Origin of the sequence: Azonexus hydrophilus (assembly GCF_001956855.1) — a bacterium.
GTDB lineage: Bacteria > Pseudomonadota > Gammaproteobacteria > Burkholderiales > Rhodocyclaceae > Azonexus > Azonexus hydrophilus_A.
In genome coordinates, this window is the sequence record NZ_MTHD01000001.1 from 223,735 (window position 1) to 279,414 (window position 55,680).

The window sequence follows — 55,680 nt, forward strand, 5'->3', positions numbered from 1 at the left end:
CTGATTGACGGTCGTTCATTGCATTCCCCACTGTTCCGGAATGGCATGAACTGGGCTCTCGTACCTGTAGCCCTGGAGGATATCGAGCGCATAGAGGTGGTACGCGGGTCCAATTCGGTATCTTATGGAACCAATGCCTTTCTCGGTGTGGTGAACATCATTACCGTGGATCCGTCGCTGGTGCGCGGTACATCGGTGTCGGCCAGTAGTGGTAGCCAGGGTGTGCGTGACCATACCGTGCGTACTGGTGGCCGTTTCGGCGACCACGGCAATTTTCGCCTGACCTATCAAAAGGTCAAGGATGATGGTCTGGATGACGACTACGATTGGCGCGATAGTTACCAAAACCGACGTCTCGATGCGCGTTTCGACTACGCTGTGAGTATGCGGGATTCTCTGGAGCTTAATCTGGGGCGGGTCGAGGGGAGTTTTACCCGGGGACGCCTGGATACTGTCGTACCTGCTGTGGAGGATCTGGAAAATCCATTCCGGGATCTTGAAGAGTCATCTACCTGGATGCAGGTGCGCTGGCTGCGTGCATTGGCCGATGGTGAGGATTTCTCTCTACGTTATACCTTCAGTGAGGATCGGGGGGATGATGGTTTCATCAGTCCCAAATACGCTGCCCCCTATAACGATCTGAACGAGTCGGGTGACCGGGGGCTGCGCCACGAAATCGAAGCGGTTCACAACTTCTCGCCGATGGAAAATACCCGCTTGGTCTGGGGGGGGAGTTGGCGTCGCGATGCGGTGACTTCGAACACCATGCTGCGCGACCGGGGTGAGGAAACAAGGCAGGTTTGGCGTGCCTTTGCCAATGGCGAATGGAATCCGTCCAAATGGGTGACCGTGAATCTGGGAGCGGCAAGTGAACGTGACAGCCTGGCTGGCGTCCATTTCTCCCCGCGTGCCAGCTTGGCGTTTCATGTTAACCCCGAAAATACGCTGCGCCTTGGATATGCCCGAGCTTGGCGAACCGCGAGTATCCAGGCGTACCGGGCTAATTTCCGCCAGGCCGATGTGACGACCAAGGGTGACCTTGCGGGCAATCCGGATTTGCCGGCTGAGCGATTGGATACCTGGGAGATAGGCTATCTTGGTGATTGGCGGGCGTGGCGCATGAGTCTTGATGTCCGCCATTTCCGGGAGAGAGTTACGGATCGCTCGCTACAGCTTCGACCAGGGCCGGATACCTTGGCAAAGGGTGGGCCGGTACCGATTTCCGAGCAGTCCATTCAGAACCTGGCGATTCGTGGCTACGAACTGCAGTTCAAGTGGCAGCCTTTCACAAATACCCGGCTTTTACTGAATCACGCCAGCATGCGCGTGGATAGTGAATTATCCGACAACGGGCGAGCGATAGAGTTGGTCGACGACAGCAATTTGTACTTCCCGGCAGACATGGAAAAATATGTTGCGCTTGCGGAACAGTCTGCGCCCAGACGCACATCTTCAATATTGTTGTCTCAGCTTTTGCCCGGCGGTTTTGATATTTCGGTTGCACGTTATTGGGTTGATGCCATCAAGTGGACGCGCAATACCGATGCAGACAAATATCACCGGACCGATGTTCGGTTGGGCTATCGTTTCAATCTGGGTGAGCATAAGGGCGAACTGGCTTATACCCAGCAATCAGTTGATGGCGAGCATGTGGAACAGCGCTCTGCGGGTTCAAAACCCAATCAACGCACTGTCGACCGTCGTCACTGGGTTACCCTCACACTGGCTTTCTGATCGGCTGTCTCAGCCCCGGCTGCCACGCATTACCGCACCTTCGAACCAGGCGTCGAACGGTTCGCGCGGGGCGACAGCTTTGCCATGGGCATAGGCAATGCCGAGTTTGCGCAGGTGTTCGAGCAGGGGCGTGTCGTCCACGTCTTCGGCGATCGAATAGATGTCCTGTTCAGCAGTGATTTCCAGAATTGCGCGCAGCAGGGCGGTTGAGGTAACTCCGTCGCCAATGTCCCGGGTCAGACTGAGGCTGAGCCTGACGTAGCTGGGGGCCAGCGTGCGCAATTGCGTGAATGATGAGACGCCGCCGCCGAATTCGGTCAGTGCGATCTGGCAACCCAGTTCGCGCATGCGTCGGGAGAACTCGATGAGCTGGCTGGTCTGGTGGGTGCTGATGTCTTCGGAGAACATCAGGCACAGTCCTTGACCCTCGATCCCGTGTTCTTCCAGCTGGCTGGCGATGAAGTCGCCGGTCTTGCTGTTGGCGATGGCGGCGCGCGACAGGGGGACCATGCAGCGCATGCCCATCTGCTGGCGGGTGGCGCGCGCCAGGGAGCGGATGGCGGTTTCCAGGAAATGATGATCGAAGACGCTGGCCATATCGTAGCGTTCGGCGGCGTCGATCAGTGCGCTCAAGGCGATCGGCGCCTGACCGGGTTCGTTCAGGCGGGCGCTGAGTTCGGCAATCTGACCGCCAGGGACGCCGGCATGCAGGGCCCGGATCGGGATTGCCTCGACGATCAGGCGTCCTTCGGAGAGGGCGCTGGCCAGACGGCTGGCCCAGTTGCCGCGGTCGCGTCGGCGGTCCGTTTGCGTTGCCGGTGCCAGTTCACAGACCTGGTTGCGGCCAAGCTCCTTGGCCTGCAGGCAGGCGGCATCGCTCAGCGCAAAGATTTCCTGGACGTCGCGGACATCGCGGGTCACTGGAGCGAGACCGATGCTGGCGCCAATGGCGAAGATCTTGTCCTGCCAGACGAAGCGGTACTCGGCGGAGAGTGCGCAAAGGTCTTCGGCAACCTGGCGGGCCTTGGTCAGGCTGCAGTTGGCCAGCATGATGCCGAATTCGTCGCCGCCGAGACGGGCGAGGGTGTCTTCTTCGCGCAGGCGGCCCTGGAAGAGCAGGGATATCTGGCGCAGCAGTTCGTCGCCGGCAAGGTGTCCGCAGGCGTCGTTGACTGCCTTGAAGCGGTCGAGGTCGATGTAGAGCACGCTGAATTCGTCGCCGCCGGCATGGACTGTGTCGAGCGCCTTGTCCAGGCGCAGTTCGAATTCGCGCCGGTTGACCAGTCCGGTCAAGGCATCGTGCCTGGCCTGGAAAACCAGTTGGGCGGTGGCTTCCTCAATGCGCGACTGCATCGAGCGATGGGCTTCCTCGATATGCCCGGCCATGTCATTGAACCCGTCCTCGAGAACCCGCATTTCACCGCTGGAGATGGCCGGGACCCGGGTGTCGAAATTGCCTGCGGACATGTTGCGCACGGCTTCTGCAAGTCGTTGCAACGGCAGCGCGAGGTGATCGGCCATGGCAATGGCCAGCGCACCCATCAGGCCAAGGCCGAGCAGGATGGCGATGAATCCCTGCAACATCAGCTCGCGCTGGCGTTCGAGCAGTTCGTTCTTGTCCAGTTCGATGAAGACGTGACCGATGGTTTCTTGCGGTGCGTTGTCGAGGCCGGCGATGTCGAACAGGGGGTCGCTGTCACTCTGGGTGCGGATGACGGGGGCGCCGAAAGCGATCTAGGATTCGCTTTCGGCAACCTGCGATGGCTCTTCCAGCCGCTGGCGGATGATTTCGGCCGCCAGCGAGACGCGACCGCTGACAGCCAGCGTGCGGCCTTTCGGATTGACGATGATCGCGGCCTTGACACCGGGCTCCTGCATGGCGGCCTGGACCAGGCCGTAAATGCTGTCCATCTGGCCGGCGATGATGCCGTATTCGCTGATCGGTGCGAGGTAGCGGACGGTGGCCAGCCCCTTGGCGCGCAACTGGGTTTCCAGGGCGCTGATCCCAGTCATCGAGAAATACAGCACGAGCAGCGTGGTGATCAGTGCGCTCGGTAGCAGCGTGAGTACCAGCAGTCGTTGTCGCAGTGTCAGGTTTTTCATTGTTCAGTTCCGCTGGAAAGCAGTTTCTGGAACAGGTCGGCTTCTTCCGGTAGACGCAGGCCAAACGCGTCGGCGACGCTCTGGTTGATGGTCAGCGAATATTCGGAAGGTCCGCTTGGCGGGGGGAGTCGATTGCCCTGGTTGCGGATCAGTTCGCCGGCTTGGCGACCGATCTGGGCTGGGGTGGAATAGAGGGCAGCCAATGCACCAGCCTTGGCGAAGGCGGCAGAGAAGGCGACGACCGGTCGGCGGAAGCGATAGGCCGTGATCAGCAGGGGCTTGATGCTGTTACGTGAATAGAGCAGGGGGTCGGGCAGGGCGAGCAAGGCATCGGTCCGCGGCAGCAACGATTCGAGGGCCGGCAGGATGTGCTGTTCGTCGGCAACATGTTCGGTGATGAGTTGCAGCTGCTGGGTGATCAGGGCCTGGCGGAAGAGACTGGTTTGCTGACGGGACTGATCGCTGACGAGAATGCCGATGCGCTGGCTTTCCGGGAACAGGAGCCGCAGCAGGCGGGCCTGGCGGCGTGCGGGTTGGTCCAGATAAATGGCTGAAACCAGCGGCGGGGAGCGTGCATCGAGCACGATTGAGAGATAGGCGTTTTCCGGCAGCAAGGTTGCCAGCAGTGGTGTTCGCTGCGTTTTCCCCAAGGTCTTGCGCAAGGCTTCGGTGCCGGCGGTAATGACCAGATCGACCGGGTGGCTGTCGAGCGGCCGGAGCTCGCTGTCGCTATAGCTGATGCGCCAGTTGCTACCCTTCAGGCTCTTTTGCAGACTACCGGCAAATTCCCGATAGGGTGCGCTGTCATCGGCCAGGACGAGCGCGATTTCCCCGGCCCAGCTTCTCAGGGCAAGCAGGGAAAAGGTGATGAAGATCAGGGCGAACCGCAGCATCCGGGCACTATAGAGTGTCGGCGCATGCCATGGCAATAAGCGTTTACCGCAGTTGTCCGCAGGTGTCCAGTATTCCCTGCAACAGCGGCAGCCCTTCGCTGATCGCTACCGGGCCGGGTGTCAGGATGATCGCCGATTTGATTTCATGCATCCGGCCGTTGTTGACCGCAGGAATGCTGTCCCAGCCCGGACGGGCGGCGACGCGCTCGGGGCGGAAGTGCTTGCCGCACCAGGAACCGATGATGATGTCAGGCGCAGCGGTGATGACCTCTTCCGGCGTCGGCCGGCGGTCGCGAGCCAGCGGTGAGCGGGCGCGTTCGGCGAAGACGTCCTCGCCGCCGGCGATGTCGATCAGTTCGGAAACCCAGCGCAGGCCGCTGATCAGCGGATCGTCCCATTCCTCGAAATAGACGCGCGGCCGGCGGCCGCTGCGGGCGATGCGTTCGGCGGCGATTGCCCGGGCAGCGGCAATCTGTGCTTCCAGTCCGGCAACCAGTGCCTGGGCGCGTTCCTCGGCGCCGACCAGGCGGCCGACCGTTTCGATCATCGCCAGGATGTCGTCGACGCTGCGCATGTTCAGCGCGTACACCGGGATGCCGGCCTTGATCAGGTCGCGGGCGATGTCAGCCTGGAGGTCGGAGAAGGTCAGCACCAGGTCCGGTTCGACGGCGAGGATTTTTTCGATGTCGCCAGTGGTGAAGGCGAAGACCTTGGGCTTTTCCTTGCGTGCCTGGGGCGGCCGGACGGTGTAGCCGCTGATGCCGGCGATCCGGTCCTGTTCGCCCAGGGCGTAGAGGACTTCGACGGTTTCGGTGGTCAGGCAGACGATGCGCTGGGGCAGGCGGGGCATGGTGTTTTTCTCACTTGGGGCGGCGGCTGCGTGCGACATCGAGATGGGCGCAGAGTTTCGTCGCGCCGTCGAGAATGCGCGGCGTATGCCGTTGCATGATGTCCGGGTTGATGTGGAACAGGTTGTCGCGTTTGACCGCAGTCAGACTCTTCCATTTATCCCAGTCGTGCAGCCACTCCGGCTTGGCGTCGCCCATGCCGGTGGCGACGATGGCTTCCGGGTTGGCCTCGATCACCGCCTCAACACTGATCCGCGGTGCCATCTGCTTGAGGTGGCCGAAGACGTTGTCGCCGCCGCACAGGCGGATTGCGTCGCTGATGATCTGCGGGCCGCCGACCGTCATCAACGGTGCCTTCCATATCTGGTAGAAGGTACGCACCTTCGGCTTGCTGGCGTTGGCTGCCTGCAGCGCCGCCAGACGTTCGCGGAAGCGGCGGGCCTCGACGTCGGCGACGGCGCTGGTGCCGGCCAGCTGGCCGTAGCGCTCAAGCTGGCTGGCGACGTCTTCCATGCGGTTCGGCTGCGAGATGTAGACGGTCAGCCCGAGCGCCCGCAGCTTGTCGGCCTGGACCATGTTGTTGCCACTTTCCCAGGCAATCACCAGGTCGGGCTTGAGGGCGACGATGGCCTCGAGATCGATGCGCGAATAGCCGCCGACGCGCGGCAGCTGCTTTGCCGCCGGCGGATAGTCGCTGTAGTCGACGGTGCCGACCATCCTGCTGCCGGCGCCAGCGGCGTAAAGGCTCTCGGCGATGTGCGGGGCGAGGGCGATGATGCGCCGGGCTGGCTCGCGCAGGCGGACTTCGTGGCCGGTGTCGTCCTTGAAGAGCAGTTCGGCGTGGGCGCTGGCGGCGAGAAATGTTGCGGTCAACGCAGCGAAAAGGCGAATTTTCATGCGGGTTTCCATTCGGCGAGGGCGTTTGCCAGGCGTTGCCAGCCGGCCTCGTCGGGCGGCAGGCCGACGCGCAGCAGCGGATTCGATTCGTAGCGGCGAGTGAGGATGGCGCGGCGCGCCAGGTGTTCGTGCAGTTCGGCGGTGGCCGCTGCGTTCAGTGTCGCGAACAGCGGCGTCGCCTTGACCTCGCCGAACGGCGCCAGCAACTGGCGCAGGCGTTCGCCGTCGGCGTGCAGGCGCTGACGGTTTGCCGTCTGCCAGGCATTGTCGGCGAGCGCCAGCGTCGCCGCGGCGCGCGATGGGCCGGCGATGCTCCACGGACCGATCGCCTCGGCCATTTTCGCCAGCAGTTCGGGGGCGGCAAACAGGAAGCCGACGCGCAGCCCGGCCAGGCCGAAGAACTTGCCGAGCGAGCGGAAGACGATCAGGTTCGGCGCCTCGGTAGTGCCGGCCAGCGGCGTCAGGCTGTGCTCGGGCGTCGCGTCGATGAAGGCTTCGTCGACGATCAGCCAGCCGCCGCGCTTTTTCAGTTGCGCCGCGGCGTCGACCGCAAGATCGCGCGGATGGCGGTCGGCGGTCGGGTTGTTCGGGTTGCACAGCAGCACGTAGGGTGTCGCCGCCGCCAGCGCGCGCGGCAGCGTCGCGTTTTGCAGGAAGCGCAGCTTGTGGCCGGCGCGCTGCCAGGCTTGCGGGTGTTCGTTGTAGAGCGGCGCGATGCAGGCCACCGCGGCGCGCGGTAACAGCGCAGGCAGCCACTGGATGGCGGCCTGCGAACCGGCCACCGGCAGCAGATTGGTGTTGCCGTAGTAGGCGGCCGCGGCGGCTTCGAGGCCGTCGTTGTCTTCCGGCAGGCGCTGCCAAGCACTTGCCGGCAGGGGCGGCACTGGCCAGCCCTGCGGGTTGATGCCGGTGGACAGGTCGAGCCAGTCGGCGAGTGGAATATCGTAGTGGGCCGCGGCTTCGCGCAGGCGGCCGCCATGGTCAAGCATGCAGGGCTCCGATCAGGAAAAGGACGGCCAGCCACAGCCACAGGCTGCGCCGGATCAGCGTGATCGCCCGGCCGAGGTCGGCGGCGACCGGTGCCGGGCCGCAACCGAGCGGTGGGCGGATTTCCTCACGGCCGTGGTAGATCGCGGCGCCGCCACATTGCACGCCGAGGCTGCCAGCGCCGGCCGCCATCACCGGGCCGGCGTTCGGGCTTTCCCAGCCGGGCGCTTGGGCACGCCAGCAGGCCAGCGCGTCGCGCCAGCGACCGAGCAGGGCGTAGCTCAGCGCGGTCAGCCGGGCCGGCAACCAGTTGAGCACGTCGTCAAAGCGGGCGGCCCAGCGGCCGTAGAGGTTGTAGCGTTCGGTGCGGTAGCCCCACATCGCGTCGAGCGTGTTGGCCAGCCGGAAGAGCAGGGCGCCGGGGCCACCGAACAGGGCGAACCAGAACAGCGCACCGAAGATCGCGTCGTTGCCGTTCTCCAGCACCGACTCGACGCCGGCCTTGGCGACGCCGGACTCGTCGAGTGCCGATGTTTCACGGGAAACAATCCAGCCGACGCGTTGTCGTGCTTCGTCGAGCCGCCCTTCGCGCAGCGGCCGGGCGACCGCTTCGGCGTGCTCGCATAGGCTGCGCGCGCCGAGCGAAAAATAGAGCAGCAGCACGTCGACCGCAAAAGGTGCGAAGGGCCGCAAGGCCAGCGCCAGCGCCACCCAGGGCAGCACCGCCAGCGCCCAGCCGAGCACGCCGCCAGCAATCGTGCGCCGGTTCAGCCGTCTTTCGATCGCCGCCGCCAGCGTGCCGAAGCCGACCAGTGGGTGAAAACGCCGCACTTCGCCGAACAGGCGGTCGAGCAGCACGGCGGCGAGCGCCGCCAGCGGCATGGCGAAGGGGCCGTCGATCAGGGTCATGCCGGGTAGATGCCTCGTTCCTGGACGGCCTGCTGCAGTTCACGCAATTTTGCGGTCAACGCCTCGTTTTCGCCGGAATCTGCGGCCCCCCATTGTTCGTGCCAGAGCAAGTCGGCCACTGGCAGGCGCGGCAGCCAGCCAGCCTTCTCCAGTTCCGGCTGGTCCTTGAAATGGCTGACGTGGCCGATGCACAAATAGGCGATCGGTACGATGTGGTGCGGAATGCCGAGTGCATCCTGCAGCGCCTTTTCGTGGAAGATGCTGACCCAGCCGACGCCGAGGCCTTCGGCGCGGGCCGCCAGCCACAGGTTCTGCACGGCGCACACGCTGCTGTACAGATCCATGGTCGGGATGTGTGTGCGGCCGATGACTACCGGGCCGCTGCGCGAGCGGTCGCAGGTGATGCACAGGTTCACCGGTGCGTCGAGGATGCCCTGCAGCTTGAGCTGGCTGTAGATCTCGCGCTTTTCGTCGGGGAACATTGTCGCTGCTTCGGCGTTGGCCTGGGCGAAGATGTCGTGCACCCGCTGTTTCACGGTCGACGAGCGGACCAGCAGGAAATTCCACGGCTGCATGAAACCGACCGACGGCGCGTGGTGCGCTGCCATCAGGATGCGCGCGAGCTGGTCGTCGGCAACCGGGTCGGGCAGGAACTGGCCGCGCACGTCGCGGCGGTTGAAGATGGCACGATAGACGGCAGCCCGTTCGGCCTCGGAAAAAGCGTGCTGGTTTTCCATGGATTCCCCTTCTGGAAACGCGATGGCACCCGTCCACGATGCCGTGTTAAGTCTCCCGGCCGGTCTTCTGACTCGGATTCACCCGGACGATGCGCCTTCCCGCCGCAGCAGTGGCCTGTGCATCGCCCGTCATCCTCACAGCGCTGGGCACGTGGCGGATTCGCACCGCCTTCCCGATTCTCCTGCCGGCAAAGCCGGAAAGCACCGGGAGACACCTTCCCGAACTTTTTCGGGAAGGGAGCGATGGTGCCATAATTACCGCCTTTTTTCACGGGTTCGGACGATGATACGCAACGCCCTGATGGTGCAAGGCACGACTTCGGATGCCGGCAAATCAACGCTGGTCGCGGCGCTGTGCCGGATTCTGAAGCGGCGTGGGGTACGCGTGGCGCCGTTCAAGCCGCAGAACATGGCGCTCAATTCGGCGGTCACCGTCGACGGCGGCGAGATCGGCCGGGCGCAGGCGCTGCAGGCGCTGGCCTGCGGCCTTGAAGCGCATACCGATTTCAACCCGGTGCTGCTGAAACCGACCACTGACAAGAAGGCGCAGGTGATCATCCACGGCAAGGTCGCCACCGATCTCGACGCCAAGGCCTACCACGACTACAAGCCGCGGGCGATGCAGGCGGTTTTGGCCTCCTGGGCACGGTTGACCGCAGCATTCGACTGCATCCTCGTCGAGGGCGCCGGCTCGCCGGCCGAGATCAACCTGCGCGCCCGCGACATCGCCAACATGGGCTTTGCCGAGGCTGTCGATTGCCCGGTGATCATCGTCGCCGACATCGACCGCGGCGGTGTCTTCGCCCATCTGGTCGGCACGCTGGAACTGCTGTCGCCGTCCGAACAGGCGCGCGTCGTCGGCTTCGTCATCAACCGTTTTCGCGGTGACATCGCGCTGCTCGAATCCGGCCTCGACTGGCTCGAACAACGCACCGGCAAGCCGGTGCTCGGCGTGCTGCCCTACCTGCACGGCTTGATGCTCGATGCCGAGGACGCGATCGCGACGGCTGCGGTCGACGGCAAGAAAACGGCAAAAATCCGTGTCGTCGCGCCGGCCTGGCCGCGCACGTCGAACCACAACGACCTCGACCCGTTGCGTCTGCATCCCGAAGTCGATTTCCGCTGGGTCGGTCCGGGCGAGGCCCTGCCGCCGGCAGACCTGATCGTCCTCCCCGGTTCCAAGGCGGTGCGTGCCGATCTCGACTGGTTGCGGGCGCAAGGCCTGGACGTCGCCATTGCCCGTCATCTGCGCTACGGCGGCAAGGTGATCGGCCTGTGCGGCGGCTACCAGATGCTGGGTCATGTAGTTGATGATCCGCTCGGGCTGGAAGGTACGGCGGGCAGCACGCCGGGGCTGGGTTTTCTTGATGTCGGAACGACGCTGGAAAATGAAAAGCAGTTGCGCAACGTTGCCGGCCATCTGCTGTTGGCCGGTGAACCGGCGATGACCGGCTATGAAATCCACCTCGGCGTCACCCGTGGCGAGGGTTTGTCGCGGCCGGTCCTGCGCCTCGACGATGGTCGTTTCGATGGCGCCGTCTCGGCCGATGGTCAGGTGCTCGGCACTTATTGTCACGGCGTTTTCGACCATCCGGCGGCGTTGACCGCACTACTCGCCTGGGCCGGCATGACGGAAAGCGCGCCGGTCGATTTCGCCGCCCGGCGCGAGGCCGATCTCGACCGCCTGGCCGATTCGGTCGAAGCCGCGCTGGATTGGGAAAAACTCAGGCCGTTTTTGGCGGCGCTTTAAGCGTCAGCGGCAGGCCGGCAGCGACCAGCGTGACCCGGTCGCAGACGGCGGCAACGCGCTGGTTCAACCGCCCCTGTTCATCGGCAAACAGCCGAGACACCGGATGCATCGGCACGATGCCCCAGCCGACTTCGTTCGATACCAGGATGATGCGGCCGGGTAGTTGCGGCAGCGTCTCGATCAGCGCCGCCGTTTCACCGGCGAACAGCGGGCAGGCGATGGCTTCGCCGGCTTCGGCCTGGGCGGCGGCTTTGCCGGCGAAGAGCAGGTTGGACAGCCACAGCGTCAGGCAATCGACGAGGATGCAGGTGTCGGGCGCCGCCAGCTCGCGCAGCCGGGCGGCCAGGTGCAGCGGTTCCTCGACGCAGCCCCAGTCGGCCGGGCGGCGTTCGCGATGGTGAGCGATGCGGCGGGCCATCTCGCCGTCGCGCGATTCGGCAGTGGCGACATAGATGACTTGGCGGCCGCCATCGAGCGCGCATTGTTCGGCGTGGCGGCTCTTGCCCGAACGGGCGCCGCCGATGATCAGTTCATTCATGGCCGCCATTGTATAATCGCTGCGTTCGATAAAACGGAACCCGGTGCGAGGTAACTCTATTCCGGGGCGGGCCCGCCGCTGTAATCGGGGACGGACGTTGCACCATGTCACTGCCAAGGGGAAACAGACCCGGCGGGAAGACGCAGCGATCCGGACGATCCGAAAGCCAGAAGACCTATCGAGCACCAAGACAGCAAGCCTGTGGACAGGGCTTCGCGGCTGCGTTGGCCAAACGCTGTCGCGAGGCCCTTTTTTCTTTTGGAGAATCGGATGCATTCGTTCGCAATCACCGCCCCGGACCGGGGCATGGAAAATTCGCTCAAACACAAGGTCGACCGCAAGACCAAACCACCCGGCGCGCTCGGCCAGCTGGAAACGCTGGCGGTGCAGATCGGCCTGATCCAGCAGACGCTGTCGCCGTCGCTCGACCGGCCGCAGATGCTGGTCTTCGCCGGCGACCACGGCGCGGCCAAGGCCGGCGTTTCGGCGTCGCCGCAGGAAGTGACCTGGCAGATGGTCGGCAATTTCCTCAATGGCGGTGCAGCGATCAATGTCTTCTGCCGCGCCAGCGGAATCGCGCTGTCGGTCGTCGACGCCGGTGTCGCCCACGACTTTGTCACGGTCGACGGCCTGATCGACGCAAAAATCGCCCATGGCACCGCCAGCTACCTCGACCAGCCGGCGATGAGCGCAGCCCAGTGTGCGGAAGCGGTCGGGCGCGGCGCGGCGATCGTGCGCCAGCTGGCGGCACAAGGTTGCCGGGTGGTCGGCTTCGGCGAAATGGGGATCGGCAATACCGCCGCCGCCTCGCTGATCACCCATGCACTGACCGGCGTCGCGCTGGCCGACTGCGTCGGCCGCGGCACCGGCCTCGACGATGCCGGCCTGGCGCGCAAGCAGGCCTTGCTGGCGCAGGCCGCCGGGCGCTGGCAGGCCGCCGGTGGCGATGCAGCGCCGCTGGCCGTGCTCGCCGAGTTCGGCGGCTTCGAGATCGCGATGATGGCCGGCGCCATGCTGGCGGCGGCGGAAGCGAAGATGGTGCTGCTCATCGACGGCTTCATCGTCGGTGCGGCGGCGCTGGTCGCCGCGCGCCTCGAACCGGCATTGGTCGACTACTGCGTCTTCTGCCACCGCTCGGCCGAACCCGGTCACCGTGCCCAGTTGCAGGCGCTGCGCGCCGAGCCGCTGCTCGACCTCGGCCTGCGCCTGGGCGAGGGCACCGGCGCCGCGCTGGCCTTTCCGCTGGTCAAGGCGGCGGTGGCCTTCCTCAACGAGATGGCCAGCTTCGAGTCGGCCGGCGTCGCCGGCTAGCCATGCTGCGCCGCGAGCTCGAGTATTTCCTCGGCGCCGTCCGTTTCTTCACGCGGCTGCCGGTGCCGGCCTGGGTCGGCCATTCGGCCGAGGCGCTGAACGGCTCGGCGCGCTGGTTCCCGGCGGTCGGCCTGGTCGTCGGCGGCATCGCCGCGCTGGTCTATCTCGCCGCGCTGCAACTGTGGCCGCAGCCGGTGGCGGTGCTGCTGGCGATGGCAGCGACGCTGTACGCCACCGGCGCCTTCCACGAGGACGGCCTGTCCGACACCGCCGACGGCCTCGGCGGTGGCTGGGACAAGCTGCGCATCCTGGAAATCATGAAGGATTCGCGCGTCGGCAGCTACGGCGTCGTCGCGCTGTGGCTGGGGCTGACCGGCAAGTTCGTGCTGCTCGCTACGCTCGACCCGGCGCTGGTGCCGTGGGCGCTGCTCGCCGGCCACGCGCTGTCGCGCTGGTGTGCGACCTTGCTGCTGGCGACCATGGACTACGTGCGCGAGGATCTGCTGGCCAAGGCGAAACCGCTGGCGACGCGGCTGTCGCCGGGAGCCTTACTGGTCGCCACGGTCTGCGCCGCAGCGCCGCTGGCCGGACTGCCGTGGCCGCAGGCGGCGCTCGGTCTGTTGCTGGCGCTGCTGGCAACGGTGTGGCTGGCAGCGAAATTCCGGCGCTGGCTCGGCGGCTATACCGGCGATTGCCTGGGCGCAACGCAGCAAGTCGCCGAAATTGCCTTCTTCCTTGGCGTGCTTGCACAATGGCCGCGCTGATGCTGTACCTGATCCGCCACCCGCGCCCGCTGATCGCGGCCGGAATTTGTTACGGTCAACTCGATGTCGAGGCCGAAAATCCCCCCGCCATTGCCGAGCGTCTGCGCGCCGAACTGCCGCCGGGACTGCCGGTATGGAGCAGTCCGCTGCAGCGCTGCCGGACGCTGGCCGAAGCCCTGCACCCGGCGCCGCAGATCGACGCCCGTCTGATGGAACTGAATTTCGGCGCCTGGGAAGGTCGACCGTGGGATGCCGTGCCGCGCGCGGAACTCGATGCCTGGGCGGCCGATGTCGCCGGTTACGCGTCGCCCGGCGGCGAATCGCCGCGCCAGCTGCAGGCGCGGGTGCTCGATTTCGTTGCCGGCCTCGGCGCCGGCGAGCATGTACTGGTCACCCATGCCGGCGTGATCCGCACGCTGCTGGCGCAGGCTGCGGGCGAGAGTATCGCCGATGGCCTGCGGCGGACAGCGGATTACGGCAGCCTGACCCGGCTCGCTTACTCCGGCAGCCGGTAACGCTGCTCGCGGTACAGCCAGGCTGGCAGCAAGGCGTGCGCCAGGGCGCGTCTGGCCAGTGCGTCGCCGTCGGCAGGGGGCGTCTCGGCAGCGCTCAGGTGTTTCTTCGTGCGGTCGTAGTGGGCGAAGGCCGGCGCCTTTTCCGGGCGCAGGACGACGACCTGATTGCCTTCCATCCAGCCGTAGTTCTGCTCGTACTGCATCATCGCCCGGCCGGGCAGGTTGTCCGGTTCGCGCGTCAGGTCACGGCCCGGCATCGGGTGCTTCGCATCGACGCCCATCAGCGACAGCAGCGTCGGCGCCAGGTCGATCTGGCTGGCCACGGTCTTCACCCGTTTGGGCTGGATATCGGCGCCGAGGATCAGGCCGGGAATGTGGAAGCGCTCGATCGGCACCATGCTGTCGCCGCGCACGCGGATGTCGTGGTCGGCGACGACGACAAAGACGGTGTCCTGCCAGTACGGGCTGGCCTTGGCCTGGGCGATGAATTCGCCGAGTGCGTGGTCGGTGTATTTGACGGCGTTGTTTTCGGTTTGCTTCGGCTGTTCGTGGAGATCGATACGGCCGTCCGGAAATTCGAAGGGGGCGTGGTTGGTCGAGGTGAATACCAGCGTGAAGCTTGGCTTGCCTTCGCCGTGCTTGGCGCTCAGACGCTCGTGCGTCTTGGCGAACAGGTCCTCGTCGGAAACGCCCCAGCTGGCGACGAATTTCGGGTTCGCGAAATCCTTTTCTTCGGTGATTCGGGAAAAGCCGTTGCCGGTGAAGAAGCCGCGCATGTTGTCGAAATGCGCCTCGCCACCGTAGATGAATTCCGACTCGTAGCCATGCTGGCCGAGGATGGATGCCAGCGTGGCGAAATTGCGCTGCGCCAGGGACAGCTTGACGATAGCCTGCGCCGGCGTCGGCAGGAAACCGGTGGTCACCGCCTCGATGCCGCGGATCGAGCGGGTGCCGGTGGCGTAAAGTTGCTCGAACCACCAGCCTTCGTTTTTCAGTTTTTCCAGGTTGGGCGTTACCGGTACGCCGCCGAGCGATTCGACGAAGGTCGCGCCCAGGCTTTCCTCAAGGATGATGACCAGATTCAGCGGTTTGTCCCGGCGGATTGTCGCCGTCTGTTCCAGCAGCGTCGGAATCTCCGGATGGTCGAGCAGCGGCCGGGCGTCGCCCAGGCTGGCGCGGGCATTGCGGAATTCAGCGAGGATTTCCGCGCTTTCCATCTTGCCGTAGATTTCGCTGGAATTGGCCTCGTGCTGCATGCCGTAGATCGCATGTGTCACCGACCAGGCGGAATTGAGGATCAGCGTGTTGACCATCGGGTCTGCAGTCAGCGCGAACATCGCCGGATTGGCCGGGCGATGGTCAAGGCTGGAGCGGATGGCGAAGGCAAAAAGCAGGAAGATCAGTGGCCAGCTCAGCCAGACGCGCCATTTTGACCAGGGCTGCGACTGTTGTTGCCAGGTGCGCAGCAGCAGCCAGGTGCCGGTGCCGAGCAGGGCTGTAACCAGCAGGCCAGCCAGCAGATGCAGGCGGAAACCGCCCCACAGCATGGCAAGGACTTCGTTGGGATATTTCAGGTATTCGACAAACAGCCGGTTCGGCCGGCTGTCGTACTCGCTGATGAAGGCCGGCGAAGCGATTTCGAGCAGGCCGAGGGCGGCGATGGCAATGGTGACCCAGACGATGTTCAGGCGTCGCCACAGCGACCAGAAGCGGCCGAGGCCCAGCAGTGGCGCGAGCAACAGCAGCGGCAGCGCGAGCAGCGAGAGCTGGATGATGTCGACGCGCACACCCTGCAGCAGCATTTCCAGCCCGATGCCGGTGGCCGCGACACGTTCCGATTGCCAGAGCATCAGCAGGATACGGGACAGCGACAGGAAGGGCAGGCCGATCAGGAAGAGCATGGCCAGCCCGGCATACGGGCCAAAAATGTCGAGCCGCTGCCAGAGGCGGCCAGGTTGCTTGAGGGCGGGTGATGCAGGGGAAAACCGGGGCATGGACAATCTCGGGGTACAGATGTCCAACAGTCTGGCGAAGGTGGGTTAAACGGAGCTTAAACGAGGCTCTCTCTAAACGTTTATCCCGGCAGGCGCAGGACAACCTGCAGGCCGCCCAGGGGGCCGCGCTCGAGCGTCAGATCGCCACCGTAGGTTTCGGCAATGTCGCTGGTGATGACCAGACCAAGTCCGCTGCCTTCGACACTTTCATCAAAGCGGCGACCGCGAATGCCGGTTTCGCGTATCTGTTCTTCGGACAGGCCGGGGCCGTCGTCGGCGATGACGACCACGATCTCATGGTGCTGCCGGGAAGCCGCAACCGTAACGCATGACTTTGCCCATTTGGCGGCGTTGTCGAGCAGGTTGCCGAGCATTTCCTCGAAATCGGTCTGCTCGCCACGCCAGGACAGTGTGCCTGGAATGTCGGTCTGCCAGTTGATCGGGCGCTCGCGATGCAGGCGCTGCATCAATGCCAGCAGACCATCGATGCTCTCGCCGACGGCAACCTGGCGAACACTGCCGGCACCGCTGCCGGCCCGGGCCAGGTGGCGATCGATCAGTTGCGACATGGCGGCGACTTGCTGGCGCAGCAAGGCATGCTCCTGCAGCGACGGGTCGGTGGCCAGCAGCGACAGCGGTTTCTTCAGCGCGTGGCTGAGATCGGCGGCATGACCGCGGGCCCGTTCGACGATCCGGGCGTTGCGGGCAAGGACCAGATCCAGTTCCTGGGCCAGCGGCTCCAGTTCCGGGCCATAGTCGCTGCCAACGCTGTCGGCTGCCCCGGTGCGTACCGCCATCAGCCTGTCACGAAGGCGCCGCAAGGGTTGCAGGCCGAGTCGTACCTGCAATGCACTGCTCAGCAGCAGGGCGATGACCAGTCCGGTCTGGGTATACAAAAGTATTCGGTCGAAGCGGGCGAGTTCGGCATCGATTTCGGCGGCTGGCCCATAAACGTGCAGTCGGGCGGCCTGGCCATCGATCTCGATATCGCGCACGATGCCGGTGATCAGCAGGCTCTGCGGGCCGGCGAGCTGTCTGAGCCGGTCTGCGCCGGTGATTGTCCGGGCGTTGCCGGTATCGAGGCGGCTGTCCCACAGCGAGCGGGAGGCCTGGGGTTCGCCGGTGCTTTCCAGTTGCCAGTACCAGCCGGAAAATATGCGGCTGAATTCGTCGTTGTTGCGACCCTGCCATCGCACCTGGGTTTCTCCCGGCAAAACCAGCAGTCCGGCGAGAAGCCGTTCGGCCTTTTCCTCCAGCCGTTGTTCGAAATTGTTGAGCAAGGTGGTCTGGACGCTCTGGCGCAGCGCCCAGCCGCCGATCGTGCTGACCAGCAGTGCAGACAGGACGCCGAGTATGAACAGCCGCGTCTCGAGGCCGATGTGCCGGTTTGCGTCAAACGGCATCGTTACCGTCCGTCAGGCAGAAACCCCTGCCGCGTTCTGTCTGGATCAGGGTGACCCCGAGTTTTCGGCGGATCCGGCCAATCAGCACATCAAGCGTGTTCGAGTCCGGATCGAGATCGCGGGCGTAAACGTGCTCGCTGATTTCGCTGCGGCTGACGACACAGCCCTTGCGTTGCATCAGGTAGGCAAGGATGCGTTTTTCCTGGGCCGTCAGCGTCAGCAACTCGCCATTCAGCGTAAAACGGTCGGCGTTGCTGTCGTAACTCAAGGGGCCGGCCTGCAGGATCGGCGAACTGTGCCCGAGTGCCCGGCGTTTCAGGACGCGTAGCCGCAGGGCGACTTCCTCCTGCAGGAAGGGTTTGGTCAGGTAGTCGTCGGCTCCGGCGTCGAAGCTGGCCAGTTTGTCGCTCCAGCGGTTGCGCGCGGTCAGTACCAGTACCGGCATGCGGCAACCGTGTTCGCGCCAGTGGCGCAGCACCGAGACGCCATCCTGGCCGGGCAGGCCAAGATCAAGGACGGCGGCGTCGTAGTCTTCGGTGCAGCCGAGAAACGCTGCTTCGTTGCCTTCGCCGACCGTCTCGACAATCATGCCGTCCTGCGTCAGTGCGGCGGCGATCCGCTCCGCCAGTTCCTTGTCGTCCTCGACGACGAGAACCTTCATCGTTCGATTTCCTCACCATTCAGGATCTTGCCGCTGATTGCGTCAACATCAAGTTCGAAAACGCGGCCATCGGTCAGGCGGACTTCGATTTCGTAGAAGTAGCGCCCATCCTGGTCGTATTCGAGTTCGATTTCCTGAAAGACGCCGCGGTAGCGGGCGGGCAGGAGATCGAGGATTTCCGGCAGGGGTTTCAGTCGCTTCAGGACTTCCTGGCGATGTCCTTCACCGCCGATCAGTTCGCCGCTGTGGGCGTCGATGACGAATTCACGCAGCCGGCCATCCTGCAATATGACCTGGATTTCGTAGATCAGCCGGTTGTTCACGGTTTGCTTGAGTTCCAGTTCCAGTACATTGCCCGGGTATCTGGCGAGCAGGCTGCGCAGGACGCGGGCCATCGGGACGCGGGGTGTTTCCGGACCGGCTGCATGCTGCAGTTCGGCGCCGCTGACTGCGTCGGCCAGCACCTTGGCGCGCTGGCCGTTGCCCTTGAGTATGGTGATCTCGTACACCCGGCGTCCGCTTGCATCCCGTTCCAGATCGACGTCGAGCACCTTGCCCGGATGTGCGGCCTGGACCTTGCCCAGAATTTCCGACAGGGGTTTCAGTTGACCGGCTTCGACGGCGCGGCGGATCGCGTATTGCTCTTCCGCGCCGGCCATGGGTGGCAGCGCGAACAGCGAGAGGAGAAGGAAAAGACGTATTGGCATCAGACAGGATGCTGAGGCGGGGAGGGTAAACAGTTCATGAATTGTAGCTTCAGGTTTCGTTTAATGCCCTGTCGGCAAGATTGCCTCAAACTTCACAACGGAATCTTGCCAGAACCATGTCATTCACTTATCCGAAGCAGGCTGTCGTCGTCAGCGAGTTCATGCCGCAGCGCCAGCAGGCATTGCCGGCACGCAAGTGGTTTTCCCGAGCGCAAGCGCTTGCCGCGCTGTCTGTCCTGATGCTTGCCCTGTTGTTGTCCGTGGCCGGCCTCAAGCCCTGGCAGCGTGCCTCCCTGTTGCTGAATCAGCTGCTTGCTGAAGAGCGTGTGCGCGAGGCAGCGGTCTGGCTTCCCGACTATCAGGTGGATATCGATGCCAGGCCGATTCCCGGCCTGCACACCGACGTCTCGGGTCTGACTTACGATCCGGATCGTCGGTCGCTGTTTGCCATTACCAACTCGCGGCCGGAAATCGTCGAGCTGTCGCTGGCTGGCGAACTGCTGCGCCGGATTCCGCTGTCCGGGCTGCTTGATCCGGAGGCGATCGAATACCTGTCGCCGGGCCGCTATGTGGTGACCGACGAACGTCAGCAGTCGCTGGTTGAGGTAAGAATTGACGATACCACGACGCATGTCGATGCCGGCACGGCCCGCCAGGTGGCGATCGGTATCGGGCGCAATGGCAACAAGGGGTTCGAGGGGCTGGCCTATGATCGTCGCGGCCAGCGTCTGTTCGTGGCCAAGGAGCGTGATCCGCAGCGGATTTACGAAATCACCGGTTTTGCCTCGCTGGCGCAGGATGGCGGTGCTGCGCTGGAAATTTCGGACAACCCGGTGCGCGATGCCGCCTTGCCGGGGCGTGATCTGTCGAGTCTCTATTTTGACGAGGCCACTGGCCACCTGCTGGCGCTCTCCGACGAGTCGCGGCTGGTGGTTGAACTCGACCGCGACGGTCGGCCGCTCAGCAGCCTGTCGTTGAAAGCCGGCCGCCACGGCCTGCAGGATTCAGTGCCGCAGGCCGAGGGAATGGCCATGGATGATCGCGGCAACCTGTACATCGTCAGCGAGCCGAACCTGTTCTACCGCTTCAGCCGGCCGGATGCAGGCCGTTCAGACTGACGGAAAAGCCGCCGTCCTGGCGGTTTTCCAGCTGCAGGCGGGCGCCATGCAGTTCGGCGATGCGCGCGACGATGGCCAGGCCGAGACCATTTCCTTCGCTGCTGCCCGGTTGACCGCGGAAAAAGCGTTCGCCGAGCCGGGCGAGGATGGCCGGGGCGACACCGGGGCCGTCGTCGCGGACGTCAAGGACGAAGGCTCCACCATCCTGGCGGATTTCGATGCAGATCCGGCAATCGGGCGGTGAATAGCGCAGTGCATTGTCAATCAGGTTGCGCAGTGCAATCTGCAACAGGTCGGCGTCGCCGCGCACGATGCTGGGTGTCTCCGGCACGACCTGGCGGATTTCCTGCGTTGCCTGCGGTTGCGCAGCGCGTGCACTGGCGATGGTTTCACCGACGAGCCGGCCGAGATCGACCGGCAGGTTGCTCGGCGGGCTGCTCAGCGGATCGAGCCGGGCCAGTCGCAGCAGTTGTTCGACCAGGCGGCTGGCCCGGTCAACACCGGCTTCGATCTGCTGCAGGGCGTGCTCGCGTACCGGCGAGTCGCCGCCGAGCCGGGCGACCTGAGTCTGTACTTTCAGCGCCGCCAGCGGCGTGCGCAATTCGTGGGCGGCATCGGCGGTGAACCGGCGCTCGTTGTCGAGCGTACGGTCGACGCGCTGAAACAGGCGATTTATCGCGTTGACCAGCGGCCTTGCTTCGGTCGGGATGCGTTTGCCCGGCAGTGCTGCCAGGTTGTCCGGGCTGCGCGTCGACACTTCGCGGGCGAGCAGGTCGAGCGGGCGCAGGGCGCGCTTGATCGACAGGTAGATGAACAGGATCAGTACCGGCACGATCAGCACCAGCGGCAACACGGTCTGCACAGCGACTTCGAGTGCGGCGCGGTCGCGCAGGCCGATCGCTTGCGCCACCTGGACGCGGTAGCGGCCATCGTCGGAAACCGCGTTGAGCACGCGCCAGGCCTGGTCGTGGCGGATGATGTCGTTGTAGTCGGCGACACCGAGAATCGGCAGTTCGGGGGCGTCGGGTGAGCGGGCGACAACGCTGCCGTCGCCCAGGCCGATCTGGAACTCCAATGGCGGTTCGTAGATGTTGTCTTCTGCGCCGCGTACGGTTTCCAGCCGGGCCACCAGTTCCGCCAGGTCGTCTTCGTTGTCGTGCGTGATCGCCAGCAGCAGTCGCGCCGTTTGCGCCAGGCTGCCGTCCATCAGTTCCTCGGCTTCGTGCTGCGCCTTGGTGTAGCTGAACCAGCCGGTGAGCAGCCAGATCAGCAGCACGACCGCACAGATTGCGGCGAGCAGCCGCCAGCGCAACGAATTGACGCGGTCCGGCGAGAACAGGTGCATCAGGCTTCGTCCGCCAGCTGGTAACCGAGGCCGCGCACCGTCTTGATGAAATCGGCGCCGAATTTCTTGCGCAGGTGATGAATATAAACCTCGACGGTGTTGCTGCCGGTTTCGTCACCCCAGGAATACAGGCTTTCTTCTAGCTGGCTGCGGCTGCGGATGTGACCGGGCGGGCTGAGCAGGGCTTGCAGCAGGGCGTATTCGCGTCCGGACAAGGGCACTTCCTGGCCGTTGAAGCTGACCCGCTTGCTCGCCGGGTCGAGGCTGACGCCGCGATGTTCGAGCAGCGGCTGGGCGTTGCCGCCGGCACGGCGCAGCAGCGCACGTATGCGGGCCTGCAGTTCGCCGAGGTCGAACGGTTTGGTCAGATAGTCGTCGGCACCGTGATCGAGGCCGGCGATCTTGTCTTCGCGCGTATCGCGGGCGGTGAGGACGAGTACCGGCGTGCGGTCGCCACGTCGGCGCAACTCGGCCAGCACCGTCAGGCCGTCCTTGCCGGGCAGGCCGAGGTCGAGGATGCAGGCGTCGTAGCTGTGATCGGCCAGTGCGTGCAAGGCCATTTGTCCGTCGCGCACCCAGTCGACCGCATAAGCGGCCAGCATCAGCCCGGCGCGGATGCCGTCGCCGAGCAGTGCATCGTCTTCAGCAAGCAGGATTCTCAATTATTGTGCGTCCTTGGCAGTCTTGTTCAACAGCGCCTGGATTTCCTTGCGCCGCCCCTGGTCGGCCAGTTCACGGCCGGGCCGGGCCGGCGCGGCGAGTGCCTTTTCCAGATAGCGGCGACCTTCGACCACGCGATCTTCTTCGATCAGATACTCGCCGTAAAAAAAGTTGGGGTCAATGCCGGTCGGGTTGATCGCCAGCGACTTCCTGAACAGTTCCTCGGCCTTGTCCTTGTCGCCGAAAGCGATCGGCCAGCGCGGCACCTTGACGTAAAGCGTTGCCAGGCTGGTGTAGGCCGAGCCGTTGAGGGCCTTTTCGTCGAGTTTCAGGCTTTCTTCCAGCAGCTTTTTGGCTTCCTTGGCCAGCGACAGTGCGCCCAGGCCGCCGCGGGCACCGGCTTCGCTGGAGACGACGATGGCTTCCCAGATCAGCGCCGGTGCCAGGTTGGGTTGGGCCTGCGAGAGCTGGCGGGCCTGCACGGCGAGTTCGTGATACAGATCGGCCTGCAGTTTTTCCGGCTGGCGATACTTGATTTCGGCCCAGCGGTCCTGGATCGGGCGGATCAGCTCTTCGCCGGGGGTGGCATGGGCCAGTGCGGTGACGCTGATGCAGGCGGCGAGGAAAAGGGTTTTCAGGCGGGTTTTCAGGCGGGACATGGTGACTCCTTGAAAAATGGTTCAGGCCTTGGCGGCGTGTTGCTTGATTTGTGCCAGCTTGCCGCGCAGGCCCCGGTCGACCAGCGACGGGGCGAAGCCGTTGAGCCAGGCGAACAGTTTTTCCGGAAAGCCGATGTGACTTTCCGGCGTGTTGTCGCGTAGCGTGGCGACAATGTGTTCGGCAACCGTTTCCGGCGTGTCGGTGGCGCTGCCCAGCGCCTTGTTCAGCGCTCGCGCAGCGGCCGAATTGATCGGCGTGTCGATGGCGCGTGGGGCAATGTGGATGATGCGGACCGTGCTGTCGGCCAGTTCCCGGCGCAGGGCCTGGGAAAAGCCGTGCAGCCCGGCCTTGGCGGCCGAATAGGCGGCGAAGCCGGCAAACGGAATGCTGCCGAAGGTCGAGCCGACATTGACTACGGCTGCTGCCGGCTGTTGCGTCAGCCAAGGCAATAGTGCCTGGGTCAGGCGCAGCGGGGCGGCCAGATTGGTCGCCAGGATGCGTTCGACGTCGCTCCAGTCCTGCTCGGCGAGCAGGCCGAAACCGCCGATGCCGGCATTGTTGATCAGGATGTTGGCGCGAAAATTCTGCGTAGCGGCAACGGTGGCTGCGATGCCGGCGGTGGTGCCGAGGTCGGCTTGCAGCAACTGGTATTCGCAACTGGCCGGCAAATTGATGCGGGCCAGTGCCGCCGGGTCGCGGCCGGTCAGCAGTAGCGCGGCACCAGCCGCCGCGAGGCGGTCGGCGAGCACGCTGCCGAGGCCGCCGCTGGCCCCGGTCAGGACAATGCGGGCGCCGTTCAGTTGCATGCTGCGACCTCGACCGGCAGGGCGTGGAAGATGTCGCCGTAGAGCTTGAAGAAGACCTTGGCGGCGTGCAGCACGTCGGCCTGATCTGCCGGCGTCATCAGGTCGAGGATGTTGGCCAGGTGCTGCGTGTGTTCCTGGTCGAGCGTGCCGTGCGAGCGCAGGTAGGTGAAGGCGCCGTCGGGCAGGCCGAGGGCGGTCTGGATGCGGTCGGCGGCATTGAGCGCGAGGTCGACGCTGGTGCCTTCGAGGACGAAGACCATGCCGAAGAAACCGGCCGGATTGCCGCGGTTGATCAGGTCGTAGGCGTAGGCGATCATCAGTTCGGCCGGCAGCTCCGGGCGGCTGTTGCGCACTGCCTCGGCGTCGCCACCGGCGGCGGCGATGTCGTTGAGGATCCATTCCTCGTGGCCGATTTCTTCCTCGATGTACTCGGCGACGCCGGCACGCATCCACGCCAGGCGTTCGGGCAGGCGGCCACCGAGGGTCATCAGCAACGGCGTCGTGTGGCGCACGTGGTGGTAGGCCTGGGCCAGGAAGGCGAGATAGCTGTCGAGGCTGGCGCGGCCCTGCAGGCATTCGCTGATGATCGGTGCGGACAGCAGGTGGGCGCGGGCCTGGGCGGTTTCGAACTTGAGCGTGTCGTAGAAGGACATCGGGGACTCCTCGGAAGAATGGAGCGCCGCCAGGGCGGCGCGGTAATGGTCGATGATGGCTTGCCGGCGCGGCCGGCCGTTGCCGGTGGCCAGGCCGTTGGCCGGGGTGAATGGCGGGCTGGCGATGAAATGGGCGATCCGTGCGTAGTCCGGCAGGCCAGCGTTGGCGCGGGCGATGGCTTCGCCGAGCACGCCTTCCGGCATGCCGGGCAGTGCCACGACGATGGCGGTCAGCGCCGCCTGGCCGTCGCCGGTGACGATCGCCTGAAGAATCTGCGGCTGGGCGAGCAGGGCGGCTTCGACCCATTCCGGCGAGATGTTGCGGCCGAACGAGGTGATCAGCAGGTTCTTGTGCCGGCCGGCCAGGTGCAGGTGACCGTTGTCATCGAAGCTCGCCAGGTCACCGCTCGGAAAGGCACCGCCGGCCGGTGATGGCTGGCCGATGTAGCCGAGGAAGGCGCGTGTGCGCACCTGCAGTTCGCCGTTTTCGACGCTGAGCGCTGCATGGGTCAGCGGGCGGCCGACGCCGTCGCCGTCATCACCCGGGCGATTGATCGCCACCACCGAACCGCCTTCGGTCAGGCCGTAGCCCTGATAGGCGGGAATGCCGGCCTGACGGGCACTGGCCAGCAGTTCCGGGGCGACGCGGGCGCCGCCGACGGCGGCAAATTTCAGTGAATCCTGCGGTCGACCGCAGGATTTGAGCAAAAACGTCGCCCACGCCTTGAGCAGTTCGGGGACGAGGATGACGCTGGTGGCAGCGGTAGCGTGCAGCTTGCGGTCGAGCGCTGCCGGATCGAAACCCTGCATGCCGGCCCAGCCAAGTTCGGCCAGTTTCGGCAGATGCACCGTCATGCCGCGCAGCAGCGGCGCGTAGACGCCGGCAACGTTCTCCAGCAGCAGCGCCAGTGGCAACACGGCGAGATGGCTGGTCAGTGGCAGGTCGGCCAGGCGTTCCTGGACGGCTCGGGCGGTGTCGAGCAGACCGTCGGCACCGAGGCAGACGCCCTTGGGCGCGCCGGTGCTGCCGGAGGTGAAGGAAACTTTGGCCGTGCCAGCCGGCAGTTCGGCCGGCTCGACGACCCGGCGCATCCAGCTCAGGCCCTGCCAGCGGCCGGTGATGGCAAAACCGAGATCGAGCGCGCCGATGCGTTCCGGCTGATCGGTCAGGACGGTATCGGCAGCGGACTGTTCGAGCGCGTGGCGCAATTGTTCCGGGTGGAAGAAGGCGGGCAGCGGCAGATGGACGAGGCCGGTGTCCTGGCAGGCGAGGTCGGCAATGACCCAGGCCGGACTGTTGTCGGCCAGTACCCCGACGACGTGGCTGCCGGCGAGGCGTTCGCCCACCGCCAGCATCTCGGCGACGACCTCGCCGGCCAGCCAGCAGCGTTCACTGCCCAGCAGCAGCGGGCTGCCGGCCGGGCGGGCGGCCAGTTCGGATTGCCAGGTGAACTCAGCCATGACGCTTCACCATTTCCAGCGCCAGGCGAATGCGGCCGGCAACGACGATCGGCTGGCTGTCGTAGTAGCTGCCCCAGTCGGCCGCCTGGTCGCCGAGGCAGGCCGGGTCGGCGCTGGCCAGTGCCAGCGGCGGCAGACCGAGACGGCGGAAGATGCCGATCAGTTCGCGGGTGGCGGTGAAGACGACCCATTCGTAGCCGAGCCGGTCGAGATGCGCGGCCAGGGTGAGGATGACATCGACGCTGCCGCCCGCACGGTCGGCGGCGAGGTTGCCGACTTCGACGATGGCTTCGCGGCGCACGTTCTGGCCGGCCAGACGGCCAACGGCAGTTTCGATCGGCGCATCGAGGTAGTTTTCGAGGAACAGCCGGTCTTCACCGGCACAGCGCCAGCCGGCCGTGGCGACGATGCGTTCGCCGTCTTCGAGCAGCATCAGGTTGGGGGCGAAGCTTTTGACCTCGGCACCGTAATGGCGGCGGAAAATATCGGCGATGAAGCCTTCCGCAGCCGCCCGTTGTGGCGCACCGACGACGGTATGGCGGACTGTCGGCAACGGCCGGCGGGTCTGGAAAATCTTCTGGATGGCAGCCACGGTGATGACCTCGGAGAACAATATGGCGCCAAGGATGCGGCCGGCAAATTAAAGGAAACTTAAGCGTTTTCTTTTTTTGTATCCGGGCGCTTTTCGCACGCGGCCGGATTCGTGCATCATTAACCATCAGACAGGCAGGACTTCCCGGGGGGAACATGGCTTATACGCGTAACGTCGGCCTCAGTGCATCCGAGGACCGGATCGAGAAACTGATTGCCGAGCGGCTGGCGCCCGGTGCCGACAAGGGCATGATCGATGCCCGTATCTGGGATTTGTTCGGCGAGGAATGGGCGGTGATGTTCACCGACCTGGCCGGCTTTTCCAGCGGTGTCGCGTCGTTCGGGATCATTCATTTCCTGCAGCTGATCTACGAGTCGCAGCGTTTGCTGACGCCATGCATCGACGCCCACGACGGCATCCTGCTGAAGGTCGAGGGCGACAGCCTGCTGATCATATTCCGCAATATCGGCAAGGCGATCGAATGTGCCGATGCCATGCAGCGCGTCTGCGAGGCCTACAGCGTCGGGCGGGAAGCGGAAGAACGCATCGGCTTGTGCGTCGGTCTGGGTTTTGGTCGCTTGTTGCGGATCGGCGACCGCGATGTTTACGGGAGCGAGGTCAACGCAGCGGCAAAACTTGGCGAGGATATTGCCAAAGCCGGTGAGGTGCTGGTCACCGACGCGGTCAAGGTTGCCGCGGCAGGCACTTACGCTTTCGAACCGATTGCCGTGGTGCCGCCGGGGACCAGCGCGGCTTTCCGGATGCTTCGCTGAAAAGCGCGCTCAGTGTGCGGCTTCCCAGTTCGGGCCGATGCCGACTTCGACGACCAGCGGCACCTTCAACTGCGCTACCTGCGTCATCAGGCGCGGCAGGTGGGTACGGATTTCCATCAGCTCGCCATCCGGCACTTCCAGCACCAGTTCGTCATGCACCTGCAGGACCAGCTTCGACTGGCGCGCGGACTGTTCCAGCCAGCCCTGGACGGCGATCATCGCGAGCTTGATCAGGTCGGCGGCGGTGCCTTGCATCGGCGCGTTGATCGCCGCGCGCTCCGCTGCCTGACGGCGGTTGCCGTTGCTCGAATGGATTTCCGGCAACCACAGCCGGCGACCGAAAACGGTTTCGACGTAGCCGTGTTCGCGGACTGTCGCCCGCGCTTCTTCCATGTAGCGGGCGACGCCGGGGTAGCGGGTGAAGTAGCGGTCGATGTAGGTCTGCGCCGCGCTGCGTTCGAGGCCCAACTGGCGGGCCAGGCCGAAGGCGCTCATGCCGTAGATCAGGCCGAAGTTGATGCTCTTGGCGACGCGGCGTTGATCCGGGCCGACTTCCAGCGGCGTGACGCCGAAGATCTCGGCGGCGGTGGCGCGGTGCACGTCCTCGCCGTGGGCGAAGGCGTCGAGCAGGCGGTCGTCGCCGGAGAGGTGCGCCATGATGCGCAGCTCGATCTGCGAATAGTCGGCCGAGACGATGCTGCTGCCTGCCGGCGCGATGAAGGCGGTGCGGATCTTGCGGCCTTCGTCGGTGCGCACCGGGATGTTCTGCAGGTTGGGTTCGCTGGAAGCCAGGCGTCCGGTGACCACCGAAGCCTGCGAAAAGTGCGTATGCACGCGGCCCGTTTCCGGGTTGATCATGCGCGGCAGCTTGTCGGTGTAGGTGCCCTTGAGTTTTGACAGGCTGCGGTGTTCGAGCAAGAGCTTGGGCAGCGGATAGTCGAGTGCCAGTTCGGACAGCACTTCCTCGTCGGTCGACGGGCCGCCGGACGCGGTTTTCTTCTTCACCGGCAGACCGAGCTTGCCGAACAGGATTTCGCCGAGCTGCTTGGGCGACGCCAGGTTGAACGGCTGGCCGGCGAGTTCGTAAGCCTGGGTTTCCAGCGCCATGATCTTCTGGCCGATCTCGTGGCTCTGGCGGGCTAGCGTGTCGCCGTCGATCAGGATGCCGGTGCGCTCCATCTGCCAGATCACTTGCCGGGCCGGCAGTTCGATGTCGTGGTAGATGCGGCTCAGGCCGGTTTCGTTGGCGAATTGCGGGTGCAGCACGTCATGGACGCGCAGCGTGACGTCGGCGTCCTCGGCGGCGTAGGTGGCGGCGCGTTCGAGGTCGACCTGGTCGAAACCGATCTGCTTGGCGCCCTTGCCGCACAGGTCTTCGTAGGCGATGGTGGCGAGGCCGAGATGGCGCGTGCACAACTGGCCGAGGTCGTGGCCCTTGTCGGATTCGATGACGTAGCTCTGCAGCATGGTGTCGTGGGCGACGCCGGCCAGCCGGATGCCGTGGTTGGCGAAGACGTGCTGGTCGTACTTGGCGTTCTGCAGCACTTTCTTGCGGTCGACGGCTTCCAGCCAGGGTTTCAGCCGGGCCAGCACCTCGTCGCGCGGCAACTGTTCGACGACGCCGGGGCCATTGTGGGCGAGCGGGATGTAGCAGGCCTCGCCCACCTCGACCGACAGCGAGACGCCGACGATGCGCGCGGCGAAGCTGTCGAGGCTGGTGGTTTCGGTGTCTACTGCGGTCAACGCGGCATTTTCGATCTTTTTCAGCCAGGTATCGAACGCTTTCCAGGTGAGCACGGTTTCGTAGCGGACTTCGCTCGGCGCGGCCGGCGGGGCGGCGGCTTCTGCCGATGTGGCGACACTGGGGGCGGCATCGGTCGGGGCGTCGAGTTCGCGGCGCCAGGTGCGGAATTCGTAGCGCTCGTAGAGGCTGCGCAGCGTGTCGCTGTCGCGCGCTGTTGCGGTCAACGCGCTTGGTGCCGGCAAATCCGGCAGGTCGCGGACGACGGTGACGAGCTTCTTGCCGAGCGGCAGGAAATCGAGGTGGTCGCGCAGGTTCTGGCCGACCACGCCGCTGATCTTGTCGGCGTTGGCGACGATTTCGTCGAGCGAGCCATACTGCGTCAGCCATTTGACGGCGGTTTTCGGGCCGCATTTGGCGACGCCGGGGACGCCGTCGACGGTATCGCCGACCAGCGTCAGGTAATCGATGATCAGTGCCGGCGGCACGCCGAACTTCTGTTCAACGCCGGCTTCGTCGAGCAGTTCGTTGCTCATCGTGTTGTACCAGCGGGTCAGCGGATCGACCAGTTGCGTCAGATCCTTGTCGCCGGTGGAAATCAGCGTTTCGATGCCGTTGACCGCAGCTTTCGTCGCCAGCGTGCCGATCACATCGTCGGCCTCGACGCCGTCGACGCACAGCAGTGGCCAGCCGGCGGCGCGGATCGCCGCGTGCAACGGTTCGATCTGGCTGACCATCTCGGGCGGCATCGGCGGCCGGTGGGCCTTGTACTCGGGAAACCAGTCGTCGCGGAAGGTTTTGCCCTTGGCGTCGAAGACGACGGCCTTGTAGTCTGCCTTGTAGTCGCTTTCCAGACGACGTAGCATGTTCAAAACGCCGTAGATCGCCCCCGTCGGTTCGCCGGCCTTGTTGCGCAGGTCGGGCAGGGCATGGAAGGCGCGGTAGAGATAGGACGAACCGTCCACCAACAACAAGAGAGGCATAGGATGACCGAGAGCGAAAAACTGGTGATGGGTATCGAGACCGAGGCGCTGCTGAAAAGCGCGACGGCCCGCGAATCCTGGCGGATTTTCGGCATTATGTCAGAGTTCGTCGAAGCCACCGACCGCCTGGCGGCGATCAAGCCGGCGGTAACGATGTTCGGCAGCGCGCGCATTCCGGAAGGCACGCCGTATTACGAACTGGCAGAAAAAACCGCGCGTCTGCTGTCGGATTCCGGCTTCTCGGTGATCTCCGGCGGCGGCCCGGGGATCATGGAAGCGGCCAACAAGGGCGCCTTCTTCGGCAAGTCGCCGTCGGTCGGCCTGAACATCCAGTTGCCGCATGAGCAGCAGAGCAATCCCTACCAGGACATCTCGCAGACCTTCCGTCACTTCTTTGCCCGCAAGTACATGTTCGTCCGCTTTGCCAGCGCCTATGTGGTGATGCCTGGCGGGTTCGGTACGCTCGATGAATTGATGGAAGCCTTGACCCTGATCCAGACCGGCAAGGCGCGCAAGATGCCGATCATCCTGGTCTGTTCGGATTTCTGGAAAGGGCTGGTCGACTGGTTCCGCGACACGCTGGTGCGCGAGAAGATGATCGATCCCGAGGACATGAACCTGATCCGGATCATCGACCAGCCGGAGCAGGTGGTCGAGGCCATCTTCAAGCATTACGAGGCGCGTCCGTTCAGCCCCTTGCCGGCCGAGCGGGAATTGATGCTCAACCTGTAATAAAATGAAGCTCAGTTCACGAGGAAACATCATGCGCCGTCTGCTCCCCATCCTGCTGTTTGCCGCCTTGCCCGTCTGGGCGCAACAGGGCGATCTGCAACCGCTGCCCGCCGTGCCGCCTCCGCCGCCGGAAATGGAAGCCTTCGACGCGGCGATGGAGCCGCAGGTGACCATCGTCAGGAATGCCAAGGAAACCCGCGAGGAATACCGGATCAACGGCAAGCTGTACATGGTCCGGGTGACGCCGGCTGTCGGCAAACCCTACTACCTGGTCGACCGTCAGGGCGACGGGGTGATGATGGAAAGCGAGATCAACCCCAACCCGGTGCGGCCGCCGATGTGGGTCATCCACAGCTGGTAAGCCTTGTCCGTCTATACCCTGGTCGGGCGCGATGAACTCGCGGCCTGGCTCCGGCCGCTGGCGGTCGGCGAACTGATCGAACATGCCGGTATCGCTGCCGGCATGCAGAACTCCAATTATTTCGTCACGACCGCGCACGGGCGCTTCGTGCTGACGCTGTTCGAGTCGATCGCACCGGCGACGCTGGCTTTCTATCTGCGGCTGCAGGCGCATCTGGCCGACGCCGGCCTGCCCTGTCCGCATCCGTACGCCGATCCGCAAGGCAATTACTGGCGCATGCTCTGCGGCAAACCGGCGGCGTTGCTGTCCTGTCTGCCCGGTCGCGCCATCGAGGAACCGACGGCTGTGCATTGCCGGGCGATAGGCGCCGCACTGGCCCGCCTGCACCTGGCGGCAGCCGGACTGGCCGACGCGCCGGCCAATCCCTGCGGTGCCGCCTGGCGGCAGGCGGTCGGCAGCAGCTTGCTCGCCGCGCTGAGCACTGACGAGGCGGCACTGCTCGCCGACGAACTGACCTTTCAGTCCGCGCAGAACTGGAAAGCTCTGCCGCAGGGCGTGATTCATGCCGACCTGTTCCGCGACAATGTGCTCTGGGACGATTGCGGTCAACCGAGCGGATTGCTCGATTTTTATTTCGCCGGCACCGATGCCTGGCTGTTCGATCTGGCGGTGGTCGCCAATGACTGGTGTCCGGATGGTGAAAAGCTGTCGGCGCTGTGTGGCGGTTATGGTGAAATCCGGCCGCTGACCGACGGCGAGCGGGTTGCCTGGCCGGCGGTACGACGCGCGGCGGCATTGCGTTTCTGGCTGTTGCGGCTGGAAGCCAGACATCGGCCGCGGGCCGGCGAAGTGGTCACGGTGAAGAATCCGGACGATTTCCGTCATCTGCTGGAAAAATTCCGCCTTGCTCCCGACGCACTCCCCGGCTAGCATCCGCGCATGAACGAAAGTCCCTTATTCCCGATGACCCCGGCACCATTCGACGGCGACAGCCGCGAAGTCGATGCCGGCGCCTGCTTCGACTGGCTGGCCCAGGGCTGGGCAACCTTCCTCGCCCATCCCGGCATCTGGCTGGGTTGCAGTGTGCTGGTGCTGGTCATGCTGATGGCCATTTCCATCGTGCCGCTGTTCGGGCAGGTTGCCGCCCACCTGCTGGTGCCGCTGTTCGGCGCCGGCATGCTGCAGATCTGCAAGACCATCGCCGATGAAGGCGAACCGCAGATTGCCGAGTTGTTCGCCGGTTTCCGCCAGCGTGCCGGGCAACTGGTGATGGTCGGCGTGTTTCTGGCCATTGGCATGTTCGGCATTGCCTTCCTTGCCTTCCTGTTGATCAGCGGCGGTGTGCTTGGCGGTGCGATTTCCGGTCGTGTCGGCGGTTTCGGCATCGCCTTCGGCGGTGTCATGCTGGCCGGTTTGCTGGTCCTGGCGCTGTCGGTGCCGGTGGTCATGGCCACCTGGTTTGCGCCGGCGCTGGTCTATTTTCACGGCATGCAGCCGCTGGCGGCGATGAAAGCGAGTTTTGCCGCCGGGGCAAAGAACTGGCTGGTGATGATCATTTTCGGCATCTTCCTGGTCGTTGCCGGTTTCTTTGCCATGCTGCCGGTCGGTCTGGGTATGTTGCTGCTGTTGCCGGTGTTCTCGGCGGCGGTCTACGCGTCGTATCGCGACATCTTTACGGGAGCCTGAGCGATGCGCGCACAAAACCTGCCGGCAATGTCCGGCTGGCAATGGGTTACCGGCGGCTTTGCCATTTACCGGCGCAATCCGGCGGTGTTGTCGATGCTGGTGGTCAGCTACTGGTTCGTCGTGGTCTTTCTCAACCTGTTTCCAATGGTCGGCGCGCTTGCTGCATCCGTCGTCATTCCCGGCCTGTCGGTTGGCCTGATGCAGGCAGCGCGCAACATCGAGCGGGGGCAGTCGGCCAACATCCAGACGCTGTTCGGCGGTTTCCGCGAGAACACCCGCACCCTGCTGGTGCTGGGCGCGCTCTACCTGCTGGCGACGCTGGCCGTGCTCGGGCTGTCCACGATTGCCGATGGCGGCGACCTGCTGCGCTACATGCTGGCCAGCAGCAAGGCCGAACGGGCGCTGGTCGAGGATGCCGATTTCACCTTGCCGGCGCTGATCGTCGCCATTTTCATGGTGCCGGTGCTGATGGCCTGGTGGTTTGCACCGATACTGGCGGCTTGGCACCGGCAGCCGCTGGGCAAGTCGCTGTTCTTCAGTTTCGTCGCCTGTTCGATGAACTGGCGCCCCTTCGTGATCTACGGCCTGGGCCTGATGCTGGTGGCGGCGGTGATTCCGGGCTTGCTGCTCGGTCTGCTGCTGATCATCCTGCCCGGTCTGCAGGGTTTTGCCACCGTGCTGGTGACCGTGGCCATGGCACTGGTCATCGCACCGACGGTGTTCGCCAGCTTTTACGTCGGTTATCGCGACATTTTCGGTATTTCGGAAATTGTCTGAGCCGATCGGCCTCTTCGGCGGGACTTTCGATCCGGTACATTTCGGCCATCTCCGGCTGGCTGAGGAGGCGATTGCCCAGCTCGGCCTCGGTGGCGTGCGCTGGATTCCCGCCGGCAACCCGCCGCATCGCGGCACGCCACAGGTCACCGCCGAACAGCGGCTGGCCATGGTGTTGCGGTCGACGGCCGATAATCCGCGTTTTTCGGTCGATCCGGCCGAGGTCGAAGCAACGGCACCGAGCTATACCGTGCATACGCTGGAGCGCCTGCGCCGCGAACTGGGTTCCGAACAGCCGCTGGTCCTGCTGGTCGGTGCCGATGCCTTTGCCGGATTGACGAGCTGGCATCGCTGGCAGGACATTCTTGCGCTGACGCACGTGGCGGTCTCGCATCGTCCCGGATTTCCGGTCGAAATCGGCAGCTTGCCGACGGCCCTTGCCGATGCCTATGGCAAGCGCCGGCTGGCCGACATCGGCGGCCTGAAAGTCGCACCGGCAGGGCGTATCGTCACTTTTGCGATGACCCAGCTGGCGATCTCGGCGACGCAGATCCGCAAGCTGCTGGCCAATCAGCTATCGGCGCGCTATTTGCTGCCGGATAGCGTTCTCGACTATATTTCGTCCCATTCTCTCTACAGAAACCCCTGATGGACATACGCAAGCTGCAAAAAATCGTCGTTTCCGCCCTTGAAGATATCAAGGGCAAGGATATCGAAGTCATCAACACCGCCAAGCTGACCTCGATGTTCGATCGACTGGTCATCGCCACCGGCGATTCCAGTCGCCAGGTCAAGGCACTCGCCCAGAACGTCGTCGAGAAGGTCAAGGAAGCCGGCGGCGAGATCATCTCCACCGAAGGCGAGGATGGCGGCGAATGGGTGCTCGTGGATATCGGCGACATCGTCGTCCATGTCATGCAGCCGGCGGTGCGTACCCACTACAACCTCGAAGAACTGTGGCAGGTGACGCCTGCCCAACGGCGCAAGATGGCGGAGCCGGCCGCCGGCGAATGAAGCTGGCGATACTCGCCGTCGGCCATCGCCAGCCCGTCTGGGTCAACGATGGTTGCGCCGAGTACCTGAAGCGCATGCCGCGCGAACTGCCGGCCAGCGTCAGCGAGATCAAGCCCGAACAACGGGGTTCGAAAACCCGCGAGCAATTGCTGGCGGCGGAGAAGTCGCGCATCCGCGATGCCCTGCCGGGCAGTTGTCGGCTGGTCGTGCTCGATGAAAAGGGCGACGACCTGACCACGCTGAAGCTGGCCAGACGCCTCGAAGTCTGGATGCAGGACGGCCGCGATGTCGCGCTGCTGATCGGCGGTGCCGACGGCCTCGACGAGGAATTCAAGCAGCAGGCCGACGACCGCCTGCGCCTGTCCAGCCTGACGCTGCCGCACGGCATGGCGCGGCTGTTGCTGTGCGAGCAGTTGTACCGCGCCGTCAGCGTATTGAAAAACCATCCTTACCACCGGGAGGGCTGATGCGCATCTATCTCGCATCCCGCAGTCCGCGCCGGCGCGAACTGCTGCACCAGATCGGCGTCGAATTCGAAACCCTGATCGGCGATGTCGAAGTCGATGAAACGCCTTTGCCCGGCGAAGATCCGGCGACCTACGTCGAGCGTGTGACGCGGGCCAAGGCCGAGCAGGGCGAACGCATCATCTTTGATCGCCATCTGATCGTGCATCCGATCCTGGCCGCCGACACGACGCTGGAATTCAATGGTGAGATCATCGGCAAGCCGGTCGACGCGGCCGATGCCGAAGCCATCCTGCGCCGGCTCTCTGGCCAGGTGCATCGGGTACTGACCGGTGTTGCGGTCCACGATGCTGGACGCACAGAATTTGTGCTGTCGGTCAGCGAGGTGCGTTTTCGCGCCATCGACGACGATGAGATCCGGCATTACGTGCTCTCCGGCGAGCCGATGGACAAGGCCGGCGCCTACGGCATCCAGGGGCGGGCCGGACTGTTCGTCGCCCATATCGCCGGCAGCTACACCGGGATCATGGGCCTGCCGGTGTGCGAAACCGGCGAATTACTGAAAAAATTCGGTTTCCGCTTCTGACTCAGTCGCTGCGGCGGGCCACTCCCGCGATGTAACGGGCGGCTGTCGTTGCCCCATCCGTTGCCGGGCAGGGTGGAGCGGGCTGCTGCCACAGCGCTGCCAGCGCGTCCTGCAATTTTCCGGTCGACAGCGTTGCCGCGCTGATTTCCAGCGCCCTGGCGTGTTTGTGCAGCCAGTCAATCAGGCAGTCCTGTTCGGGCCAGTCCTCGCGGCGCTGGTATAGCACCGGTGTGCCATTGCCGGCAGCTTCGGTGAAGGTGCCGTAACCCGGTTTGGTGAGCACGGCATCGACCGAAGCCAGCAGATCGGTGAAGGGCAGGCCAAAGGATTCTCCGGCAATCGCGTCGGGATGCCTGCACTGCCATTCCGCCGGGACCAGCCAGCGAATACCGGGCAGGCGCGGCCAGTTGTCGATCGACAGACGATGGGCAATGCCGCCCATGCCGATCAGCACGGCCTTGTCGCCGTGCAGGCCAAGTTCATGGCGTGTGCCGCGCGCGGCGACCGGCGCGATGGGAACGAGATTGTCGAGCGCCGGCATCGGCATCCCGGGCGTGACGCGCAGGAAGGCATGGGCGCTGCGATAGGCGGCGAGGATCTGAGCGTGGATCGGCGGTGCCCATGCTTCGCCGGCAAAGACATGCGCGAACAGGTCAGCCCAGTTGAGCGGGCAGATCGCCAGTGCCGGAATGCCGGCCATCCCTGCCCCGGCCAGCGGCAGATAGGCGACATTGCTCAGCACCACATCCGGCGCCAGTGCGCGCAGGAAATCCGCTTCGTCGGCGACGCGTTGCGGCCACTCGGCATGCGCCGCACGATAGGCCGTGGCGCTGGCCTCGCGCTCGATGCGCAGTGCGTCATGCATGGCGAAACCGAAATCGCTGCCGGCTTCGATCAAGGTGAACGGCGCTGCGATCCGCTCGCGTAATTTTGCCGCCGGCAGCAGGCTGCGCACGCTCAGGCGCAAGCCGGGTTCGAGCGCGGCCAGCGCGTTGAGGACGGGGGCGCTGATCGCCAGGTGGCCGAGGCCGTGGGCGGTGATGTCGGCGAAGAGATGCATGTGTCAGGGAGGCGTCGGCATGAGGATGGTCAATTATCTCGTTGTCCGGCGCTACCGTTTAATGAAATCATGGCAGCAGTGTTCAATACGGAGATTGCCATGCCTTCAGCCACCGAAGTTTTCACCATCCTGCAATTAGTCGGCGCCCCGAGCCAACCGTCGAGTCTTGCCGACAGCGTGTTGCTGATCATCGATGCCCAGCGCGAGTATGTCGACGGCAAGCTGGCCCTGCCCGGCATCGAGGCATCGCTGGCGGCCGGTGGTCGCTTGCTGGCGCGCGCCCGGGCGGCCGGCACGCCAGTCGTGCATGTGCTGCATCGCGGCGCCGGGCCGATCTTCAATCCGGCCACGCCTTACCATCAGCCGGCCGAGACTATGCTGCCGCTGGCCGGCGAGGCCATCGTCGAGAAGACGCAGGCTAATGCCTTTGCCGGGACCGGGCTGCAATCGGTGCTCGAGGCTACGGGCCGGAAAAACCTGATCGTGATCGGCTACATGACGCACAACTGCGTCAGCTCGACGGTGCGTGCCGCCACCGAGCGTGGCTTTCGCTCGACGGTGGTGGCGGCAGCCAGCGGCACCCGCGCCTTGCCGGACGGTCAGGGCGGCGTGCTGTCGGCCGAAGTGCTGCATGCCGCCAGCCTGATCGGCCTGAGCGACACGCAGGCCGTGATTGTCCGGGATGTGGCGGAGATCCCGGACTGAGCGTCAGCGGTTCTTGAACGCCGGCTTGCGTTTCTCGACGAAGGCGGCCATGCCTTCCTTCTGGTCTTCGAGGGCGAAGGCCGAATGGAAGACGCGGCGCTCGAACAGCAGGCCTTCGTTGAGCGAGCTTTCGTAAGCGCGGTTGACCGATTCCTTGATCATCATGATCACCGGCAGCGAATAGCCGGCGATCGTCTGCGCCGCCTTCATCGTTTCTTCCATCAATTGCTCGGCGGCAATGACGCGGGCCACCAGGCCGGATTTCTCGGCTTCGGCGGCATCCATCATGCGCGCGGTCAGGCACATGTCCATCGCCTTGGCCTTGCCGATGGCGCGCGGCAGGCGTTGCGTGCCGCCGGCACCGGGCATGGTACCGAGGCGGATTTCCGGCTGGCCGAACTTGGCGGTATCGGCGGCGAAGATCATGTCGCACATCATCGCCATTTCGCAGCCGCCACCCAGGGCGAAACCGGCAACCGCAGCGATGACCGGCTTGCGCGTCGTCTTGATGCGCTCCCAGTTGCGGGTGATGAAGTCGGTTTTGTAGGCGTGCATGTAGTCGAAATCCTTCATGAAGCCGATGTCGGCTCCCGCGGCGAAGGCTTTTTCGTTGCCGGTGATGACGATGCAGCCGATGTTTTCATCGGCTTCGAAGGCGTCGACCGCAGCAGCGATACCGTCGACGACGTCGTTGTTCAGTGCATTCATCGCTTCCGGGCGATTGATGCGGATCAGACCCACCTTGCCGTGGATTTCGGTCAGGACTACCTGGCTCATGCTGTTGTTCTCCAAGAAAAAAAAGGCCGCCTTGTGGGCGGCCCAAGTCGAATGTTGGTTGCCCGACAGCTTACTGAACCAGGGTCCAGTCGCCGTTCTTGATTTCGAGCATACGGAAAGCCGTCAGATCGAGGCCCATATGGTCGGTGGCCGACATATTAACGATACCACCGGTGCCGACATAGCCTTTGGTTGCTTCGATCGCATCGCGAACCTTGGTCTTGTCGGTGCTGCCGGTACGCTTGATGGCATCGACGGCGATCATCAGACCGTCGTAGGCATGTCCACCGAAAGCGGAAACGTCGGTCTTCCAGCGTTCCTGATAGGCATTGGTGTAGTTCGTGACGACAGCTTTCTGCGGATCCTTGGCGTCAAGCTTGTCGGCGACCAGCAGCGCGGCGGCCGGCAGGCGGACGCCTTCGGCAGCAGGGCCGGCCAGCTTGATGAACTCCTGCGAAGCGACACCGTGGGCGTGGTACAGCGGCAGGGTGATGCCCAGTTGCTTGTAGTTCTTGGTGGCGATGGCCGGACCCTGGCCCAGACCGAAGATGAACACGCCCTGCACACCCGGTGCATTGCGGATCTTGGTCAGCTGCGGGCTTATGTCGGTGTCTTTCGGCCCGTAGGTTTCATTGGCCACCAGCGTGATGCCGTACTTGGCAGCAACGCCTTCGGTTTCCTTCTTGCCGGACTGGCCGAAACCGGAGGTTTCGGAAAGCAGGGCGACCTTGGTGATGCCGCGCTTCTTCATGTCCTCGAAGACCTTTTCGGCGGCCATGCGGTCGGTGTGCGGGGTCTTGAAGACCTGTTTCTTGACCGGCTCGATGATGACGACGGCGCCGGCCAGCGAGATGAAGGGCACGCCGGCACGTTCGACCAGCGGGACCATCGACATCGTCGAACCGGTGGTGGTGCCGCCGACGATGATGTCGACCTTGTCGTCGTCGATCAGGCGCTTGGCAAAGCCGTTGGCCTTGTTCGCATCGCTGCCGTCATCGTAATGGACGAACTGGATCTGGCGACCGAGCACGCCGCCCTTCTTGTTGATGTCCTCGACATACATCTGGATCGTCTTCAGTTCCGGATCGCCAAGGAAGGCAGCCGGGCCGGTGACGGACAGGACGGAGCCGATCTTGATCGGTTCTGCAGCGATGGTGCCAAAGGCAGCAAGCGTCAGGGCGGCGCCGGCGACCAGCTTTTTCATGGTTTGCTTCATGGGTTTGTCTCCTCCGTTTGAACTATTTTGTTACGGATTATGGAATGGATTCTGAAAAAATGAAACACTTTTCAGGCCCGCTCGATAATCATGGCAATGCCCTGGCCGACGCCGATGCACATGGTGCAAAGTGCATAACGTCCGCCCCGGCGCTGGAGCTCGTAGGCGGCGGTGGTGACCAGTCGGGCGCCGCTCATGCCGAGCGGGTGGCCGAGCGCGATCGCGCCGCCGTTGGGGTTTACATGGTTGGCGTCGTCAGCCAGCCCGAGGTCGCGCAACACGGCCAGCGCCTGGGCGGCGAAGGCTTCGTTGAGTTCGATGACGTCCATGTCGGCAAGGCTGAGGCCGGTCTGCGCCAGCAGCTTGCGCACCGCGGGAGCGGGGCCGAAACCCATGATGCGCGGTGCAACGCCGGCCGTTGCCATGCCGACGACGCGGGCCAGCGGCTTCAGGCCGTACTGGGCAGCGGCGGCTTCCGAAGCGATCAGCAGCGCACAGGCGCCGTCATTGACGCCGGAGGCATTGCCGGCAGTAACGGTGAGTTCCGGGCCGTTCACGCCCTTGAGCTTGGCGAGCTGTTCGAGCGTCGTTTCGGGACGCGGATGTTCGTCGCGGTCGACCACTTTCGGATCGCCTTTTTTCTGGGCGATGACCACCGGCACCAGCTCGTCGGCGAAACGTCCGGCCGCATCGGCCGCACCCCAGCGTTGCTGCGAGCGGATCGCGAAGGCATCCTGGTCGGCGCGGCTGATGCCGAATTGCTCGGCGACATTGTCGGCCGTCTGCGGCATCGAATGCGTGTCGTAGAGCTTCTTCATCAGCGGGTTGGCAAAGCGCCAGCCGATGGTCGTGTCGTAGATCGCGGCATTGCGCGAGAAGGCGGAGTCCGCCTTGCCCATCACGAACGGCGCGCGCGACATGCTTTCGACGCCGCCGGCGAGCATCAGCGATGTTTCGCCGGCCTTGATCGAGCGTGCGGCAAGGCCGACCGCATCCATGCCTGAGCCGCACAGACGGTTCACCGTCGTGCCCGGCACTTCGATCGGCAGGCCGGCCAACAGGCCGGACATGCGGGCGACGTTGCGGTTGTCTTCGCCGGCCTGGTTGGCGCAGCCGTAGATGATGTCATCGACGGCCGTCCAGTCGACCTGCGGATTGCGTTCCATCAGCGCCTTGAGCGGGATGGCGCCGAGGTCGTCGGCGCGCACGCCACTGAGGGCGCCGCCGTAGCGGCCGATCGGGGTACGGATGGCGTCGCAGATGAAGGCTTGGGTCATCGTGATTTCCTCAGTCGCGTTTCGGGCGTTCATCCAGTACGCGCTTGGCCTTGCCGACCTGGGTGCGCGGAATGGCGTCGAATTCCATGACGGTGATCTTGGTCGATACGCCGATGATGGTCTTGATGCGGTGCTGCAGTTCCTTGCTGATCTGCTGGATCTCGCTCTGCGGCAGCTTGCCGGACAGCTCGCGCTGCACTTCGCAGCGCACTTCGAGGTTGTCCATGTGGCCGTCGCGGGTGACGACGACCTGGTAATTGCCGGCCAGGCGCTTGTCGCGCAGGATCTGTTCCTCGATCTGGGTCGGGAAGACATTGACGCCGCGGATGATCAGCATGTCGTCGGAACGGCCGGTGATCTTGCCGATGCGGCGGAAGGAGCGGGAAGTCGGCGGCAGCAGGCGGGTCAGGTCGCGGGTGCGGTAGCGGATGACCGGGAAGGCTTCCTTGGTCAGCGAGGTGAACACCAGTTCGCCTTCCGAGCCGTCGGGCAGCACTTCGCCGGTTTCCGGGTCGATGATTTCGGGGTAGAAATGGTCTTCCCAGATCACCGGGCCGTCCTTGGTTTCGATGCATTCGCAGGCGACGCCGGGGCCCATGACTTCGGTCAGGCCGTAGATGTCGATCGCGTCGATGCCGAGCTTCCTTTCGATTTCGCTGCGCATGCCTTCGCCCCAGGGTTCGGCACCGAAGATGCCGACCTTGAGCGAGATTTCGTCCGGCTTGATGCCGAGGCGCTCGAACTCTTCGGCAATGACCAGCGAGTAGGACGGCGTGACCATGATGATCTCGGGCTTGAAGTCCATGATCTGCTGCACCTGCTTCTCGGTCTGGCCACCCGACATCGGCACGGCGCAGCAGCCAAGGCGTTCGACGCCGTAGTGGGCGCCGAGGCCGCCGGTGAACATGCCGTAACCGTAGGCGACATGCACCATGTCACCGGCGCGGCCGCCGGCCGCACGAATCGAGCGGGCGACGACGTCGGCCCAGTTGTTGAGGTCGTTCTGCGTGTAGCCGACCACTACCGACTTGCCGGTCGTGCCGGACGACGCATGCAGGCGGGCGATCTTGTTGCGCGGCACGGCGAACAGGCCGAACGGGTAGTTGTCGCGCAGGTCGAGCTTGGTCATGAAGGGGAATTTGCCGAGGTCGCTCAGCGTCTTCAGGTCATCCGGATGCACGCCCTTTTCCAGGCACTTCTTGCGGTAGGACTCGACGTTGTCGTAGGTGTGGCGGACCGACCATTTCAGGCGCTCCAGCTGCAGCGCCGAAATTTCGTCGCGGCTGGCGGTTTCGATGGCGTCAAGTTCGCCGGGCAGGGGTTTTCTGCTGGTCATTGTTTGTCTCCTCTCTCGTTATTGGATCAGGCTGCGTCGGCTGCCTGCAGGCCGGCGATGACCTCACCGCTGATGCGATAGGACTTGCCGCGGAACAGCGCGACGGTCTTGCCGCCGGCGATGCGCACGGTGATGTCATAGACGCCGGTGCGCCCGGATGCGGACTGCTCGACCGCATCGGCTTCCAGCAGATCGCCTTCCTTCGCCGGGGCGAGGAAGTCGATGTGGCAGGCCGAAGCCACGGTGTTCTTGTTGTAACTGTTGCAGGCGTAGGCGAAGGCGGTATCGGCGAGCGTGAAGATCATGCCGCCGTGGCAGATATGGTGGCCATTGACCATGCCCGGACGGACCTGCATGGTGACCACGGCCTTGCCGGGTTCGACGCGGATCAGCGTCATGCCCAGCGTGTGGGCATTCCGGTCGCGTGACCACATGGCTTCGGCGGTGGCATCGGCCAGGGCCTGGGCTTCTTCGGGAGTGGGTCTGGCTTCAGTCATGGATTTTCCTTCCGGCAAAGACTGCCCGCTGCAGCAGCGGGGAAATGCGGTAGCGGTCCTCGCCGTAGCTGGCGCCGAGGTTGGCGAGGACGTCGCGAATGACATCGACGCCAACCTGGTCGGCCCAGGCCAGCGGTCCGCGCGGGTAATTGACGCCGAGGCGCATCGCCTGGTCGGCGGCACTGGCCGAGCAGACGCCCTGGTTGACCGCATCGGCGGCCTCGTTGGCGAGCATGGCGACGGTGCGCATGACGGCCAGTCCAGGGATGTCGCGGAAGCGCGAGACGGCGAAGCCGGCGGCCTGCAGCAGCGCGATGCCAGCCGCAGCGGCAGCGGCTTCGCACTGTTCGGCGGCGGCGACGGCAATGCGCGTGGCCTGTTCGTAGTCGAGGGCGAGGTCGATCAGCAACGTATTGGCGATGCCGGATTCGGCGGCGCGCTGCGTTGCGCTGCGGCCGTCGGTCACGTAGAGCACGGCGCGGCCGATGCTGGCGACGCGTCCGTCCTCGGCCGGGGCGCGGGAGAATGACAACTGGCTGTCCTGCAGTCGGCTGACCAGCGCTTCTGCTGCGCCCTGAAAGAAGTCCCCTTGGGGGGCGGTCGACTCGCCATGAATGGTGATTTTGCCGGCCGGCGTCTGCGCCGTTTCGGTCTGCGCGGCCGGCTTTCCGGCGCCGTCGCGGTAATCGTAGAAACCGCGTCCGTTCTTCTTGCCATAGAAACCGGCATCGACCAGTTCCTGCTGCAGCAGCGAGGGTAAAAAACGCGGGTCGTTGTAGAAGGCGCGCCAGACCGAGTTGGTCACGGCGAAATTTACGTCGTGGCCGATCATGTCCATCAGTTCGAATGGCCCCATGCGGAAGCCGCCGGCGTCGCGCATCACGGCGTCGATGGTGGCGTAGTCGGCGGCGCCTTCCTGCGCCAGGCGCAGCGCTTCGGCGTAGTAGGGGCGGGCGACTCGATTGACGATGAAACCGGGGGTGGATCTGGCATGCACCGGCGTCTTGCCCCAGGCCGCGGCGGTGGCGAACAGGGTGTCGGCGACGGTGCGGTCGGTGGCCAGGCCGGAGACGATTTCGACCAGCGCCATCAACGGCGCCGGATTGAAGAAGTGCAGGCCGGCCAGGCGTTCCGGGTGCTTGAGCGCGGCACCGATGGCAGTGACCGAGATCGACGAGGTATTGGTGCCGAAGATGCAGTCATCGCTGACGATGCTTTCCAGGTCGGCGTACAGCTTCTGCTTGGCTTCCAGATTTTCGACGATGGCCTCGACGACGAGGCCGGCGTCGGCCAGATCGGCAGCCTGGTCGACGGCAATCAGGCGCTGGCCGGCGGCTTCGGCGGCTGTTGCGGTCAACCGGCCTTTTTCGGCCATTTTCGCGAACTGGCTGCGAATGCCGTCAACGGCCAGCTGTGCGGCGCCGGGCCGATTGTCGAGCAGCTTCACGACATGGCCGGCGGCCGCCGCGACCTGCGCGATGCCGGCGCCCATGGCGCCGGTGCCGACGACGGCGATGACAGTCTGTGGGGTCAGGGCGCTCACGCGATCACTCTCCGGTGAATTTCGGCGTACGTTTTTCCATGAAGGCAGCGACGCCTTCGGCGTAGTCGGGCGACCAGCCGAGTTCGCGCATGAAACTGCCTTCGAACGACAGTTGCTGTTCCAGCGTGTGGCCGGGGGCGGCGTGCATGGCCTGGCGGGTACGCACCAGCGCCTTGGTCGGCGCGGTGGAAAGTTGCCTGGCGATGGCGTCGACCGCAGCAACGAAGCCGGCATCATCGACGCATTGCCAGATCAGCCCCCATTCGGCGGCTTTTTCCGCCGGCAGCTTGTCGGCGAGCAGGGCCAGGCCCATGGCCCGCGCCATGCCGACGCGCTGCGGCAGGAACCAGGTGCCGCCGGTATCCGGAATCAGGCCGATCTTCGAGAACGCCTGCAGGAAGGAAGCCGATTTCGTCGCGATGACCAGGTCGCAGGCCAGCGCCACCGAGGCGCCGGCGCCGGCGGCGATGCCATTGACGGCGGCGATGGTCGGCACGCGCAGGTTCTGCAGGCGCAGGATCAGCGGCTTGTAGTTGCGTTCGACGGTGTTGCCGATGTCCGGCATCTTGCCGGCCTGGATCTGCATCGCCCGGTCGCCGAGATCCTGGCCGGCGGAAAAGCCGCGGCCGGCGCCGGTGAGTACCAGCACGCGCACCGACGGATCGCTCTGGATGCTGTCGAGCGCGACGCGCAGCTCGGCGTGCATGTCGTCGGTAAAGCTGTTCAGCTTGTCCGGACGGTTCAGCGTCAGGCGGGCGATGCCGTCGGTGACGTCAAAAAGGATGTTTTCAAATTTCATGATGATTCCTCAGACGTGGTAGCGGCGCTGGACCACGCGGAAACGGTTGGCGACGAAGGCCGAGTCGGCATACGAAGCATTGGCCGAGGGGTTGCCGCCGGTGCCGTGGTAGTCGGAATAGGCCGCCGACTGGTTCACGAAGACGCCACCGGTCAGGTTGATCGACAGCGCGACCTTGCTCCGCCAGGTGGCTTCGGTCATCGCCTCGATGACTTCCGGCTTGGTCGAATAGACGCCGGCGGTCAAAGCGCCGTGGGTGGCAATGATGCGTTCGGACAGGGCGATGGCGGCGGCCGTGTCGGCGACCTTGACGATGAAGCTGATCGGGCCGAAACGTTCTTCCATGTACTTGGCTTCCTCGCCGGCGTCGCAGGCGAGCAGCACCGGGGTGCGGACTTCGGCGCGCGGGAATTCCGGATTCTCCAGTTTCTGCGGTGCCAGCACGACGGTGCCGAAGCGGCCGGACGCAGCTTCCTCGACGCGCTTCAGCGTGTCGGCGGACTGGATGGCGCCGAGTACCGCGTGGGCGACTTCCGGCTTGGCCAGGAAGCCGGTGACCGCCTTGGCCAGGTCGGCGCAGACCTCGTCGTAGGACTTGTGGCCATCTTCGGTCTCGATGCCGCCGGCCGGCACCAGGATCGCCTGCGAGGTCGTGCACATCTGGCCGGAGTACAGCGACAGCGTGAACGCCAGGTTGCCGAGCATCTTCCGGTAGCTGTCGGTCGAATCGATGACGATGTTGTTGACGCCGGCCAGCTCGGCATAGACCTGGGCCTGGCGGCAGTTATCGATCAGCCACTGGCCGAAAACGTTGCCGCCGGTGAAGTCCACCGACTTGACGGCGGGGTGGGTGACCAGTTGCTGCGTCGCGGCACGGTCGTTGGTCACGGCCAGCGTGACCAGGTTGGGGTCGATGCCGTTTTCGGCGAGTACGGCGCGGATGCTGCGGACCGTGATCGCCGCCGGCAGGATGGCGTTGCTGTGCGGTTTGACGATCACCGCATTGCCGGTGGCCAGTGCCGCGAACAGCCCGGGGTAGGTGTTCCAGGTCGGGAAGGTGCCGCAGCCGACGACGACACCAACGCCGCGCCCAACCACTTCAAAGTGCTTCTTCATGACCAGCGGCGGGTTCTTGCCCTGCGGCTTTTCCCAGATCGTTTCAGCCGGCACGAAAGCCTGTTCGCGGTACGCGTAGGCCACGGCTTCGAGGCCGCGGTCCTGGGCGTGCGGGGCGCCGGCCTGGAAGGCCATCATCCAGCCCTGGCCGGTGGTCAGCATCACGGCGTGGGCGATCTCGAAGCTCTGCCTGTTCAGGCGATCAAGGATTTCCAGGCAGATGCCGGTACGGCCGTCGGCGCCGATCTTCTGCCAGCCGCCCATGGCCTGCTGGCCGGCGGCGATCAGTGCTTCGATGGCGCAGACCGGGTACTGCACATTGAGGTCGACGCCGTAGGGCGATTGCTCGCCGCCATGCCAGCCGGTCTGGCCGGGCTGGTCGAGGGAAAACTGCTGGCCGAGGTGGGCGTCGAAGGCTGCCTTGCCGTCGGCCGGTGCAGTTTCGCCATAGGCCTTGGGGCTGGGCATCTCGTTGAAGGCTGACCAGTAGCCACGGGTGGCGATGGCATTGAGGGCACCGTCAAGCAGGGGGCGGTGTTTGTCGAGCAGCGGGTGGGGCATGTTGATCTCCATTGTTCCGGGCTTGCGCGCCGTGTTTTTGCTACGCATTACCAATTCACGTTGTTTGTTGCTTGGTGTTGTATCGTATTACAGCACATGGAATCGAGTTGTGTATAGCAGAATTTATTCTGCGTTGCACAAAAATACCAATTAAAAACAATAGATATGCACTGTGTTTGATGGATATTTTGCCTGTTTCGATACAGCTTGTCGGGGTGAATTTTCCATGGATTTTCCAAAAGCGATACAAAAACGTTGACACACATGTTTGTTGTGTAACATGATTCATCCATGGCAGCCCGAGCCGGGTTGTCCACCTGCCCGACAATTTGAATCAGGAGTGAGACATGGCAACCAATAAGGAACGATTTGCGGACAAGATGGAATTCCCGCCGGAAATCCAGCAACCGAACATCTACCCGCTGTCCTGGAACAGCAAGACCAAGAAGCTGCAGGAAGTCTGGGAAGCCGCCCGGCGCGAGGACTGGGATCCGGAAAAGCTGCCCTGGGATACGCTGGATGTAGACAGCTACACCTGGGAAGAGCGTGAATCCATCGCCTACTGGTGGAGCCTGCTGTCGGTGTTCGATGCCTCGGCACCGCCGGTCTTCGCCGAAGCGCTGATCAAGACCTATGAAGTGCACGAGGAAGATCCGGTGCGCAAATGCTTCTTCTCGGTGACCCGCGACGAGCAGAACCACGAAATCATGTGCGGCCTGGCCATCACCAAGCTGCTCGGTCATCCGGACCCGATTACCTACGTGCCGAAGACCGACCTTGGCAAGCGTCTGCAGAAGAACGTGCAGTGGCTGTACTTCAACGGTGCGCGTTACTGGAACGGTTACAAGCAGGCAGTGCCGAAGTACGACCTGGCGGTCTTGTTCAGCTCCTTCCTGATGGGCGAAATCGCTGCCGCCACCATCTTCAAGCAAATGTTCGACAACTCCCGCGAAGCCGTCTTCAAGGAAGGCTTCAAGAACATCGGCCGCGACGAAGGCCGCCACATGGCGATCTGCATGGCGGTGATGGAACGCGATTACCCGGGCCTCAAGGAAGAAACCAAGGCCGTCGTCACCAAGCAGATCCGCGCCGGTTACCTCTTCCTGTCGGCCGTGCTGTTCGAGCCGCCGATGGAATTCTGGGACCTGCCGGAAGACTTCATCGCCAACCAGCGTGAAGGCGAGGAAGTGGCGCGCGGTGCCGGTTTCGGCATCCCGAGCTACGAAGCCAAGAAGGAAAACTGGAAGAATGCGATGATCAACCTGAAGGGCGTGCTCGACCGCTACAACATCCCGTTCCCGGCCATTCCGGAAGTCGGCATCACCGGTCAGGAAGTCAGCGACGTCGACCTGGACGACATCATTCCGGTCTTCTGATTGCGGTCGACCGTGTAAATGAAGCAAAAACGGCCGGTGCCCCGCGAGGGGTTCCGGCCTTGCCGCAATAGAGATAGCAATAACAAGGAAGAGACAAAATGGCGAAGATCATCATGCAGCCGTCGGGGAAATCGGTCGAATGCGCCTATGGCGACACCGTATTGATGGCGCTGGAAAAGGCGGGCTACGCGCTGCCCAACAACTGTCGTGCCGGTGCTTGCGGCGAGTGCAAGGTCAAGGTCACGACCGGCCAGTTCGACCAGGGCATGGTGCTCGACATGGCGCTGTCGCAGGAAGAGCGCAAGCAGGGCTACGGCCTGATGTGCATGGCCAAGCCGATTTCCGAGGAAATCACCATCGAATGGGGCACCGAGGATGCCAAGCCGAAACTCTTCCCGCCGCGCGAGGATGCGCTGTTCGTGGTCATCGACAAGCGCCAGGTGGCGGCACGCGTGGTCGAGCTGCGCCTGCGCCCGGTTGGCCTGCCCATCCGCTACTGGCCCGGCCAGTATGTGACGCTCGGCAACGCCCGCGACAACATTCCGCCGCGCGCCTATTCAATCTCCAATGCGCCGCGGCCGGATGGCGAACTGGTGCTGCAGGTTGCCCGTCAGGATGGCGGTCTGACCAGCGCCTGGGTGCACGACAGCCTGCAGGTCGGCGACAACGTCAAGATTTCCGGCGCTTACGGCACCTTCATCGGCGATCCGTCGGTCGATACGCCGGTGCTTTGCCTGGCGGCCGGTACCGGCCTGGCGCCGATCCTGGCGCTGGCCGAAGCTGCCCTGCGGCGCGGCTACAAGCGACCGGTCGGCCTGGTTTTTTCGGCGCGCAGCAAGGAAGACGTCTACAGCCAGGGGATGATGGCCTGGTGGCGCACCAAGCATCGCAATTTTGACTACAAGATCACCTTGACCCGGGAAGAGGCCGAAGGCTTCCAGTCCGGCCGGATCGATGCGGTCTTGCCGAAGCTCTTTCCCGATCTGTCGAAACACAGCATTTTCGCTGCCGGCAGCCCGGAGTTTGTCGAAACCTGCGTGGCGACGGTGAAGAAACTCGGCGCCCGGCCGGAACTGATCCATACCGAGGGTTTCTTTTCGCAACAGGTGCAGCTGGCAGGCGAAGACGATCCCTTCAAACTGCCGTTTTGATCCCGGGATGCTGTTCAGTTCGAGGCGGAGTCGCTAACATGCGCAGGTTCCCCGCTTCGACTGACCCCGTGATAGCCCCCATCAAGCAACGCCTGGACAATTTTCGGCAACAGCGCCGCGTCCAGGCTGGATCGCTGATCATTTCCGCCTTCGGCGATGCCATCGTGCCGCGGGGCGGTCGCATCTGGCTGGGCAGCCTGATCCGCCTGCTCGAACCGCTGGCGCTCAGCGAACGTTTGATCCGCACGTCGGTTTTCCGGCTGGCCAGGGAAGAGTGGTTGCGTACCGAAACCGTCGGCCGCCGTGCCGACTATGTCCTGACCCAGTCCGGCCGGCGCCGCTTCGACGAAGCCTCACGCCACATCTATGCGTCGCATGCGCCGATCTGGGACCGCCGCTGGCGGCTGGTGCTGGTGGTCAATGACCTCGATGCAAAGGCTCGCGACCATCTTCGCCAGGCCTTGTTCTGGCAGGGTTTCGGGGCGTTGGGCAGCGATTGTTTCGTGCATCCGAGCGCCGACCTGACGGCGGCCTTCGACGCGCTGGTCGCCGAAGGCCTGGGCACCCATCTCGATTGCCTGATGCCGCTGCTCGCCGCCGATTCGCGTTCCGGCCTGTCGGCCAATGACGCCGATCTCGTCCGCCGGGCCTGGAACCTGCATGAACTGGCGGCTGCCTATGCGGCCTTTGTCGCCACCTATCTGCCGATCCTTGCGGAGTTGCGTCGCGATCGTCAGGCCGAGGTCGACGGCGAGGACGCCTTCCTGCTGCGCCTGCTGCTGATCCATGATTACCGCCGCCTGCTGCTGCGCGACCCGGAGTTGCCGGACGTCCTGCTGCCGCCGGACTGGCCGGGACAGAAAGCGCGTCTGCTATGCAAGGATCTCTACCGGCGGCTGTTGCCGGCGTCGGAAGCTCATCTGGCCAGCACGCTGGTGCTGGCCGATGGCAGCACGCCGCCGGTCGATCCCGCCTATGCCGATCGCTTCCCGCAGGATGATCCCTTGCTCGCGATCTCGCTTTGAGCTTGCCGGTGCTCAGCGCATGAAGCGGAAGTAGGCGATCAGCTCGCGCAGACGCCCGGCCGTCTGCTTCATGTCCTCACTGCGCGTCGTCACTTCCTGGATCGTTTTCGACGTCTGATTGACGCCGCTGACGATGTCTTCCATGCGAATGGCAATTTCGTTGCCGGCAGCCGACTGCTGGCGGGTGCCGTTGGCGATGTGACGGGCCAGTTCATCCACCTTCTCACCCTGATGAGCAACGGCATTCAGGCCTTCGCGGGCCGACTCGGCAGCCGCATTGGCCTGTTCGACATGACTGCCGGCTTCCTCCATCGTGCTGACGGCCGTCTGCGTGCTGCTCTGGATGCGCTGAATGCTGGCGGTAATCTCGCTGGTCTGCTTGCCCGAGTTTTCTGCCAGCTTGCGTACCTCGTCGGCGACCACGGCGAAGCCGCGGCCGGCTTCGCCGGCGCGGGCGGCCTCGATCGCCGCGTTGAGTGCGAGCAGGTTGGTCTGGTCGGCGATCTCGCGGATGACCTGGCTGACCCGGTCGATGGCAAAAATGGACTGGAACAGTTCGTCCATCGTCTTGCCGGCGTCATGGACGGTATGCACGACATTGCCGGAGGCCTGCTGGCTCTGCTGCATGCGCAACGAGGCATCGGTGAGCAGTGTATGTGAAGCCAGAACGGCCTGTGATGCCAGTTGGGCATCCTCGGCGATTTCGTTGACCGAGCTGACCAGTTGCTCGACTGCAGCGGCGATGCTGCTGGCTGCCGTTGATTGTGCTGCGGTCGACTTGCGGGTCTCGTGAATTTCCTGAGTCAGTGATTCGGCGTTGCTGCCCACGGTCTGGCTGGCTTCGGCGATCTCCGCCATCATCGCCTTGAGGTGGGTCTGCATGGTCACCAGTGCATCGTTCAGCTTGCCCAGTTCATCGACGCGATGCAGCGGGATTTCGTCGGTCAGGTCGCCCTGGGCGATATGTTCGAGCCGGCCGGTAATGCGCCGGATGATCGTCATCATGCCACCCTGGATCAGCAGCAGCGCGACGCCGGCCGAAATGCCGAGAATGCCGAACAGCGTCAGCAGCGTATTGACCGTGTCGTGTCCCAGACCAATATCGCTCCCGAACACGTGCAGGCCCTGGCCGCACAATTGCAGGACGATCATGGCGATGACCAGCGTGCTCAGCTTGGTCTGCAGCGAAATCCTGGCCCACGCCGATGCCTTGGGTGTCTTGGCGCGACCGTCCTTGAGCTGGCTGTACAGGGCTTCGGCTTCGCTGACCTGCTGTCGGCTTGGCTTGGTCCGTACCGACATGTAGCCGATTTTCCGGTTGTCCTTGAGCACCGGCACGATCAGCGCATCCACCCAGTAGTAATCGCCGTTCCTGCACCGGTTCTTGACCATGCCACGCCACGGCCGGTCGGCCTTGATGGTTTCCCAGGCCCAGGCGAACGCAGCCGGCGGCATGTCCGGATGGCGGACGATGTTGTGGTTGTTGCCAATCAGCTCTTCGCGCGAGAAGCCGCTGACTTCGACGAAGGTGTCGTCGGCGTAGGTGATGCTGCCCTTCAGGTCGGTTCGCGAAACGATGTACTTTCCTTCCGGAAAGGCACGTTCGACGTTCGTGACCGGCGAATTGATCTTCATTACCGACTCCCCTTTTATCGGTGTGATGATGACGTCAGTCAGTTTGGTAGTGCTGTCTTCCAGTCCGCATTCTAAATAAAAATGATTTCGGATAGATGATTTTCTATGACTTTTGGCTTAATTGAATCCATTTGAGTAGTGTTGTGTAGAAAACCTCGGGTTGCAGCGGTTTGGTGATGACGTCAACCATGCCCGCCTGCAGGCAGCCGGCCTTGTCTTCGACGAAGGCATTGGCCGTCGTGGCGATGATCGGGATGGTTGTGTAGCCCGGCAGTTGCAGGATTTCCCGGGTGGCCGTCAGGCCGTCCATGACCGGCATCTGCATGTCCATCAGGATCAGGTCGTAGTGCAGCCGGCGGGCGGCAGCCAGTGCCTGGCTGCCATCCTCGACGGCGTCGACCTGCAGGCCGGCATCTTCGAGCAGGATGCGGGTGATCTCGCGGTTGATCGGCTCGTCTTCCGCGAGCAGGACGCGCAGGCCGGGCGCAAGCGCGGTCAGTGCCTCTTCTGCCGGCAGGCGGACGGTACTGTCGGCGGGCTGGGCCTTTCCAGACCCGGCTTTTTCCAGCCAGGCGGTGAACCAGAAGGTGCTGCCCCGTGCCGGCTCGCTGTCGACGCCGGCTTCGCCGCCCATGGCGCGGGCGATGTTGCGGACGATGGCCAGTCCCAGTCCGGTGCCGCCGAATTTGCGTGTGGTCGAATTGTCGGCCTGCTCGAACGGGGCGAACAGGCGCTGGGCGACTTCGGCAGGAATGCCGATGCCGGTATCGCTGACGGCGAAATGCAGGCAGATACGTCGCGTTTCCTCGGCGGCGACCCCTATCGTCAAGCGAATGCTGCCGCTGGCGGTGAATTTGATGGCATTGCCCAGGTAGTTCAGCAGCGCCTGCTGCAGGCGGGTCGGATCACCGATCAGCGGCGGCAGGTCGGCGGGCAGGGACGAGGTGAAGCGCAACTGCTTGTCGGCGAGCTTGTCGTGCAGGATGGAGCCGAGATTTTCCAGGATTTCGTCGAGGCGAACCTCGATCTGTTCCAGCACGAACTTGCCGGATTCAATTTTTGACAGGTCGAGCACGCTGTTGATGGTCTGCAGCAGGTGCGTGCTGGCCCCTTCGAGCTTGCGCAGACGTTCGCTCTGGACGGGGTCGAGGCTGCCGCGGCGGATCAGGTGGGCCATTCCCATGATGGCGTTGAGCGGCGTCCGGATTTCATGGCTCATGTTGGCCAGGAAGCTGCTTTTGGTGCGGCTGGCCTGTTCCGCCTGCTCCTTGGCCAGATTCAGTTCCCGGGTCCGCTCCTCGACCAGTTCGGCGAGATGGTTGCGGTGGGCTGCAAGTTCGGCGGCCGCGCGTTTCTGCCCGGTGATGTCCTGTTTGACCGCCACGTAGTGGGTGATGCGTCCATCCGGTTGATGCAGCGGCGCGATGATCGCCGCTTCAATGTATTCGCTGCCATCCTTGCGCAGGTTGCTGAATTCGCCGTGCCAGACGGTGCCTTCGGCCAGTGCCCGCCACAGTGACTGGTAGGTTTCCGGGGCAGTCCGGCCAGACTGGAGGAGGCGCGGATTCCTGCCGATGACGTCCGCTGCCCGGTAGCCGGTAGTTTGTTCGAAGCAGGCATTGACGTATTCGATGTTGCCGTGAAGATCGGTGATGACGATGCTCTCCGGGCTTTGCTCGACGGCCAGCGACAGCTTGCGCAGATGTTCCTCGCGCTGGCTGATTTCTTCCGCCATGCTGCCGAAGGCGCCGGCCAGCCGGGAGATTTCATCGCTGCCGCGAATGGCTAGCGGGTGGGCGTAATCGCCTTCGGCAATCCGCCGGGTTCCCTTCTCCAGACGCGAAAGACGCTGGACCACCAGCTTTTCTAGCAGCAGGCCGATGCAGCCCAGGAGCAGCAGGTAGCTGGCCAGCTTGATCAGCAACTGGTCGCCCCAGACCTGCCAGAAGCGGGTGTCGAACTTGTCGGTCGGAATACGCACGCTGATCAGGCCGCGCAGATCACCGATCCGGTAGTCGAAGGCCGGGTCGTTGGCGGCGATCAGGCCGGCTGGCGCGGCTTCCGGTTTGCCGTGGCATTTCAGGCAATATTCCTCGATCCATACCGGCGAGGTGAAGAGCAGCGCCTGGCGGCCGTCGTCGTCGAGGATTTCATCGACGCGTTCGGTCGCTTGCGGATTCTGGCGATACCACGCCATCGCCGCCAGTTCGTGACGGTCGGCCCGGTTGTCCGGGTTGCGCGGGCGGTCGGAAACGTTGTTGAAGCTGATGCCGGTGTCGCTGTGCTCGGCGAATTGATCGCCGATGCGTGACAGCGCATGGGCCGGCAGAAAACCGATGGTTTTCCGGTTGATCGGCAGTTCGCTGTCGAGAAACTGCTCGTGATAGATGCGCCGCGTCGCCATCATGATGTCGTAGACGGTGCGGGCGTTGGCTTCGGCCTCGCTGCGCATTTCCTGCTTCAGGCGGCCGTGGCTGAGCCACAGGTCGCCAGCAAACAGCAGGGCGACGAGCGCGCCGAGAAACAGCCAGACCTGCTGCTTGAGTGTCATTTTCGCCATGCCGCGGTCAACAGGCGAAATTGCGGTATTTCCGGGAGAGGCAGGTAGGGCAATTGGCGGCGGCAGGGTTTCGGGATATGCCGGGATGCTATGCCGCACGCCTCGCCGTGGCTTTGAGATGCCTCAAAAGTCGGCTGCTGCTGCCCTTTATCTTTGCTTGAGTGCGACCAGTGGCACCACCTCCGGCATTTCGATGCGCGGACGGTCGGTTTCCACGGCGGCCAGCGGCTCACATTCGACCAGGCTGGCCAGGCAGCGCCGGGTCAGTTCCTGGTAGGTGCGGGTACCTTCGCCCTTCCAGGCGATCTCTTCGTCGGTCAGTTCGCGTACCACCCTGGCCGGCATGCCGGCCGCCAGGCTGCGCGACGGAATTTCGGCGCCGGCCTTGACGAAGGCGCTGGCGGCGACAATCGCTGATTCCCCGATGACGGCGTTGTCCATGATCACCGCATTCATGCCGATCAGCGCGTTGCGTCCGATGCGGCAGCCGTGCAGCACGGCGCCATGGCCGATGTGACCGTCTTCCTCGACGACCGTGTCGGTGCCGGGAAAACCGTGCATGACGCAGGTGTCCTGCAGGTTGGCGCCGCGCTCCAGGATCAGCCGGCCAAAATCGCCGCGCAGGCTGGCGCAGGGACCGACATAGCAATCGGGGCCGACGATGACATCGCCGATGAGCACGGCACTGGGGTGAACGAAAGCGGTGGGATCGACCACCGGCACGATGCCGTCGATGGCATAGACGCGGAGTTGGGACATGCTGGCCTCAATGACAAAACATCGGAAGATTCTATAGAATAAAACAAGTTTCTCATTCGGGAATTTTTGGAGCACTCATGAGCGAAGAGATGGACGGCAAACACGGCGTGCAATCGCTGGAGATCGGTATGGGCATCCTGCGCGCCATGGTCAATGGCCAGCGCTCGATGATGCTCAAGGACATCGCGGTGGCGGCCGAGATGCCGCCATCGAAGGCGCACCGTTACCTGGTGAGCCTGATTCGTGCCGGCTTCGTCGAGCAGGATCCGATCACCTCGCGCTACGACCTCGGGCCGTTTGCGCTGAATATCGGGCTCGTCGCCATCGATCGCCTCGACCGGGTGCGACTCGGCCTGACGGCGATTGCCCAGTTGCGCGACCAGATCAACGAGACCACGGCGCTGGCGGTATGGAGCGAAACCGGCCCGGTCATCGTGCGTTGGGAGCGGCCGCGGCGACCGATTACCGTCAACGTCGTTACCGGGACCGCGCTGGAATTGCTGACTTCGGCCAGCGGCCGGGTTTTTGCGGCCTGGCTGGCGAATGATGCGGTCGACCGCCAGATTGCCCGCGAATTGAAAAAGCCCGGCCTGCCGCCGCATCTGAAGACGCGTGCCGATGTCGACCGGATGCTGGCCCAGGTCAGGGCCGATGGCTACGCGGCGATTTCCGACTACTACCTGGTGACCGGCGTCGAGGCCGTAGCCGCACCGGTTTTCAATTTCCGCAACGAAATTACCATGGCCATGCTGGCGGTCGGGGTCAAGGGCATGTTCGACATGAGTCCGGGTAGCGCTGTGGTGACCGGGGTGACGCGGGCGGCGGCCGAGTTGTCGGTGCGCCTTGGCTATACCGGTGAGGAAAAGAAGACCGGTTGATCGCCGCGCCGGAAAAGGTTTTTTGCGCCAGGTCAAGGTGAGCCCAGGGGCTGGCGGCAAACAATGCAGCGTCGGACGCAACATGGCGTCCACCTGATCCGGGGATGTTCCGATGCAGCAAGCACGTGAATGCAGCAACTACCGCCGTCCGGCGGCGTGGTTCGCCCTTGGCCTGGCACTGGCCTGCTGCCAGGCCAGTGCCACCGAAGGCGGCGGCAGCGCCTATCCGGTCGGTGTCGAGACCAACT

At 64.2% G+C, this 55,680-nt stretch carries 54 protein-coding genes and 2 riboswitches (2 of these 56 cut by a window edge); of the genes, 22 read left to right on the forward strand and 32 right to left on the reverse strand.

Features of this window, described 5'->3' with window-relative positions; all coding sequences use genetic code 11:
- Positions 1–1,734 carry the 3' portion of a TonB-dependent receptor plug domain-containing protein gene (locus BJN45_RS01110; protein WP_076091239.1) on the forward strand. 315 nt of this gene lie to the left of the window's left edge, so 1,734 of the gene's 2,049 nt are visible here — the last part of the coding sequence; its start codon lies beyond the left edge, outside the window; the stop codon is at positions 1,732–1,734.
- A 9-nt stretch (positions 1,735–1,743) separates the two neighbouring features.
- On the opposite strand, the gene BJN45_RS01115 is transcribed toward BJN45_RS01110, so the two are convergent.
- The 8 genes from BJN45_RS01115 to bluB form a co-directional block, all read right to left on the reverse strand.
- Positions 1,744–3,318 (reverse strand): diguanylate cyclase domain-containing protein, encoded by a 1,575-nt coding sequence (locus BJN45_RS01115; protein WP_076091241.1) that lies wholly within the window; start codon positions 3,316–3,318, stop codon positions 1,744–1,746.
- A 150-nt stretch (positions 3,319–3,468) separates the two neighbouring features.
- A complete protein-coding gene (locus BJN45_RS01120) occupies positions 3,469–3,837 on the reverse strand; it encodes a hypothetical protein (protein ID WP_076091243.1) in 369 nt (122 codons plus the stop codon).
- Complete coding sequence (locus tag BJN45_RS01125; RefSeq protein ID WP_076091245.1) at positions 3,834–4,730, reverse strand: ABC transporter substrate binding protein; 897 nt, start codon at positions 4,728–4,730, stop codon at positions 3,834–3,836. Before BJN45_RS01125 ends, BJN45_RS01120 begins: the two co-directional genes overlap by 4 nt.
- A 43-nt stretch (positions 4,731–4,773) precedes the next feature.
- Positions 4,774–5,580, reverse strand: coding sequence for a cobalamin-binding protein (locus tag BJN45_RS01130; RefSeq protein ID WP_076092462.1), 807 nt, complete (start codon positions 5,578–5,580; stop codon positions 4,774–4,776).
- A 10-nt stretch (positions 5,581–5,590) separates the two neighbouring features.
- Positions 5,591–6,475 carry a cobalamin-binding protein gene (locus BJN45_RS01135; RefSeq protein ID WP_240494469.1) on the reverse strand — a complete coding sequence of 295 codons (885 nt, stop codon included), beginning with the start codon at positions 6,473–6,475 and terminating at the stop codon, positions 5,591–5,593.
- Positions 6,472–7,464 (reverse strand): threonine-phosphate decarboxylase CobD, encoded by a 993-nt coding sequence (gene cobD, locus BJN45_RS01140; protein WP_076091249.1) that lies wholly within the window; start codon positions 7,462–7,464, stop codon positions 6,472–6,474. Before cobD ends, BJN45_RS01135 begins: the two co-directional genes overlap by 4 nt.
- On the reverse strand, positions 7,457–8,371 hold the full coding sequence (gene cbiB / locus BJN45_RS01145; protein WP_076091251.1) for an adenosylcobinamide-phosphate synthase CbiB: 915 nt from the start codon (positions 8,369–8,371) through the stop codon (positions 7,457–7,459). The genes cobD and cbiB overlap by 8 nt, the downstream gene beginning before the upstream one ends.
- Positions 8,368–9,108, reverse strand: coding sequence for a 5,6-dimethylbenzimidazole synthase (gene bluB / locus BJN45_RS01150; RefSeq protein ID WP_076091253.1), 741 nt, complete (start codon positions 9,106–9,108; stop codon positions 8,368–8,370). Before bluB ends, cbiB begins: the two co-directional genes overlap by 4 nt.
- A gap of 40 nt (positions 9,109–9,148) precedes the next feature.
- Positions 9,149–9,332: riboswitch (cobalamin riboswitch) on the reverse strand.
- A 59-nt stretch (positions 9,333–9,391) separates the two neighbouring features.
- Between bluB and BJN45_RS01155 the strand changes: the two genes are divergently transcribed.
- The gene (locus BJN45_RS01155; protein WP_170872999.1) at positions 9,392–10,858 is read left to right on the forward strand and encodes a cobyric acid synthase; all 1,467 of its coding nucleotides are present in this window, start codon (positions 9,392–9,394) and stop codon (positions 10,856–10,858) included.
- Here the strand turns inward: BJN45_RS01155 and cobU are convergent.
- Positions 10,833–11,405, reverse strand: coding sequence for a bifunctional adenosylcobinamide kinase/adenosylcobinamide-phosphate guanylyltransferase (gene cobU, locus BJN45_RS01160; protein ID WP_205750525.1), 573 nt, complete (start codon positions 11,403–11,405; stop codon positions 10,833–10,835). The genes BJN45_RS01155 and cobU overlap by 26 nt on opposite strands.
- A riboswitch (cobalamin riboswitch) is annotated at positions 11,379–11,593 on the forward strand. Its footprint overlaps the gene before it by 27 nt.
- A 73-nt stretch (positions 11,594–11,666) precedes the next feature.
- Here cobU and cobT point away from each other — a divergent pair.
- From cobT to cobC, 3 genes are read left to right on the forward strand one after another with little or no spacing between them, the layout of a single operon-like run.
- Positions 11,667–12,707 (forward strand): nicotinate-nucleotide--dimethylbenzimidazole phosphoribosyltransferase, encoded by a 1,041-nt coding sequence (cobT, locus tag BJN45_RS01165; RefSeq protein WP_076091255.1) that lies wholly within the window; start codon positions 11,667–11,669, stop codon positions 12,705–12,707.
- Positions 12,708–12,709: 2 nt separating this feature from the next.
- On the forward strand, positions 12,710–13,471 hold the full coding sequence (locus BJN45_RS01170; RefSeq protein WP_076091257.1) for an adenosylcobinamide-GDP ribazoletransferase: 762 nt from the start codon (positions 12,710–12,712) through the stop codon (positions 13,469–13,471).
- Positions 13,459–13,986: an alpha-ribazole phosphatase family protein gene (gene cobC / locus BJN45_RS01175; protein WP_076091259.1), complete on the forward strand. Its 528-nt coding sequence runs from the start codon at positions 13,459–13,461 to the stop codon at positions 13,984–13,986. Before BJN45_RS01170 ends, cobC begins: the two co-directional genes overlap by 13 nt.
- On the opposite strand, the gene BJN45_RS01180 is transcribed toward cobC, so the two are convergent.
- The 4 genes from BJN45_RS01180 to BJN45_RS01195 form a co-directional block, all read right to left on the reverse strand.
- Complete coding sequence (locus BJN45_RS01180) at positions 13,968–15,980, reverse strand: LTA synthase family protein (RefSeq protein ID WP_076091261.1); 2,013 nt, start codon at positions 15,978–15,980, stop codon at positions 13,968–13,970. The two genes, cobC and BJN45_RS01180, sit on opposite strands and share 19 nt — an antisense overlap.
- An 80-nt stretch (positions 15,981–16,060) precedes the next feature.
- A complete protein-coding gene (locus tag BJN45_RS01185) occupies positions 16,061–17,383 on the reverse strand; it encodes a sensor histidine kinase (protein ID WP_076091263.1) in 1,323 nt (440 codons plus the stop codon).
- Positions 17,373–18,044 carry a response regulator transcription factor gene (locus BJN45_RS01190; RefSeq protein WP_076091265.1) on the reverse strand — a complete coding sequence of 224 codons (672 nt, stop codon included), beginning with the start codon at positions 18,042–18,044 and terminating at the stop codon, positions 17,373–17,375. Before BJN45_RS01190 ends, BJN45_RS01185 begins: the two co-directional genes overlap by 11 nt.
- Complete coding sequence (locus BJN45_RS01195; RefSeq protein WP_083650710.1) at positions 18,041–18,751, reverse strand: PepSY domain-containing protein; 711 nt, start codon at positions 18,749–18,751, stop codon at positions 18,041–18,043. The genes BJN45_RS01190 and BJN45_RS01195 overlap by 4 nt, the downstream gene beginning before the upstream one ends.
- Before the next feature lie 116 nt (positions 18,752–18,867).
- On the opposite strand from BJN45_RS01195, the gene BJN45_RS01200 reads away from it, so the two are divergent.
- Entirely contained in the window at positions 18,868–19,869 is a 1,002-nt protein-coding gene (locus tag BJN45_RS01200; RefSeq protein WP_205750526.1) for an SdiA-regulated domain-containing protein, read from the forward strand.
- Here the strand turns inward: BJN45_RS01200 and BJN45_RS01205 are convergent.
- Genes BJN45_RS01205 through BJN45_RS01230 form a run of 6 tightly spaced genes read right to left on the reverse strand, consistent with a single transcriptional unit; the run spans position 19,838 to position 26,067 of the window.
- On the reverse strand, positions 19,838–21,214 hold the full coding sequence (locus tag BJN45_RS01205) for an ATP-binding protein (protein WP_076091269.1): 1,377 nt from the start codon (positions 21,212–21,214) through the stop codon (positions 19,838–19,840). The genes BJN45_RS01200 and BJN45_RS01205 overlap by 32 nt on opposite strands.
- Complete coding sequence (locus tag BJN45_RS01210; RefSeq protein ID WP_076091271.1) at positions 21,214–21,876, reverse strand: response regulator; 663 nt, start codon at positions 21,874–21,876, stop codon at positions 21,214–21,216. Before BJN45_RS01210 ends, BJN45_RS01205 begins: the two co-directional genes overlap by 1 nt.
- Entirely contained in the window at positions 21,877–22,533 is a 657-nt protein-coding gene (locus tag BJN45_RS01215) for a hypothetical protein (protein ID WP_076091273.1), read from the reverse strand.
- Between the two features lie 21 nt (positions 22,534–22,554).
- Positions 22,555–23,340, reverse strand: a complete 786-nt coding sequence (locus BJN45_RS01220) for an SDR family oxidoreductase (protein ID WP_076091275.1) — start codon at positions 23,338–23,340, stop codon at positions 22,555–22,557.
- The gene (locus tag BJN45_RS01225; RefSeq protein ID WP_076091277.1) at positions 23,331–25,454 is read right to left on the reverse strand and encodes an AMP-binding protein; all 2,124 of its coding nucleotides are present in this window, start codon (positions 25,452–25,454) and stop codon (positions 23,331–23,333) included. The genes BJN45_RS01220 and BJN45_RS01225 overlap by 10 nt, the downstream gene beginning before the upstream one ends.
- A complete protein-coding gene (locus BJN45_RS01230; protein WP_240494470.1) occupies positions 25,447–26,067 on the reverse strand; it encodes a thermostable hemolysin in 621 nt (206 codons plus the stop codon). The genes BJN45_RS01225 and BJN45_RS01230 overlap by 8 nt, the downstream gene beginning before the upstream one ends.
- 134 nt (positions 26,068–26,201) lie before the next feature.
- Here BJN45_RS01230 and BJN45_RS01235 point away from each other — a divergent pair, with 134 nt between their 5' ends.
- Positions 26,202–26,819 (forward strand): adenylate/guanylate cyclase domain-containing protein, encoded by a 618-nt coding sequence (locus BJN45_RS01235; RefSeq protein ID WP_076091279.1) that lies wholly within the window; start codon positions 26,202–26,204, stop codon positions 26,817–26,819.
- 9 nt (positions 26,820–26,828) lie between these two features.
- Here BJN45_RS01235 and polA read toward each other — a convergent pair whose 3' ends face one another.
- The gene (gene polA, locus BJN45_RS01240; protein ID WP_076091281.1) at positions 26,829–29,543 is read right to left on the reverse strand and encodes a DNA polymerase I; all 2,715 of its coding nucleotides are present in this window, start codon (positions 29,541–29,543) and stop codon (positions 26,829–26,831) included.
- Between the two features lie 3 nt (positions 29,544–29,546).
- Here polA and BJN45_RS01245 point away from each other — a divergent pair, with 3 nt between their 5' ends.
- From BJN45_RS01245 to BJN45_RS01285, 9 genes are read left to right on the forward strand one after another with little or no spacing between them, the layout of a single operon-like run.
- Positions 29,547–30,275 carry a TIGR00730 family Rossman fold protein gene (locus BJN45_RS01245; RefSeq protein ID WP_076091283.1) on the forward strand — a complete coding sequence of 243 codons (729 nt, stop codon included), beginning with the start codon at positions 29,547–29,549 and terminating at the stop codon, positions 30,273–30,275.
- 31 nt (positions 30,276–30,306) lie between these two features.
- The gene (locus BJN45_RS01250) at positions 30,307–30,636 is read left to right on the forward strand and encodes a DUF2782 domain-containing protein (RefSeq protein WP_170873001.1); all 330 of its coding nucleotides are present in this window, start codon (positions 30,307–30,309) and stop codon (positions 30,634–30,636) included.
- A gap of 3 nt (positions 30,637–30,639) precedes the next feature.
- Entirely contained in the window at positions 30,640–31,566 is a 927-nt protein-coding gene (locus BJN45_RS01255; RefSeq protein WP_076091285.1) for a homoserine kinase, read from the forward strand.
- Between the two features lie 9 nt (positions 31,567–31,575).
- On the forward strand, positions 31,576–32,322 hold the full coding sequence (locus BJN45_RS01260; RefSeq protein ID WP_076091287.1) for a BPSS1780 family membrane protein: 747 nt from the start codon (positions 31,576–31,578) through the stop codon (positions 32,320–32,322).
- A 3-nt stretch (positions 32,323–32,325) separates the two neighbouring features.
- Positions 32,326–33,099: a BPSS1780 family membrane protein gene (locus BJN45_RS01265; RefSeq protein ID WP_076091289.1), complete on the forward strand. Its 774-nt coding sequence runs from the start codon at positions 32,326–32,328 to the stop codon at positions 33,097–33,099.
- Positions 33,092–33,745 (forward strand): nicotinate-nucleotide adenylyltransferase, encoded by a 654-nt coding sequence (nadD, locus tag BJN45_RS01270; protein WP_076091291.1) that lies wholly within the window; start codon positions 33,092–33,094, stop codon positions 33,743–33,745. The genes BJN45_RS01265 and nadD overlap by 8 nt, the downstream gene beginning before the upstream one ends.
- Positions 33,745–34,110: a ribosome silencing factor gene (rsfS, locus tag BJN45_RS01275; protein ID WP_076091293.1), complete on the forward strand. Its 366-nt coding sequence runs from the start codon at positions 33,745–33,747 to the stop codon at positions 34,108–34,110. Before nadD ends, rsfS begins: the two co-directional genes overlap by 1 nt.
- Entirely contained in the window at positions 34,107–34,577 is a 471-nt protein-coding gene (rlmH, locus tag BJN45_RS01280) for a 23S rRNA (pseudouridine(1915)-N(3))-methyltransferase RlmH (RefSeq protein WP_076091295.1), read from the forward strand. Before rsfS ends, rlmH begins: the two co-directional genes overlap by 4 nt.
- The gene (locus BJN45_RS01285; RefSeq protein WP_076091297.1) at positions 34,577–35,161 is read left to right on the forward strand and encodes a Maf family protein; all 585 of its coding nucleotides are present in this window, start codon (positions 34,577–34,579) and stop codon (positions 35,159–35,161) included. The genes rlmH and BJN45_RS01285 overlap by 1 nt, the downstream gene beginning before the upstream one ends.
- 1 nt (position 35,162) lies before the next feature.
- On the opposite strand, the gene BJN45_RS01290 is transcribed toward BJN45_RS01285, so the two are convergent.
- Positions 35,163–36,221, reverse strand: coding sequence for a hypothetical protein (locus BJN45_RS01290; protein ID WP_076091299.1), 1,059 nt, complete (start codon positions 36,219–36,221; stop codon positions 35,163–35,165).
- Positions 36,222–36,320: 99 nt separating this feature from the next.
- Between BJN45_RS01290 and BJN45_RS01295 the strand changes: the two genes are divergently transcribed.
- The gene (locus BJN45_RS01295) at positions 36,321–36,926 is read left to right on the forward strand and encodes a cysteine hydrolase family protein (protein WP_076092474.1); all 606 of its coding nucleotides are present in this window, start codon (positions 36,321–36,323) and stop codon (positions 36,924–36,926) included.
- 3 nt (positions 36,927–36,929) lie between these two features.
- Here the strand turns inward: BJN45_RS01295 and BJN45_RS01300 are convergent, their stop codons facing one another.
- From BJN45_RS01300 to paaN, 8 genes are all read right to left on the reverse strand, one after another.
- Complete coding sequence (locus BJN45_RS01300) at positions 36,930–37,703, reverse strand: enoyl-CoA hydratase (protein ID WP_076092476.1); 774 nt, start codon at positions 37,701–37,703, stop codon at positions 36,930–36,932.
- A gap of 70 nt (positions 37,704–37,773) precedes the next feature.
- Complete coding sequence (locus BJN45_RS01305; protein ID WP_076091301.1) at positions 37,774–38,919, reverse strand: ABC transporter substrate-binding protein; 1,146 nt, start codon at positions 38,917–38,919, stop codon at positions 37,774–37,776.
- Between the two features lie 71 nt (positions 38,920–38,990).
- Positions 38,991–40,196: a 3-oxoadipyl-CoA thiolase gene (gene pcaF / locus BJN45_RS01310; protein ID WP_076091303.1), complete on the reverse strand. Its 1,206-nt coding sequence runs from the start codon at positions 40,194–40,196 to the stop codon at positions 38,991–38,993.
- A gap of 10 nt (positions 40,197–40,206) precedes the next feature.
- Complete coding sequence (gene paaK, locus BJN45_RS01315) at positions 40,207–41,532, reverse strand: phenylacetate--CoA ligase PaaK (protein WP_076091305.1); 1,326 nt, start codon at positions 41,530–41,532, stop codon at positions 40,207–40,209.
- Between the two features lie 26 nt (positions 41,533–41,558).
- Complete coding sequence (gene paaI, locus BJN45_RS01320; protein ID WP_076091307.1) at positions 41,559–42,029, reverse strand: hydroxyphenylacetyl-CoA thioesterase PaaI; 471 nt, start codon at positions 42,027–42,029, stop codon at positions 41,559–41,561.
- On the reverse strand, positions 42,022–43,572 hold the full coding sequence (paaH, locus tag BJN45_RS01325; RefSeq protein ID WP_076091309.1) for a 3-hydroxyacyl-CoA dehydrogenase PaaH: 1,551 nt from the start codon (positions 43,570–43,572) through the stop codon (positions 42,022–42,024). The genes paaI and paaH overlap by 8 nt, the downstream gene beginning before the upstream one ends.
- A gap of 4 nt (positions 43,573–43,576) precedes the next feature.
- A complete protein-coding gene (gene paaG, locus BJN45_RS01330) occupies positions 43,577–44,371 on the reverse strand; it encodes a 2-(1,2-epoxy-1,2-dihydrophenyl)acetyl-CoA isomerase PaaG (protein ID WP_076091311.1) in 795 nt (264 codons plus the stop codon).
- Between the two features lie 9 nt (positions 44,372–44,380).
- Positions 44,381–46,048, reverse strand: a complete 1,668-nt coding sequence (paaN, locus tag BJN45_RS01335) for a phenylacetic acid degradation protein PaaN (protein ID WP_076092478.1) — start codon at positions 46,046–46,048, stop codon at positions 44,381–44,383.
- Between the two features lie 347 nt (positions 46,049–46,395).
- On the opposite strand from paaN, the gene BJN45_RS01340 reads away from it, so the two are divergent.
- From BJN45_RS01340 to paaX, 3 genes are all read left to right on the forward strand, one after another.
- Positions 46,396–47,424: a hypothetical protein gene (locus tag BJN45_RS01340; protein WP_076091313.1), complete on the forward strand. Its 1,029-nt coding sequence runs from the start codon at positions 46,396–46,398 to the stop codon at positions 47,422–47,424.
- Positions 47,425–47,522: 98 nt separating this feature from the next.
- Complete coding sequence (locus BJN45_RS01345) at positions 47,523–48,575, forward strand: 2Fe-2S iron-sulfur cluster-binding protein (protein WP_076091315.1); 1,053 nt, start codon at positions 47,523–47,525, stop codon at positions 48,573–48,575.
- A 68-nt stretch (positions 48,576–48,643) separates the two neighbouring features.
- Entirely contained in the window at positions 48,644–49,600 is a 957-nt protein-coding gene (gene paaX / locus BJN45_RS01350) for a phenylacetic acid degradation operon negative regulatory protein PaaX (protein WP_240494471.1), read from the forward strand.
- Positions 49,601–49,612: 12 nt separating this feature from the next.
- Here paaX and BJN45_RS01355 read toward each other — a convergent pair whose 3' ends face one another.
- The 3 genes from BJN45_RS01355 to paaY all read right to left on the reverse strand — a co-directional run bounded on the left by BJN45_RS01355 (position 49,613) and on the right by paaY (position 54,554).
- Positions 49,613–51,235, reverse strand: a complete 1,623-nt coding sequence (locus BJN45_RS01355) for a methyl-accepting chemotaxis protein (RefSeq protein WP_076091317.1) — start codon at positions 51,233–51,235, stop codon at positions 49,613–49,615.
- A gap of 103 nt (positions 51,236–51,338) precedes the next feature.
- Positions 51,339–53,786: a c-type heme family protein gene (locus tag BJN45_RS01360; protein ID WP_170873002.1), complete on the reverse strand. Its 2,448-nt coding sequence runs from the start codon at positions 53,784–53,786 to the stop codon at positions 51,339–51,341.
- Between the two features lie 156 nt (positions 53,787–53,942).
- Positions 53,943–54,554: a phenylacetic acid degradation protein PaaY gene (paaY, locus tag BJN45_RS01365; RefSeq protein ID WP_076091321.1), complete on the reverse strand. Its 612-nt coding sequence runs from the start codon at positions 54,552–54,554 to the stop codon at positions 53,943–53,945.
- A gap of 77 nt (positions 54,555–54,631) precedes the next feature.
- Between paaY and BJN45_RS01370 the strand changes: the two genes are divergently transcribed.
- Together BJN45_RS01370 and BJN45_RS01375 are read left to right on the forward strand one after the other, a co-directional pair.
- Positions 54,632–55,432: an IclR family transcriptional regulator gene (locus tag BJN45_RS01370; protein ID WP_076091323.1), complete on the forward strand. Its 801-nt coding sequence runs from the start codon at positions 54,632–54,634 to the stop codon at positions 55,430–55,432.
- Positions 55,433–55,544: 112 nt separating this feature from the next.
- Positions 55,545–55,680 carry the 5' end (the start) of a SphA family protein gene (locus tag BJN45_RS01375; protein ID WP_076091325.1) on the forward strand. 818 nt of this gene lie beyond the right edge of the window, so the window shows 136 of its 954 coding nt (coding positions 1–136); the start codon lies at positions 55,545–55,547; its stop codon lies beyond the right edge, outside the window.

Excerpts from the sequence above, each read along its gene's own strand:
- BJN45_RS01360 (WP_170873002.1), bottom strand. The coding sequence starts at position 53,786 with ATGACACTCAAGCAGCAGGTCTGGCTGTTTCTCGGCGCGCTCGTCGCC.
- BJN45_RS01355 (WP_076091317.1), bottom strand. The coding sequence starts at position 51,235 with ATGAAGATCAATTCGCCGGTCACGAACGTCGAACGTGCCTTTCCGGAA.
- BJN45_RS01305 (WP_076091301.1), bottom strand. The coding sequence starts at position 38,919 with ATGAAGCAAACCATGAAAAAGCTGGTCGCCGGCGCCGCCCTGACGCTT.
- BJN45_RS01195 (WP_083650710.1), bottom strand. The coding sequence starts at position 18,751 with ATGCCAATACGTCTTTTCCTTCTCCTCTCGCTGTTCGCGCTGCCACCC.
- polA (WP_076091281.1), bottom strand. The coding sequence starts at position 29,543 with ATGCCTCTCTTGTTGTTGGTGGACGGTTCGTCCTATCTCTACCGCGCC.
- rsfS (WP_076091293.1), top strand. The coding sequence starts at position 33,745 with ATGGACATACGCAAGCTGCAAAAAATCGTCGTTTCCGCCCTTGAAGAT.
- pcaF (WP_076091303.1), bottom strand. The coding sequence starts at position 40,196 with ATGACCCAAGCCTTCATCTGCGACGCCATCCGTACCCCGATCGGCCGC.
- BJN45_RS01190 (WP_076091265.1), bottom strand. The coding sequence starts at position 18,044 with ATGAAGGTTCTCGTCGTCGAGGACGACAAGGAACTGGCGGAGCGGATC.
- paaK (WP_076091305.1), bottom strand. The coding sequence starts at position 41,532 with ATGACCAGCAGAAAACCCCTGCCCGGCGAACTTGACGCCATCGAAACC.
- BJN45_RS01215 (WP_076091273.1), bottom strand. The coding sequence starts at position 22,533 with ATGTCCCGCCTGAAAACCCGCCTGAAAACCCTTTTCCTCGCCGCCTGC.
- BJN45_RS01300 (WP_076092476.1), bottom strand. The coding sequence starts at position 37,703 with ATGAGCCAGGTAGTCCTGACCGAAATCCACGGCAAGGTGGGTCTGATC.
- bluB (WP_076091253.1), bottom strand. The coding sequence starts at position 9,108 with ATGGAAAACCAGCACGCTTTTTCCGAGGCCGAACGGGCTGCCGTCTAT.
- BJN45_RS01170 (WP_076091257.1), top strand. The coding sequence starts at position 12,710 with ATGCTGCGCCGCGAGCTCGAGTATTTCCTCGGCGCCGTCCGTTTCTTC.
- BJN45_RS01120 (WP_076091243.1), bottom strand. The coding sequence starts at position 3,837 with ATGAAAAACCTGACACTGCGACAACGACTGCTGGTACTCACGCTGCTA.
- cobU (WP_205750525.1), bottom strand. The coding sequence starts at position 11,405 with ATGGCGGCCATGAATGAACTGATCATCGGCGGCGCCCGTTCGGGCAAG.
- BJN45_RS01200 (WP_205750526.1), top strand. The coding sequence starts at position 18,868 with ATGTCATTCACTTATCCGAAGCAGGCTGTCGTCGTCAGCGAGTTCATG.
- paaI (WP_076091307.1), bottom strand. The coding sequence starts at position 42,029 with ATGACTGAAGCCAGACCCACTCCCGAAGAAGCCCAGGCCCTGGCCGAT.
- cbiB (WP_076091251.1), bottom strand. The coding sequence starts at position 8,371 with ATGACCCTGATCGACGGCCCCTTCGCCATGCCGCTGGCGGCGCTCGCC.
- BJN45_RS01205 (WP_076091269.1), bottom strand. The coding sequence starts at position 21,214 with ATGCACCTGTTCTCGCCGGACCGCGTCAATTCGTTGCGCTGGCGGCTG.
- BJN45_RS01225 (WP_076091277.1), bottom strand. The coding sequence starts at position 25,454 with ATGGCTGAGTTCACCTGGCAATCCGAACTGGCCGCCCGCCCGGCCGGC.
- BJN45_RS01220 (WP_076091275.1), bottom strand. The coding sequence starts at position 23,340 with ATGCAACTGAACGGCGCCCGCATTGTCCTGACCGGGGCCAGCGGCGGC.
- BJN45_RS01340 (WP_076091313.1), top strand. The coding sequence starts at position 46,396 with ATGGCAACCAATAAGGAACGATTTGCGGACAAGATGGAATTCCCGCCG.
- BJN45_RS01260 (WP_076091287.1), top strand. The coding sequence starts at position 31,576 with ATGAACGAAAGTCCCTTATTCCCGATGACCCCGGCACCATTCGACGGC.
- BJN45_RS01250 (WP_170873001.1), top strand. The coding sequence starts at position 30,307 with ATGCGCCGTCTGCTCCCCATCCTGCTGTTTGCCGCCTTGCCCGTCTGG.
- BJN45_RS01185 (WP_076091263.1), bottom strand. The coding sequence starts at position 17,383 with ATGCCGTTTGACGCAAACCGGCACATCGGCCTCGAGACGCGGCTGTTC.
- BJN45_RS01235 (WP_076091279.1), top strand. The coding sequence starts at position 26,202 with ATGGCTTATACGCGTAACGTCGGCCTCAGTGCATCCGAGGACCGGATC.
- BJN45_RS01290 (WP_076091299.1), bottom strand. The coding sequence starts at position 36,221 with ATGCATCTCTTCGCCGACATCACCGCCCACGGCCTCGGCCACCTGGCG.
- BJN45_RS01135 (WP_240494469.1), bottom strand. The coding sequence starts at position 6,475 with ATGAAAATTCGCCTTTTCGCTGCGTTGACCGCAACATTTCTCGCCGCC.
- BJN45_RS01245 (WP_076091283.1), top strand. The coding sequence starts at position 29,547 with ATGACCGAGAGCGAAAAACTGGTGATGGGTATCGAGACCGAGGCGCTG.
- cobT (WP_076091255.1), top strand. The coding sequence starts at position 11,667 with ATGCATTCGTTCGCAATCACCGCCCCGGACCGGGGCATGGAAAATTCG.
- cobC (WP_076091259.1), top strand. The coding sequence starts at position 13,459 with ATGGCCGCGCTGATGCTGTACCTGATCCGCCACCCGCGCCCGCTGATC.
- paaN (WP_076092478.1), bottom strand. The coding sequence starts at position 46,048 with ATGCCCCACCCGCTGCTCGACAAACACCGCCCCCTGCTTGACGGTGCC.
- BJN45_RS01180 (WP_076091261.1), bottom strand. The coding sequence starts at position 15,980 with ATGCCCCGGTTTTCCCCTGCATCACCCGCCCTCAAGCAACCTGGCCGC.
- BJN45_RS01295 (WP_076092474.1), top strand. The coding sequence starts at position 36,321 with ATGCCTTCAGCCACCGAAGTTTTCACCATCCTGCAATTAGTCGGCGCC.
- BJN45_RS01345 (WP_076091315.1), top strand. The coding sequence starts at position 47,523 with ATGGCGAAGATCATCATGCAGCCGTCGGGGAAATCGGTCGAATGCGCC.
- paaY (WP_076091321.1), bottom strand. The coding sequence starts at position 54,554 with ATGTCCCAACTCCGCGTCTATGCCATCGACGGCATCGTGCCGGTGGTC.
- BJN45_RS01125 (WP_076091245.1), bottom strand. The coding sequence starts at position 4,730 with ATGCTGCGGTTCGCCCTGATCTTCATCACCTTTTCCCTGCTTGCCCTG.
- BJN45_RS01285 (WP_076091297.1), top strand. The coding sequence starts at position 34,577 with ATGCGCATCTATCTCGCATCCCGCAGTCCGCGCCGGCGCGAACTGCTG.
- paaG (WP_076091311.1), bottom strand. The coding sequence starts at position 44,371 with ATGAAATTTGAAAACATCCTTTTTGACGTCACCGACGGCATCGCCCGC.
- BJN45_RS01130 (WP_076092462.1), bottom strand. The coding sequence starts at position 5,580 with ATGCCCCGCCTGCCCCAGCGCATCGTCTGCCTGACCACCGAAACCGTC.
- BJN45_RS01265 (WP_076091289.1), top strand. The coding sequence starts at position 32,326 with ATGCGCGCACAAAACCTGCCGGCAATGTCCGGCTGGCAATGGGTTACC.
- BJN45_RS01370 (WP_076091323.1), top strand. The coding sequence starts at position 54,632 with ATGAGCGAAGAGATGGACGGCAAACACGGCGTGCAATCGCTGGAGATC.
- cobD (WP_076091249.1), bottom strand. The coding sequence starts at position 7,464 with ATGCTTGACCATGGCGGCCGCCTGCGCGAAGCCGCGGCCCACTACGAT.
- BJN45_RS01155 (WP_170872999.1), top strand. The coding sequence starts at position 9,392 with ATGATACGCAACGCCCTGATGGTGCAAGGCACGACTTCGGATGCCGGC.
- BJN45_RS01115 (WP_076091241.1), bottom strand. The coding sequence starts at position 3,318 with ATGTTGCAGGGATTCATCGCCATCCTGCTCGGCCTTGGCCTGATGGGT.
- rlmH (WP_076091295.1), top strand. The coding sequence starts at position 34,107 with ATGAAGCTGGCGATACTCGCCGTCGGCCATCGCCAGCCCGTCTGGGTC.